General features: G+C 64.5%; 58 protein-coding genes (2 of these 58 running past the window's edge). 37 read left to right on the plus strand and 21 right to left on the minus strand.

The window, feature by feature from the left end; all coding sequences use genetic code 11:
• On the plus strand, positions 1 to 340 hold the 3' portion of the coding sequence (locus ACSVHC_RS11290) for an FMN reductase (RefSeq protein WP_437771927.1). The gene continues 287 nt to the left of window position 1, outside the view; only the last 340 of its 627 coding nucleotides appear in the window; its start codon lies beyond the left edge, outside the window; the stop codon is at positions 338 to 340.
• A gap of 27 nt (positions 341 to 367) precedes the next feature.
• Here ACSVHC_RS11290 and ACSVHC_RS11295 read toward each other — a convergent pair whose 3' ends face one another.
• Positions 368 to 943: a hypothetical protein gene (locus tag ACSVHC_RS11295; protein ID WP_437771926.1), complete on the minus strand. Its 576-nt coding sequence runs from the start codon at positions 941 to 943 to the stop codon at positions 368 to 370.
• Positions 944 to 946: 3 nt separating this feature from the next.
• Positions 947 to 1,426, minus strand: coding sequence for a hypothetical protein (locus ACSVHC_RS11300; RefSeq protein ID WP_437771925.1), 480 nt, complete (start codon positions 1,424 to 1,426; stop codon positions 947 to 949).
• Between the two features lie 626 nt (positions 1,427 to 2,052).
• Between ACSVHC_RS11300 and dnaB the strand changes: the two genes are divergently transcribed.
• A complete protein-coding gene (dnaB, locus tag ACSVHC_RS11305) occupies positions 2,053 to 3,438 on the plus strand; it encodes a replicative DNA helicase (protein WP_437771924.1) in 1,386 nt (461 codons plus the stop codon).
• 32 nt (positions 3,439 to 3,470) lie between these two features.
• Here dnaB and ACSVHC_RS11310 read toward each other — a convergent pair whose 3' ends face one another.
• The 5 genes from ACSVHC_RS11310 to ACSVHC_RS11330 all read right to left on the minus strand — a co-directional run bounded on the left by ACSVHC_RS11310 (position 3,471) and on the right by ACSVHC_RS11330 (position 6,499).
• Positions 3,471 to 3,803 (minus strand): hypothetical protein, encoded by a 333-nt coding sequence (locus ACSVHC_RS11310; RefSeq protein WP_437771923.1) that lies wholly within the window; start codon positions 3,801 to 3,803, stop codon positions 3,471 to 3,473.
• A 51-nt stretch (positions 3,804 to 3,854) separates the two neighbouring features.
• Positions 3,855 to 4,823: an acyl-CoA thioesterase gene (locus ACSVHC_RS11315; protein ID WP_437771922.1), complete on the minus strand. Its 969-nt coding sequence runs from the start codon at positions 4,821 to 4,823 to the stop codon at positions 3,855 to 3,857.
• 178 nt (positions 4,824 to 5,001) lie between these two features.
• A complete protein-coding gene (locus tag ACSVHC_RS11320; protein ID WP_437771921.1) occupies positions 5,002 to 5,436 on the minus strand; it encodes a DoxX family protein in 435 nt (144 codons plus the stop codon).
• Between the two features lie 128 nt (positions 5,437 to 5,564).
• Positions 5,565 to 5,930 carry a GNAT family N-acetyltransferase gene (locus ACSVHC_RS11325; RefSeq protein ID WP_437771920.1) on the minus strand — a complete coding sequence of 122 codons (366 nt, stop codon included), beginning with the start codon at positions 5,928 to 5,930 and terminating at the stop codon, positions 5,565 to 5,567.
• Entirely contained in the window at positions 5,927 to 6,499 is a 573-nt protein-coding gene (locus ACSVHC_RS11330) for an antibiotic biosynthesis monooxygenase (protein ID WP_437771919.1), read from the minus strand. The genes ACSVHC_RS11325 and ACSVHC_RS11330 overlap by 4 nt, the downstream gene beginning before the upstream one ends.
• Before the next feature lie 40 nt (positions 6,500 to 6,539).
• Here ACSVHC_RS11330 and ACSVHC_RS11335 point away from each other — a divergent pair, with 40 nt between their 5' ends.
• The 3 genes from ACSVHC_RS11335 to ACSVHC_RS11345 all read left to right on the plus strand — a co-directional run bounded on the left by ACSVHC_RS11335 (position 6,540) and on the right by ACSVHC_RS11345 (position 8,865).
• Positions 6,540 to 7,883: an MATE family efflux transporter gene (locus ACSVHC_RS11335; RefSeq protein WP_437771918.1), complete on the plus strand. Its 1,344-nt coding sequence runs from the start codon at positions 6,540 to 6,542 to the stop codon at positions 7,881 to 7,883.
• Positions 7,884 to 7,892: 9 nt separating this feature from the next.
• Positions 7,893 to 8,447, plus strand: a complete 555-nt coding sequence (locus ACSVHC_RS11340; RefSeq protein ID WP_437771917.1) for a hypothetical protein — start codon at positions 7,893 to 7,895, stop codon at positions 8,445 to 8,447.
• A gap of 67 nt (positions 8,448 to 8,514) precedes the next feature.
• Entirely contained in the window at positions 8,515 to 8,865 is a 351-nt protein-coding gene (locus tag ACSVHC_RS11345; RefSeq protein WP_437771916.1) for a hypothetical protein, read from the plus strand.
• Positions 8,866 to 8,991: 126 nt separating this feature from the next.
• Here ACSVHC_RS11345 and ACSVHC_RS11350 read toward each other — a convergent pair whose 3' ends face one another.
• The gene (locus tag ACSVHC_RS11350; protein WP_437771915.1) at positions 8,992 to 9,540 is read right to left on the minus strand and encodes a CGNR zinc finger domain-containing protein; all 549 of its coding nucleotides are present in this window, start codon (positions 9,538 to 9,540) and stop codon (positions 8,992 to 8,994) included.
• Positions 9,541 to 9,610: 70 nt separating this feature from the next.
• Here ACSVHC_RS11350 and ACSVHC_RS11355 point away from each other — a divergent pair, with 70 nt between their 5' ends.
• Both ACSVHC_RS11355 and ACSVHC_RS11360 read left to right on the plus strand, forming a co-directional pair.
• Entirely contained in the window at positions 9,611 to 10,642 is a 1,032-nt protein-coding gene (locus ACSVHC_RS11355) for an EamA family transporter (RefSeq protein ID WP_437771914.1), read from the plus strand.
• A gap of 40 nt (positions 10,643 to 10,682) precedes the next feature.
• Entirely contained in the window at positions 10,683 to 10,955 is a 273-nt protein-coding gene (locus tag ACSVHC_RS11360; RefSeq protein ID WP_437771913.1) for a DUF2277 domain-containing protein, read from the plus strand.
• Between the two features lie 113 nt (positions 10,956 to 11,068).
• On the opposite strand, the gene ACSVHC_RS11365 is transcribed toward ACSVHC_RS11360, so the two are convergent.
• The 3 genes from ACSVHC_RS11365 to ACSVHC_RS11375 all read right to left on the minus strand — a co-directional run bounded on the left by ACSVHC_RS11365 (position 11,069) and on the right by ACSVHC_RS11375 (position 14,302).
• Positions 11,069 to 13,591, minus strand: coding sequence for a heavy metal translocating P-type ATPase (locus ACSVHC_RS11365; RefSeq protein ID WP_437774104.1), 2,523 nt, complete (start codon positions 13,589 to 13,591; stop codon positions 11,069 to 11,071).
• Between the two features lie 71 nt (positions 13,592 to 13,662).
• Positions 13,663 to 13,902 (minus strand): heavy-metal-associated domain-containing protein, encoded by a 240-nt coding sequence (locus ACSVHC_RS11370; RefSeq protein WP_437771912.1) that lies wholly within the window; start codon positions 13,900 to 13,902, stop codon positions 13,663 to 13,665.
• A gap of 49 nt (positions 13,903 to 13,951) precedes the next feature.
• The gene (locus ACSVHC_RS11375; RefSeq protein WP_437771911.1) at positions 13,952 to 14,302 is read right to left on the minus strand and encodes a metal-sensitive transcriptional regulator; all 351 of its coding nucleotides are present in this window, start codon (positions 14,300 to 14,302) and stop codon (positions 13,952 to 13,954) included.
• 215 nt (positions 14,303 to 14,517) lie between these two features.
• Between ACSVHC_RS11375 and ACSVHC_RS11380 the strand changes: the two genes are divergently transcribed.
• From ACSVHC_RS11380 to ACSVHC_RS11405, 6 genes are read left to right on the plus strand one after another with little or no spacing between them, the layout of a single operon-like run.
• Positions 14,518 to 15,810 (plus strand): extracellular solute-binding protein, encoded by a 1,293-nt coding sequence (locus ACSVHC_RS11380; RefSeq protein ID WP_437771910.1) that lies wholly within the window; start codon positions 14,518 to 14,520, stop codon positions 15,808 to 15,810.
• Positions 15,811 to 15,853: 43 nt separating this feature from the next.
• Positions 15,854 to 16,849, plus strand: coding sequence for a carbohydrate ABC transporter permease (locus tag ACSVHC_RS11385; RefSeq protein ID WP_439180938.1), 996 nt, complete (start codon positions 15,854 to 15,856; stop codon positions 16,847 to 16,849).
• The gene (locus tag ACSVHC_RS11390) at positions 16,846 to 17,754 is read left to right on the plus strand and encodes a carbohydrate ABC transporter permease (RefSeq protein ID WP_437771908.1); all 909 of its coding nucleotides are present in this window, start codon (positions 16,846 to 16,848) and stop codon (positions 17,752 to 17,754) included. Before ACSVHC_RS11385 ends, ACSVHC_RS11390 begins: the two co-directional genes overlap by 4 nt.
• Complete coding sequence (locus ACSVHC_RS11395) at positions 17,751 to 19,364, plus strand: beta-N-acetylhexosaminidase (protein ID WP_437771907.1); 1,614 nt, start codon at positions 17,751 to 17,753, stop codon at positions 19,362 to 19,364. Before ACSVHC_RS11390 ends, ACSVHC_RS11395 begins: the two co-directional genes overlap by 4 nt.
• A 7-nt stretch (positions 19,365 to 19,371) precedes the next feature.
• Positions 19,372 to 20,187 carry an IclR family transcriptional regulator gene (locus ACSVHC_RS11400; RefSeq protein ID WP_437771906.1) on the plus strand — a complete coding sequence of 272 codons (816 nt, stop codon included), beginning with the start codon at positions 19,372 to 19,374 and terminating at the stop codon, positions 20,185 to 20,187.
• A gap of 8 nt (positions 20,188 to 20,195) precedes the next feature.
• Positions 20,196 to 20,690, plus strand: a complete 495-nt coding sequence (locus tag ACSVHC_RS11405) for a rhodanese-like domain-containing protein (protein WP_437771905.1) — start codon at positions 20,196 to 20,198, stop codon at positions 20,688 to 20,690.
• Here ACSVHC_RS11405 and ACSVHC_RS11410 read toward each other — a convergent pair.
• From ACSVHC_RS11410 to ACSVHC_RS11425, 4 genes are read right to left on the minus strand one after another with little or no spacing between them, the layout of a single operon-like run.
• A complete protein-coding gene (locus ACSVHC_RS11410; RefSeq protein ID WP_437771904.1) occupies positions 20,655 to 22,043 on the minus strand; it encodes a sensor domain-containing phosphodiesterase in 1,389 nt (462 codons plus the stop codon). The two genes, ACSVHC_RS11405 and ACSVHC_RS11410, sit on opposite strands and share 36 nt — an antisense overlap.
• A 34-nt stretch (positions 22,044 to 22,077) precedes the next feature.
• Complete coding sequence (locus ACSVHC_RS11415) at positions 22,078 to 22,482, minus strand: RidA family protein (protein ID WP_437771903.1); 405 nt, start codon at positions 22,480 to 22,482, stop codon at positions 22,078 to 22,080.
• Positions 22,479 to 23,240: an IclR family transcriptional regulator gene (locus ACSVHC_RS11420; protein ID WP_437771902.1), complete on the minus strand. Its 762-nt coding sequence runs from the start codon at positions 23,238 to 23,240 to the stop codon at positions 22,479 to 22,481. The genes ACSVHC_RS11415 and ACSVHC_RS11420 overlap by 4 nt, the downstream gene beginning before the upstream one ends.
• Positions 23,237 to 24,268 (minus strand): sugar kinase, encoded by a 1,032-nt coding sequence (locus tag ACSVHC_RS11425; RefSeq protein ID WP_437771901.1) that lies wholly within the window; start codon positions 24,266 to 24,268, stop codon positions 23,237 to 23,239. Before ACSVHC_RS11425 ends, ACSVHC_RS11420 begins: the two co-directional genes overlap by 4 nt.
• 235 nt (positions 24,269 to 24,503) lie before the next feature.
• On the opposite strand from ACSVHC_RS11425, the gene ACSVHC_RS11430 reads away from it, so the two are divergent.
• The 7 genes from ACSVHC_RS11430 to ACSVHC_RS11460 all read left to right on the plus strand — a co-directional run bounded on the left by ACSVHC_RS11430 (position 24,504) and on the right by ACSVHC_RS11460 (position 31,599).
• Positions 24,504 to 25,838 carry a type III PLP-dependent enzyme domain-containing protein gene (locus ACSVHC_RS11430; protein WP_437771900.1) on the plus strand — a complete coding sequence of 445 codons (1,335 nt, stop codon included), beginning with the start codon at positions 24,504 to 24,506 and terminating at the stop codon, positions 25,836 to 25,838.
• A 10-nt stretch (positions 25,839 to 25,848) separates the two neighbouring features.
• Positions 25,849 to 27,501 carry an N-acyl-D-amino-acid deacylase family protein gene (locus tag ACSVHC_RS11435; protein ID WP_439180939.1) on the plus strand — a complete coding sequence of 551 codons (1,653 nt, stop codon included), beginning with the start codon at positions 25,849 to 25,851 and terminating at the stop codon, positions 27,499 to 27,501.
• Complete coding sequence (locus tag ACSVHC_RS11440) at positions 27,498 to 28,133, plus strand: bifunctional 4-hydroxy-2-oxoglutarate aldolase/2-dehydro-3-deoxy-phosphogluconate aldolase (RefSeq protein ID WP_437771898.1); 636 nt, start codon at positions 27,498 to 27,500, stop codon at positions 28,131 to 28,133. Before ACSVHC_RS11435 ends, ACSVHC_RS11440 begins: the two co-directional genes overlap by 4 nt.
• A 22-nt stretch (positions 28,134 to 28,155) precedes the next feature.
• Positions 28,156 to 29,547 (plus strand): GntP family permease, encoded by a 1,392-nt coding sequence (locus ACSVHC_RS11445; RefSeq protein ID WP_437771897.1) that lies wholly within the window; start codon positions 28,156 to 28,158, stop codon positions 29,545 to 29,547.
• Positions 29,548 to 29,878: 331 nt separating this feature from the next.
• Positions 29,879 to 30,079: a hypothetical protein gene (locus ACSVHC_RS11450; RefSeq protein ID WP_059388808.1), complete on the plus strand. Its 201-nt coding sequence runs from the start codon at positions 29,879 to 29,881 to the stop codon at positions 30,077 to 30,079.
• A 57-nt stretch (positions 30,080 to 30,136) separates the two neighbouring features.
• On the plus strand, positions 30,137 to 31,303 hold the full coding sequence (locus ACSVHC_RS11455; protein WP_437771896.1) for a WD40/YVTN/BNR-like repeat-containing protein: 1,167 nt from the start codon (positions 30,137 to 30,139) through the stop codon (positions 31,301 to 31,303).
• Between the two features lie 8 nt (positions 31,304 to 31,311).
• A complete protein-coding gene (locus ACSVHC_RS11460) occupies positions 31,312 to 31,599 on the plus strand; it encodes a MoaD/ThiS family protein (protein ID WP_437771895.1) in 288 nt (95 codons plus the stop codon).
• 16 nt (positions 31,600 to 31,615) lie between these two features.
• Here ACSVHC_RS11460 and ACSVHC_RS11465 read toward each other — a convergent pair whose 3' ends face one another.
• Together ACSVHC_RS11465 and ACSVHC_RS11470 are read right to left on the minus strand one after the other, a co-directional pair.
• Positions 31,616 to 31,852 carry a hypothetical protein gene (locus tag ACSVHC_RS11465; protein ID WP_059388807.1) on the minus strand — a complete coding sequence of 79 codons (237 nt, stop codon included), beginning with the start codon at positions 31,850 to 31,852 and terminating at the stop codon, positions 31,616 to 31,618.
• A 174-nt stretch (positions 31,853 to 32,026) separates the two neighbouring features.
• Complete coding sequence (locus ACSVHC_RS11470) at positions 32,027 to 33,343, minus strand: MFS transporter (RefSeq protein ID WP_437771894.1); 1,317 nt, start codon at positions 33,341 to 33,343, stop codon at positions 32,027 to 32,029.
• Positions 33,344 to 33,550: 207 nt separating this feature from the next.
• Between ACSVHC_RS11470 and ACSVHC_RS11475 the strand changes: the two genes are divergently transcribed.
• From ACSVHC_RS11475 to ACSVHC_RS11530, 12 genes are all read left to right on the plus strand, one after another.
• Entirely contained in the window at positions 33,551 to 34,321 is a 771-nt protein-coding gene (locus tag ACSVHC_RS11475; RefSeq protein ID WP_437771893.1) for an IclR family transcriptional regulator, read from the plus strand.
• A gap of 167 nt (positions 34,322 to 34,488) precedes the next feature.
• The gene (locus tag ACSVHC_RS11480; RefSeq protein WP_437771892.1) at positions 34,489 to 35,412 is read left to right on the plus strand and encodes a shikimate dehydrogenase; all 924 of its coding nucleotides are present in this window, start codon (positions 34,489 to 34,491) and stop codon (positions 35,410 to 35,412) included.
• Entirely contained in the window at positions 35,412 to 37,361 is a 1,950-nt protein-coding gene (locus ACSVHC_RS11485; protein WP_437771891.1) for a bifunctional sugar phosphate isomerase/epimerase/4-hydroxyphenylpyruvate dioxygenase family protein, read from the plus strand. Before ACSVHC_RS11480 ends, ACSVHC_RS11485 begins: the two co-directional genes overlap by 1 nt.
• Before the next feature lie 51 nt (positions 37,362 to 37,412).
• Positions 37,413 to 38,288: a protocatechuate 3,4-dioxygenase subunit beta gene (gene pcaH / locus ACSVHC_RS11490; protein ID WP_437774103.1), complete on the plus strand. Its 876-nt coding sequence runs from the start codon at positions 37,413 to 37,415 to the stop codon at positions 38,286 to 38,288.
• A 3-nt stretch (positions 38,289 to 38,291) separates the two neighbouring features.
• Complete coding sequence (pcaG, locus tag ACSVHC_RS11495; protein WP_437771890.1) at positions 38,292 to 38,873, plus strand: protocatechuate 3,4-dioxygenase subunit alpha; 582 nt, start codon at positions 38,292 to 38,294, stop codon at positions 38,871 to 38,873.
• Positions 38,870 to 40,315, plus strand: a complete 1,446-nt coding sequence (locus ACSVHC_RS11500) for a lyase family protein (protein WP_439180940.1) — start codon at positions 38,870 to 38,872, stop codon at positions 40,313 to 40,315. Before pcaG ends, ACSVHC_RS11500 begins: the two co-directional genes overlap by 4 nt.
• On the plus strand, positions 40,308 to 41,111 hold the full coding sequence (locus ACSVHC_RS11505) for an alpha/beta fold hydrolase (protein ID WP_437771888.1): 804 nt from the start codon (positions 40,308 to 40,310) through the stop codon (positions 41,109 to 41,111). Before ACSVHC_RS11500 ends, ACSVHC_RS11505 begins: the two co-directional genes overlap by 8 nt.
• A complete protein-coding gene (pcaC, locus tag ACSVHC_RS11510) occupies positions 41,108 to 41,569 on the plus strand; it encodes a 4-carboxymuconolactone decarboxylase (RefSeq protein WP_437771887.1) in 462 nt (153 codons plus the stop codon). The genes ACSVHC_RS11505 and pcaC overlap by 4 nt, the downstream gene beginning before the upstream one ends.
• A gap of 82 nt (positions 41,570 to 41,651) precedes the next feature.
• Positions 41,652 to 42,881, plus strand: a complete 1,230-nt coding sequence (locus tag ACSVHC_RS11515) for a thiolase family protein (protein ID WP_437771886.1) — start codon at positions 41,652 to 41,654, stop codon at positions 42,879 to 42,881.
• 4 nt (positions 42,882 to 42,885) lie between these two features.
• On the plus strand, positions 42,886 to 43,545 hold the full coding sequence (locus tag ACSVHC_RS11520; protein ID WP_437771885.1) for a 3-oxoacid CoA-transferase subunit A: 660 nt from the start codon (positions 42,886 to 42,888) through the stop codon (positions 43,543 to 43,545).
• A 1-nt stretch (position 43,546) separates the two neighbouring features.
• A complete protein-coding gene (locus tag ACSVHC_RS11525; RefSeq protein ID WP_437771884.1) occupies positions 43,547 to 44,245 on the plus strand; it encodes a 3-oxoacid CoA-transferase subunit B in 699 nt (232 codons plus the stop codon).
• 96 nt (positions 44,246 to 44,341) lie between these two features.
• A complete protein-coding gene (locus ACSVHC_RS11530) occupies positions 44,342 to 45,166 on the plus strand; it encodes an IclR family transcriptional regulator domain-containing protein (RefSeq protein ID WP_437771883.1) in 825 nt (274 codons plus the stop codon).
• Positions 45,167 to 45,245: 79 nt separating this feature from the next.
• Here the strand turns inward: ACSVHC_RS11530 and ACSVHC_RS11535 are convergent, their stop codons facing one another.
• The gene (locus ACSVHC_RS11535) at positions 45,246 to 45,857 is read right to left on the minus strand and encodes an NADPH-dependent FMN reductase (RefSeq protein WP_437774102.1); all 612 of its coding nucleotides are present in this window, start codon (positions 45,855 to 45,857) and stop codon (positions 45,246 to 45,248) included.
• A 226-nt stretch (positions 45,858 to 46,083) separates the two neighbouring features.
• On the opposite strand from ACSVHC_RS11535, the gene ACSVHC_RS11540 reads away from it, so the two are divergent.
• The 4 genes from ACSVHC_RS11540 (at position 46,084) to ACSVHC_RS11555 (ending at position 52,051) form a co-directional block, all read left to right on the plus strand.
• Complete coding sequence (locus tag ACSVHC_RS11540) at positions 46,084 to 47,274, plus strand: Re/Si-specific NAD(P)(+) transhydrogenase subunit alpha (protein ID WP_437771882.1); 1,191 nt, start codon at positions 46,084 to 46,086, stop codon at positions 47,272 to 47,274.
• On the plus strand, positions 47,274 to 47,615 hold the full coding sequence (locus tag ACSVHC_RS11545) for an NAD(P) transhydrogenase subunit alpha part 2 (protein ID WP_437771881.1): 342 nt from the start codon (positions 47,274 to 47,276) through the stop codon (positions 47,613 to 47,615). The genes ACSVHC_RS11540 and ACSVHC_RS11545 overlap by 1 nt, the downstream gene beginning before the upstream one ends.
• Positions 47,612 to 48,994, plus strand: coding sequence for an NAD(P)(+) transhydrogenase (Re/Si-specific) subunit beta (locus ACSVHC_RS11550; protein WP_437771880.1), 1,383 nt, complete (start codon positions 47,612 to 47,614; stop codon positions 48,992 to 48,994). The genes ACSVHC_RS11545 and ACSVHC_RS11550 overlap by 4 nt, the downstream gene beginning before the upstream one ends.
• Before the next feature lie 225 nt (positions 48,995 to 49,219).
• The gene (locus ACSVHC_RS11555) at positions 49,220 to 52,051 is read left to right on the plus strand and encodes a fibronectin type III domain-containing protein (RefSeq protein ID WP_439180941.1); all 2,832 of its coding nucleotides are present in this window, start codon (positions 49,220 to 49,222) and stop codon (positions 52,049 to 52,051) included.
• 95 nt (positions 52,052 to 52,146) lie between these two features.
• On the opposite strand, the gene ACSVHC_RS11560 is transcribed toward ACSVHC_RS11555, so the two are convergent.
• The 3 genes from ACSVHC_RS11560 to ACSVHC_RS11570 are packed head-to-tail and all read right to left on the minus strand — an operon-like array spanning position 52,147 to position 54,050.
• A complete protein-coding gene (locus ACSVHC_RS11560) occupies positions 52,147 to 52,878 on the minus strand; it encodes a hypothetical protein (RefSeq protein ID WP_437771878.1) in 732 nt (243 codons plus the stop codon).
• A 29-nt stretch (positions 52,879 to 52,907) separates the two neighbouring features.
• A complete protein-coding gene (locus ACSVHC_RS11565) occupies positions 52,908 to 53,342 on the minus strand; it encodes an SRPBCC family protein (protein WP_439180942.1) in 435 nt (144 codons plus the stop codon).
• A 54-nt stretch (positions 53,343 to 53,396) separates the two neighbouring features.
• Complete coding sequence (locus tag ACSVHC_RS11570; protein ID WP_437771876.1) at positions 53,397 to 54,050, minus strand: hypothetical protein; 654 nt, start codon at positions 54,048 to 54,050, stop codon at positions 53,397 to 53,399.
• Positions 54,051 to 54,366: 316 nt separating this feature from the next.
• On the opposite strand from ACSVHC_RS11570, the gene ACSVHC_RS11575 reads away from it, so the two are divergent.
• Positions 54,367 to 55,312, plus strand: the 5' portion of a protein-coding gene (locus ACSVHC_RS11575) for an iron ABC transporter substrate-binding protein (RefSeq protein WP_437771875.1). 107 nt of this gene lie beyond the right edge of the window; the window shows 946 of its 1,053 coding nt (coding positions 1-946); its start codon is at positions 54,367 to 54,369; its stop codon lies off the right edge, out of view.

The raw sequence follows: 55,312 nt of genomic DNA on the forward strand, positions 1-55,312 counted from the left end.
CAAGTCCTTCATCGACGTTCTGGACCCGAAGTCCCTGGACGGCAAGGCAGTTCTTCTCGGCGCCACGGGCGGCACCGACCGGCACCAAATGGTGCTCGACTACGCGATGCGTCCGCTCTTCACCTACCTTCGCACCCGGATAACCCAGACGTCCGTTTTCGCCGGGCCCCAGGACTGGGGAAACACCGACGACGGAGCGTCGCCGCTATCGGTCCGCGTGGACCGCGCGGCCAGCGAGCTGACCCGGCTCCTGAGCGGCGAGCAGCCGCACCGCAAGGCGGATGCCATGGAATCCCTGCCATTTGAGCAACTCCTCGCGGGGATCACCGCGGGACGCTAGGCGAGCCGGGCTGCGCCGCTCCGGGCACTAGTCGTCGAGCAGCTCGATGAACTCCCGGGCCTGCTTCATGCTGATATCGGAATGCTTGGTCAGGGCCAACGCTGCTGCTTCGATGTCGCCGCTCTTGGCCAGGGTCCGGATCCGTCCGTAGATCTCGTCATTGAGCATATTGCTGCTCACTTCACGTGTGACGTCGCCCTTGCTGACGATTGCCCGGTAACGGTACGGGAAGTGTTCCGGCTCGTCGTCGTCGGGCATGAGGTCCTGCGGGGCGGGTTCGGGCTTGCGGAAGGGCTGCGGGTGCGCTGCAAGGGCGCCGACGGCGTCCCGTGAGGCACGCAGCCCCTCCCCGGTGGCGCTGAGGTACAGCTTGATGGCCGCCATGGCCTGACCCTGGGCGATCAGGGAATACAGCTGCCGGTGTTGGTCCTCACTGAGCTTCGCGGCGGCCTCGCGGGCCAGCTCCACAGGGTCCACGGCAGCCTTGCCGGTGGCGGCATTGTCGCGAAGTTCCGCGGAGCGGCGGGAGAGCAGCCGGCTGATCAGCAGCACGCCGACGACGACGGCCGCCAGGATCAAGACCGGAACGAGTAGGGATGACATGCGCTAAAGCCGATCTATGTAGTTCTTGGCGGTCAACAAGTCCGAGTGGGTTTGCTGGCGCAGGAGCTTGATCGCCTGGATCTTCTGCCCACTGCGGACCATTCCCTGCAATTGCAGGGCGAACGGTGGATTCAACTGCCCGTTGGGCAGAATGGGGCCGTTGTAGCCGGCCTGGCCGACCCCCGGGCTGGCCCCGGCTTGCGCCCTGAGCGCGGCCCGCGACTGGCTGTCCTGCTGCGACTGCTGCTGCGCGTTTTGGCTCGGCCTGGTGGACGCATCGATACGGGCCCTTGCCGCCGTCGCCGCCTGCACTTGGGCGGCCTGGTGGGCTGCCGAGCGGGCGGCCAGCTCACGTTGATAGCGCTCGGCGTCGGACAACCCGGAGTTGCGTGGCTTGAATGCCGCCGTCAGGGCCCAAATCACAGCCACAAGGATGACAACGGGCATTGCGACCAGCAGTACATCCCCAATGGTGAAACCCATACCTAGAGCTTATGTCAGAACGCGGTTATCCACAGCACATTCCTGCTACGGCATAGCTTCTGAGAGCCGGCTGTCAAATTCCGGGAGAGATTGTGGGGAGTATCACATTTTCGACATATTTATCCCTCCTGGGGCGCTTGAGTGAGGGGAGAGGCGCGCATTGAGCGAATCGGCCTGTGGATGATCCCCTGGAGAAAATACTTTTGATCCACATGGCTTGAAGAACGTTTCCCCAGCTCAGGGGCTATTTGCCGGAAAAAGAATTTCTCTTTCCACAGGGTCATGCACAGACTGTGCACAAGTAGGGGTGTGTATTCCACACTTTATCCACAGGCCCGGCTTGGTGCCTCGGAAAAGCAGGGCTAACGTGGCTGAGTACCTGCTTTAGGTACTTGGAAAACCCCTGTTTCTTGTGGACGACACCTCGGTGCCGTCGAAAAGCAGCGCGCCCGCGGACCTGTCTGTGGATAAGTTGTGGAAATCTCGGGGAACCAAAATTGTCGGTGCCCTACGGAACAGTTTGGACCAGCCGGCATAAACGGCGCGGTCGGAGCAACCCACACCTGGGCATTGGCCTACCGCACCGCCGGGAACAGTTATCTGCGCGGTACACAATGGAGGACGGCTTGTCAGTTACGCACTTGGATTCGATCGAGGGCGGCCGGACATCGGACGCCAGCCGCAAACCTCCCCAGGACATTCCCGCTGAGCAATCAGTTCTCGGCGGCATGATGCTGTCCAAGGATGCCATTGCCGATGTCGTGGAAATTGTCCGCGGCCATGACTTCTACCGCCCGGCCCACGAGACGATCTACGAGTCCATCATCGATCTCTACGGCCGCGGCGAACCTGCCGATGCCGTCACAGTGTCCGATGAGCTGACCAAACGCGGCGAGATCAACAGGATCGGCGGCCCTGCCTACCTGCACGAGCTCATCCAGACCGTGCCCACGGCGGCCAACGCCGGCTACTACGCCGAAATCGTGGCTGAGCGAGCCGTCCTGCGCCGACTCGTCAGCGCCGGCACCAAGATCGTCCAGATGGGCTACGGCCAGGACGGAGAGGTCGAAGACCTCGTCAACCAGGCCCAGGCCGAGATCTATGCCGTGGCCGAACGCCGCACGGCGGAAGACTACGTGGCGCTCAAGGACGTCATGGAATCCACCGTTGACGAGATCGAGGCATCCGGCCACCGCGGAGAAGGCATGACGGGTGTCCCCACCGGGTTCTATGAACTCGATGAGCTCACCCACGGCCTGCACCCGGGTCAGATGATCGTCATCGCCGCGCGCCCCGCCGTCGGTAAGTCCACGTTCGCGCTGGACTTCGCCCGTTCCGCTGCCATCAAGCACAACCTCGCCACCGTGATGTTCTCCCTCGAAATGGGGCGGAACGAAATCGCCATGCGCCTGCTGTCCGCGGAAGCCACCATTGGCCTCCAGGACCTGCGCAAGGGCACCATCAAGGACGAGCAGTGGTCCAAGATCGCCACCACGATGGGCCGCATGAACGATGCGCCATTGTTCATCGATGACAGCCCCAATATGTCCCTCATGGAAATCAGGGCCAAGTGCCGCCGCCTGAAGCAGCAGCACGACCTCAAACTGGTGATCCTCGACTACCTCCAACTCATGAGCTCCGGCAAGAAGGTGGAATCCCGCCAGCAGGAAGTCTCCGAATTCTCGCGTGCCCTCAAGCTGTTGGCCAAGGAGCTGCAGGTTCCGGTCATCGCGCTCTCGCAGCTCAACCGTGGATCCGAACAGCGCCAGGACAAGCGGCCGATGGTCTCGGACCTCCGTGAATCCGGTTCCATCGAGCAGGACGCCGACATGGTCATCCTGCTTCACCGCGAGGACGTCTACGACAAGGAATCCCCCCGTGCCGGCGAGGCTGACATCCTCATCGCCAAGCACCGTAACGGTCCCACCAAGGACATCGTGGTTGCCTTCCAGGGGCATTACTCCCGCTTCGCCAACATGGCCGGCGAGACTGGCGGCGGTGGCGGGTTCTAGCCTCCGGCTGGATGACTTTCATGCCTGGCTGCCTAGTGGTGCGCAGACCCTACGAAGTCCAGGGCCTCACGGGCGAGGGCGAGCCATGACTCCTGATCGTCGGCCATAACCGTGAGCCACTCCTTCATGGCACGCCCCTTTCCGGCGTCGAACGGCGCCCCGGTTCGGGCCCCGATCAGGGCGCTGACACGATCCCGTGGCAGCTTCACAACAAGCCTGCCTCCCGAAACCATCGCGAAAATCGAGCCGTGAACCCTCAACGCCGAGGAACCGAAACCATGCTGCCCCGGTTCACCAGGCACGCTCACGCCCGGGAGAGCCCTGAATTCGTCGATTAGTGCGACGAACCGTTCGTCAGCCAACATGAGGACATCTTCCCGCCCCGGACTTCGCGGCGCCAGACCCCGACGGAACGCCTAACCGCCATTGAGCAGATGATCCGGCATCCGGTTTCCGGGAGCCCTCCCTCGGATCTCCAGTAGTTCGCGGGCGTGGGCCTGAAGGCGGCGATCCTCGTCGGTTTCCGGCACCCAGGGCGGGATCGGAACGGACGTGCCGGTCTCGTCCCTGGCCACCATGACCGTGAGGCAGTAGGTGGTCAGGTTCATCTGACGGCTCCGGGGGTTTCCGGAGCGCACATGGACTGCAATATGCATGCCCTTGTGGCCTGTATAGACGAGCCGGGCTTCTACTTCCACTACGTCGCCGATCAAGAGCGGGCGATAGAATCGCACGCCGCCGGAGAACACCGCCACGGTGTCCTTGCCGCAGTACCGGGAAGCGCAGACGTAGGCGGCCTCGTCGATCCACTTCATGACTATGCCGCCGTGGACCTTCCCGCCCCAGTTCACATCAGTAGGCGCCGCCATGAAGCGGAGGACAACGCGCTCGGCCGTGCCGGCGTCGGTATATTCCTGTGCGTTCATGGCTTCGACGATCTTTTCCCGCACGGCGATCCGCGCGAGGGCGTTGTCTCGCTGCTCGATTTCCTCAGGCGTCGAAGGCTCGAACTGGGGGACTGGAACCGGGCGGCCGTCGGGACCGACCGCAACGAAGATCACCAGGCACTGGCTGCGCATCGTGGCCGGCCCGCCCTTGGGATCGCCGGAGGACACGATGGTCCGGATGTGCATGGAAGAGCGGCCCGTGTAGACGATGGTCGCTTCGACCTCGACCATGTCTCCGCTGTTCACGGGGTCGGCGAAATGGATGTTGCCGACATATGCCGTGACGCAATAGGACTTTGACCAGCCAACAGCAGCCGCGTAAGCGGCCTTGTCCACCCACTCAAGGACAGTGCCGGCGTCGACGGACCCGCTGTGCCCGACGTCGGTGGGGGAGGCCAGGAACCGCAGCGTGACGGAGTGTGAGGGGAGCTCGCTCATGACGTGAGTGTATCGACGGCGCGGATACTGATGCGCTGTATGACGGGCTGGCGACGCCGAATCGGACCAGCGACGCGCAAACGAACCAGCGACGCCGTAATTCGGAATTCCGGTGTCGCCAGCCCGTTCGGATGTCGGCAGCGCACTGGGTGTCGCCAGTGCTGCCGCGCACGTGATCCTAGGCGAGGATGCCCAGCTTGGAACCCTGCCGGCCGAAGACGGCGGCGTCGATGGAGATCCGTCCGGCGCCGGTTAGGGCCACGGCTGCCGCTGCAGCGGCGAGGGCCAGGACAAGTTCGTACCCACCCTTGTCGGCAAACAGGCCAGCCGGAGCGTGGACCAGGAACAGGGCGCCGAGCATGTCCAGTGCAAGGAGGGCGCCGAAGACTCGGGTCAGCACGCCCGCGATGAGGGCGATGCCCCCGACAAGTTCGATGGTTGCCACGATCGGGGCCACGACGTCGGCGGCGGGTACGCCCATCTTGCCAAAGGCGGCCTGTGTGCCGGCGATAGTGAACTCGGTGAATTTCTGCCAGCCATGCGCGGCGAAGATGAAGCCGACGATGACGCGCAGGACGGTAAGGGCTGTGTTGGTCAGGGTGGACTGGTTCATGTTTTTGCACCGTTTTTCGGGTAGCGGGTGGCTGTCGTGAAGCTCCCAAGGATAAGGCTCAATTTGTTGAAGCTTCAACTCAAGCCTTTCGAACTTTGCTGAAAGTGTCAAACAACCGTGGCCCGGTGCTACCTTTGCTCGCGCCTTTCCAGATACCTCGCATCAGGTTCCTCAAAACCGAACTGGCGGTACAGTCCATGGGCATCCGTGGTGTGCAGCATCCAGCGGAAGTTGGCTCCCGGACCGCCGTCGACCATTTCCGCTACCATCGCCTTGCCCAACGCTTGACCTCGCGCGGAAAACGCCCGCGCAAAACCCACCATGGCGCCGGTTTGAGCGTCGAAGGCGCCCACTATGCGCCAAGCATTGTCCAGTTGGGCCTCCACGTCTGCGCGGGTCCGCCACCGGCTCCAATAGACCTTGGTTGAAAGTTCGGCCCACAGCCAGTCACGGTCGATCCGGGCTTTGTCTGTGGAGAGCAGGTAGCGGTTCACGACTGGCCCTTCCGCTTTGCTTCCAACCAGGGCTTCAGGAGCCGCGTGGTGACCGGCAGGAAAATGTAGACCATGAGTGGCGTCAGGATACAGATGTTCAACAGAACCTGTAGGACCAGCGGCCAGCCCAGGACCAAGGGGTGCAGCAGGAAATTGGCCAGCAGGCTCAAAGGAAAGAACGGCAGGAAGATGCTGACGGCCTGCTTCCACCGTGGCGGCACTGCGGTCTCCGGGACAACGAGGTTCACGTCGCCGGGTTGGGAAAACCATCCCTCGATCCCGGAACGGCGCTCCACCCGGGTGACCTCCATGAGCTCGGTGGCGCTTTCAATCCACCATCGGCGCTCTTCGGATTCCTCCCAAGCCTGCAGGGTTTCAGCGTCCGCGAAGCGGTAAAGCATGTGCCATTCATCGGAATCGGCCGCCGTGCGCACCCACCCTGAACCCAGGTAGCCGGGCCATTCCCGGGCGAGTTCCTGGCCAGCGTGGGCCCATGCGTTGGCTTGGCGGGTGTAACCGGGAGTGATGGTGCGGGCGACGGAAACGGTGATGGGATGCTCGAGCGACACCTCACCAAGCTACATGCCGGTGCCCCGCTAGGCTGGGAAAGTGCCCCAAACAGTGACCCGTCCCACCACGCCCTCCACTGCCCGCGAGATCCTGCGCTTGGCTGTCCCAGCCTTTGGGGCGCTCATTGCCGAGCCCCTCTTCCTCTTGGCTGACTCCGCCATTGTGGGGCACCTTGGCGTCCCTCAACTGGCGGGGGTGGGGCTGGCCTCCACCCTGCTGTACACCGCCGTCGGACTTATGGTGTTTCTGGCATATTCGACAACTCCCGCTGTGGCGCGGGCCATCGGGCACGGAAAGCTCGCCAAGGCGCTGGCCGCAGGGCGCGACGGCGTCTGGCTGGCCTTGCTGCTGGGCACCGTCCTCGCCGTGGCCGGCTTCTTCGCGGCTGAGCCGCTGGTCGGGTTGCTTGGAGCCAGCGGCGAGGTGCGGGCATACGCCGTCGACTATCTGCGCTGGTCCATGCCGGGACTCGTCGCCATGCTTTTGATCTTCGCTGGCACCGGCGTCTTGCGCGGACTGCAGGACACCCGCACGCCGTTGGTGGTCGCAACGGCGGGGTTCGCTATCAACATCGCCCTGAACTGGTTCCTTGTCTACGGCCTGCATTTGTCCGTGGCGGGTTCAGCCATCGGCACCAGCATTGCTCAATGGGCCATGGCCGCCGTCTATTTGGTCATGGTGGGACGGAATGCCCGGCGCCACGGCGTTTCGCTGCGCCCGCACTGGCGTGGAATCCGCACGATGACCACCGTGGGTTCATGGCTCATGCTCCGCACCCTCAGCCTGCGCCTGGCTATCCTGGCAACCGTCCTGATAGTCACTGCCCAAGGGTCTGTGAACCTCGCCGCCCACCAGCTCGCGATGACCATCTTCTCCTTCCTCGCCTTCGCCCTGGACGCCTTGGCGATTGCCGCGCAGGCCCTCATCGGCAAGGAACTCGGAGCCTCACATGCGGCGAGGGCGCGCGAGCTCACCCGCACCATGATCCGCTGGGGTGTGGGTTTCGGTGTGGTGACCGGCGTGCTCCTCGCGGTAGCGGCGCCCTGGGCAGGCTTCCTCTTTACCTCCGACGCCGGCGTTCAGTCCGCGCTCACAGCGGCACTCTGGGTACTCGCCGTCGGGCAGCCCCTCGCGGGTTACGTCTTCGTCCTGGACGGCGTCCTGATCGGCGCTGGCGATGCCCGCTACCTGGCGATTGCCGGCGTCGTGAACCTCGCGGTATATCTGCCGCTTTTGGCGGCAGTCCACGTGACCAGGCCCGACGGCGCGGCGGGGCTCGTGTGGCTCTGGGTCACGTTCGCGCTGGGCTACATGCTGGCCCGCGCAGTCACTCTGGGGCTGCGGGCCCGCTCTGACAAATGGATGGTCCTCGGTTCGCACTAAACTGGACTGGTGACTCTCCCCACCTCTTCAGCGACTTCATCCACGCCCACAGCAGCCGCGCTCTGGAAGCCCGTACTTCTCCGCGCCGGTGCTGCGCTGGTGTTTGGAGCCGTGACCGTCTTCTGGGGCTCGCCATCCGTTCACGTTCTGGCCTGGGCTACCGGGCTCTACATGCTCGCAACCGCAGGCGCCGCGTTCCTTGCTGCGAGTGTTCCGGCGGCCGCGGCGGTCGTCGTCGGCCTGGCAGGGGTGGGTGCCTTGATTACGCAGTCCGATACGGGCGTCGGCGTTTCCGCGCTCGTAGGATTGCTGGTGCTCGGGGCGTTTGAACTGGTCCGGGGATTCCGGCAGCGCGGACGCCACGTGCTTGCCCGCGACTGGATCATTTCCGGTGTGGTGGGCATCGGCACCGCCGTTGCTTTGCCGTTCTTCATCAGCCTTGGAGCGCACGCGCTCCTCGGTGTTGCCGGCGGCGGCGCCATCATCTCGGGAGTCTTGTGGGTGCTGTCCGGGCTGAGCCTGCGGCACGATGGGCGAACCCCCTCTGCTGAGGCCGTAAACTAGTAGTCGTACGTTCTACCCTGCGTAGAACTCTCGAGGCGCGGACGGCGCCAGCACCCACATTGGAGGAATGACCTTGGCTGACCAGAAACCAGGAGAGCCGCGCAAGATGCGGACCTCGGTTAAGGGACCGCTGATGTTCTCCGCGTTCTGGGGCGTCGTGATCTTCTTCGCTGTGCTGATCTTCGCCTCCGGCGGCAGCGCCCGCACTCCGCGCTTTGACCTCGCCTTTACCGGTGCCGGCATCGCCTTCATCGTGAGCCTCGTTATCGCTGCCATGCTTTCCATGAGCCACAAGGAAAACGCCGAGCACCTCGGCAAGGGCTCGGGCGTCAACCTAAGTTCCAGGAAGCCGGGCCAGAGTCACGGTTCAGCGGCCCCCCATGCGGGCAGCGAAACGGAAACGCCCGACGCCGACTAGGCCGTCCTAGTCCTTTTTCGTGTCACGCCACGCAACTTTTTGCCGGCTGGTCAGTGCAGCAAACCCGGAAACTCGCGGCAGGCCGCCGTCGTGCGCCCTCAAAAGATGCACGGCGTGACGCCTTCCCTATTCGGCCCCCGAGGCCTTCCGGGCCCGGTAAGCGGCCACGTGCGTTCGGTTGGCGCAGTTGCCTGTATCGCAATAGAGCTTGGATCGGTTTCGGCTCAGGTCCAACACGACAGCGTCGCAATCGTCCGCCGCGCATACCCGCAGGCGATCCATTTCCTTGCTGCGGATGACGTCCACGAGTGCCATGGCGGCTTCCGTGCCCATGCGTTCCGCGAGGGGCGCCTCGGGGGTGGTGGCGTGCAAGTGCCAATCCCAATGATCGTGCTTGACCAATTGGGGGAGTGCGCGTGCGTCGGTGAGGAGCTGGTTGACGGCCTTTGCGGCCGCATCTTCATCGGCCGTCCACAGGGAAGCCAGCTGGCTCCGCAGTCGCTTTACGCTGACTAACTCGGCCTCGGTTCCGTCCCTGCTCCCCGTGAATTCTTCCGTATCGAGGAAGGCGCGGAGTTCGGCGACACTCGTGAGGGATTCGGTGCCGTTGGCGGCCGAATTGATCAAATTGACCACGCTTCGAAGCGCCACTTCAGTGTCAGGTGCAAAAAGCACTTTGACTCCTTACATCTCTCGGTAGTAGTGTCAGCAGCGGAACCCATTTTACTCCTGACAGGAGGCTGCTGTGTCAGCTGCAACAAACCGGGCTGGTGCTGCGGGCTTCATGGCGTCGGGCCTGGGGCTCGCGCTCTTTTCCTCAGCTGTCTTCGGCTTGTCCGGCTCGTTTGCCAAGTCCCTCCTGGAAACCGGGTGGACCCCCGGCGCCGCAGTTGCCATCCGATTGAGCGGTGCTGCACTCATCTTGGTGATCCCGGCCGTCGTCGCTCTCCGCGGCCGTTGGCACCAGCTCAAGGACAACTGGCTCACCATCCTGTTGTTCGGCGTGATTGGTGTTGCGGGGTGCCAGCTTTTCTACTTCAACGCGGTGTCGAGGCTGTCCGTGGGGGTCGCCCTCCTGCTCGAATACCTCGCACCAACCATGATCGTCCTGTGGCTGTGGGCCGCGAGCCGACGCCGACCCCGGGCCCTCACAGCCATCGGTACGCTGCTATCCCTCGGCGGACTCGTCCTGGTGCTCGATCTCACCGGCGCCGTCAAGGTGGACTTCGTCGGCGTGCTGTGGGGGATGGCCGCGGCCGTCTGCCTGGTCATCTACTTCTTCATCACAGCCAAGCAGAACGACACGCTGCCGCCCATCGTGCTGGCTTCCGGCGGTCTCATGGCAGGCTCAATCCTTATCTGGATTGCCGGCGGGACCGGTTTGGTATCCATGACTTTCGCCACCGCGGATACGCACCTCGGGCCGTGGACCACGCCGTGGTGGGTCTCGATCGCCGGCCTCGTCATCCTCTCCACCGTGCTGTCCTACGTCACGGGGATCATGGCAGCACGAAGCCTTGGGTCCAAGGTGGCATCCTTTGTCTCCCTTACCGAAGTGTTGTTCGCCGTGGTGTGGGCCTGGCTGTTGCTGGCCGAATTGCCCGGAGCCGTCCAGCTGGTGGGCGGGGCACTCATCGTGTGCGGAGTGGTCTTGGTGCGGATCGACGAGCTGCGCGCGGACAAGCGTGACGCCGTGGAGCACGGCGAAGACCACGCCTCGCTGGAGCTTGACCACGCGAACGACGTCGAGCCGGTTCCTTCCGAGAGAGTCCTCTAAAAACGACCCCTGACAGGGGACCGGGGCCTAGCATGTTGATATGTGCCGGAACATCCACACCCTCCACAATTTTGAGCCACGAGCCACCTCCGCGGAGGTGGAAGCCGCAGCCCTGCAATACGTGCGCAAGATCAGTGGCACCACCAAGCCGTCCAAGGTAAACGAGGAAGCCTTCTCCGAGGCTGTCCATGAGATCGCGCATATCACACAGCATTTGCTCGATTCCCTCGTCACCCATGCGCCGGCGCGCAACCGCGACGAGGAGGCGGCGAAAGCCCGGGCCCGGGCGGCCGTTCGTTTCGGAACGGCCTAGCCTCCGCAAACTAACTCGAAGTTGTTGTCGTTTTGACGCCGCATAACGACAACAACTGCGAGTTAGTTGGGTGGGACGGCGGTTGGGTGGGGCGGCGGTTGGGTGGGGCGGGACTACTTTGCGAACGAGCGCAACCGTAGCGAATTTGCGACCACCAGGACCGAGCTCGCAGCCATGGCCGCGCCGGCGATCATCGGGTTGAGCAAACCAAGGGCTGCCACCGGGATACCGATGGCGTTATAGAAGAATGCCCAGAACAGGTTTGTCTTAATGGTGGAGAGCGTCTTCCGGGACAGCTCGATGGCTTGCACCAGCTGCCCGAGGTCGCTGCCCATAACGGTCAGATCCGAGGCCTCGATGGCGACATCCGTACCCGATCCCATGGCTATGCCAAGGTCGGCTTGCGCCAGCGCTGCGGCGTCGTTGACTCCGTCCCCGGCCATGGCCACAGTGGACCCCTGGGACTGAAGCTTCCGCACCGCGTCCACTTTGCCTTCCGGCAGGACCCCCGCGAATACATCTTCCGGGGCGATCCCGACGGCGGTGGCCACTTGGGCGGCGACGGCGGCGTTGTCTCCTGTCAGCAGCAGAGGGCGAATCCCGAGTTCCTTGAGCTTCGAGATGGCTGCAGCCGAACCGGGTTTGACGGTGTCCCTTAGCGTGACTATTCCAGCGGGCTTCCCGTCCACAGCAACCCAGATGGCGGTAGCGCCGCCGGCTTCCTCAGCGGCCAGTGCCTCGCGCTGTGCGTCGTCAGGGAAAATGCCGTTGTCTTCCAGCCAGCCGGTCCTGCCGGCAACGACCGTTCGCTCGGCTCTGTTTCCGGCTCCGTTCAGCGCAACCATCCCCCGGACTCCGCCGCCCGGGGCGGAACTGAAGTCCTTCACAGCGGGGAGCGGGCCGGCGTCGGGCATTGCGGACTTGGCGGCAGCGGCGATGGCGTGGGCGATGGGGTGCTCCGACGCTGCCTCGACGGCGCCGGCGAGAGACAGGACGTCGGCGGGGGAGTGGCCGTTCAAGGCCAGCGTGTGTCCAACGGCCAGCTTGCCGCTCGTGACGGTACCCGTCTTGTCCAAAAGGATGGCGTCCACCGTACGCGTATCTTCCAGCACCTGTGGACCCTTGATGAGGATGCCGAGTTGCGCGCCCCGGCCGGTCCCGGTCAGGAGGCCAACGGGAGTCGCGAGCCCAAGCGCACACGGGCAGGCAATCACGAGCACCGCCACGGCAGCCGTGAACGAGGCATTGAGGTCCCCGCTCAGGGCGAGCCAGACGACGAAAGTAACCACGGCGATGACCAGTACGACCGGCACGAAGACGGCGCTGATACGATCGGCGAGCCGTGCGATCGGGGCTTTGCCCGTCTGCGCCTGGCTGACCAACCGCCCCATTTGCGCCAGCGTCGTCTCGGAACCGACGCGCGTCGCGCGGACCAGCAAACGGCCCGAAGTGTTGATGGTGGCGCCCGTGACCTGGCTCCCCGGTCCGACCTCCACGGGCACGGATTCACCGGTGACCAACGAGGCATCCACGGCGGACGAACCGCTCGTCACCAGGCCGTCAGTGGCGATCTTCTCTCCCGGGCGGACCACGAAAATGTCCCCGGCTACGAGTTGCTCGGCCGGGATCTTGTGCTCGACGCCGTCGCGCAGCACCGTTGCGTCCTTGGCCCCCAGGTTCAGCAGGGCCTTAAGGGCATCGCCGGCCTTCGCTTTGGCGTTGGCCTCGAGATAGCGGCCCAGAAGCAGGAACGTGGTGACTACCGCCGCAACTTCGAAGTACAGCCCGCCGCCCATGCCTCCCGTGGACTCCATGCCGGGGTGTTCAGTCATCATGGGGTTGGCAAAGAGCTGCCACGCCGAGTAGAGGTATGCGGCCAGGACGCCGATGGACACGAGCGTGTCCATGGTCGAGGCGAAGTGGCGCGCGTTGATGGCGGCGGCCCGGTGGAAGGGCCAGGCAGCCCACGTCACCACGGGAAGGGCCAGCAATGCGGCGACCCAACCCCATTGCGGGAACTGCAGAGCCGGAATCATCGAGATGGCGAACACCGGGACAGTCAGTATGGCCGCGGCGATCAGTCTCGGCTTTAGCTGGCGGGACGCAGGGCCGTGGTGCATGTGGTCTTCGTGGGCGCGTGCATCGCGGTCGCCTTGCGCGCCGCCACCGGCGCCATGCTCTGCATGCTCGCTCGTGCCTCGCTTAGACGCATGCTGCCGCATGCCACCCGCGTCGTCGCTGTGGTCATGTTCCGGTGCGCTGTCGTCACCGTCGCTGTGGTTATGTTCAGTTGTGCCGTCGTCACCGGTGATGCCTTCGGTGCTGGACTCGATCGCGGGGCCGGTATGCGGCAGCGCGCGTCTAAGCGACGGAGGAGCGAGCGCGCCGAGCATATCGGTTTCGCGATCGTGGGTCTGGGCGGCGGAGTGGGCTTGGACGGTGGACGGGCTGGGGCGGGATTCGCGGATCCAGGCTTTGTAGCCCGTTGCGTTCACGGTGTCCACGATTTGTTGGTCCGTGACGTTATCCGGGACTGTTACGTGGGCCGATTCGAGGGGGAGGTTGACTGAAGCCTCCACGCCGTCGAGCTTGCCCAGTTTCCGCTCCACGCGCGCCACGCATGATGCGCACGTCATACCCTCGATGTCGAGTTCGATGATGCGGGTGCCTGTTTGATGGAGGATGTCGTGATTGCTCACATTGACCCCTAGGCCTCGTTGGCGACTACCAGGTAGCCGGCTTCGGCGACGGCTTCGCCGATTTCGGACGGAGACAGTTCCTGGGTGGAGGTGATGGTGACGGTGGAGATTCCGCCGGCATTCAGAGCGATTTCGACATTTTCGACACCTGCCAAGGACTCGATTTCCTCGCTGACGGCTGAAACGCAGTGCCCGCAGGTCATGCCGGAAACGCTGACGTTCGTCTGGATGGTGGCGGTGTGGCCCATGGCGTGCTCCTTGGTGGTGAGTTGAATGGTGTGGTGAATGTTTGAGGCGTTACCGCAGCAGGCGCCCGATGGCATCGGCTGCCTCTTTGACCTTGATGTCGATTTGCTCTGCGCGCACGACGGGATCGGACTCGGAGGCGGCTCCGACGACGCAGTGCCCGATGTGTTCCTCCACGAGACCGAGGCTCACGGCATGCAGGGCTTTAGTGACTGCAGAGACTTGAGTGAGGATGTCGATGCAGTATTTGTCCTCTTCCACCATGCGCGCAATACCGCGTACTTGGCCCTCGATCCGCTTGAGGCGCCGCAAGTACGCGTCCTTGTTGGAAGAGTAGCCGTGTTGGCCAATGTTCAAGTCAACCGGGTTCAAATCTGTGGGGTCCACGTCGATCGTGCTCATGCCGTAAAGATATACCCCCTGGGGGTATAAAATCAAGTACCCCCAGGGGGTATCGGCAATCTTGCGAGAGATCGTCTGTTTACAAATTCTGGTTTTGCAATGCAAACCTTTTGCCACTTGTGCTTCCGCTCACAGAAGTATGTTTGTAAAGTTTCCTTCCATACCCGAAGCGGAGGACCGCCGGGCACCGAACCCTTTTCTCCATGGAGGATCCATTGAAAATCGCACGCACTGCGGCTGCCTTTGCCCTCGCCGCCCTCGCGTTGACGGCCTGCGCCCCGCCCACGTCGAACAACGCCGCGTCATCGTCGGATGAGAAGTCAGGCACTATCCGCGTGTGGCTCTTCTCGGAAGTCAACCAAGACCCCAAATCTGCGGTAGTCAAGGCCGCGGTTTCCGATTTCGAAGCCAGTCATAGCGGCGTCAAGGTCGATGTCCAGTACATTCCAGTCGACAGCCGGGCGGAACGGTTCAAGGCCGCGTTCAACGACCCCTCGAGTGCTCCCGACGTCGCCGAGTTCGGCAACACAGACCTTGCCAGCTACGTTGCATCCGGCGGATTGTCCGACATGACTGCAGACATCAAGGCCTGGGGCGAGTTCAAGGACCTGGACAGCAAGATCCTGGCCACCACGGACGTCGGAGGCAAGAACTACGGCGTGCCGTGGTACGTCGGCGTCCGGGCCCTCTACTACCGCACCGATCTGCTGCAAAAGCTCGGACTGGGGGCTCCCAAGACCCTCGCCGACGTCGAAACCGTGGCCCGCGCCGTCCGCGCAGCCAACCCGGACATGCTCGGTATTTCGATTGGTGGAGCCGCGCAGTTCTCGGCTATGCCCTATCTCTGGGCCAACGGCGGCAACATTGCCACGAAGAAGGGTGACACCTTTGTCTCCAGTTTGGATTCGACCGAATCCCGGGCCGGTGTCTCCGCTTATGCCCGGCTGCTCAAGAACGACATCTGCCCGCCCCAGACCTGCGCCGAATTCGGCGGAAACGCCAGCGTCCAGCAATTCATCGCCGGAAAGTCGGCCATGACCATCGGTGGCGACTTCAACTACAAGGCCGTCGCGGCCAGCGCCATCAAGGACAAGTTCGCTGTGGTTCCGGTTCCGGGCAATACGGCCGGTTCGATCGCGCCCGCATTTGCCGGCGGCAACAACCTGGGCGTCTTCAACAGCAGCAAGCACCACACCCTGGCAGCTGAGTTCGTCGAGCAGCTCGCGGGCAAGAAGTACCAGCAGAAAATGTTCGACGCCATGGGCAACTTGCCGACATTCAGCGACGTCCAGAAGTCTGTTGCGGCGTCCAATCCGCAGCTCGACCCCTTCATCAAGACCCTTGCCGCCGGCACCAACTTTGTCCCCGTGACGGAAACCTGGTCCACGATCGACGCCCAGGGCATCGTCACCGGCATGTACCAGAAGATCGTCACAGGCAAGGCTGACGTCAATACGGCTACTGCGGACGCGGCAGCAGCCATGAACAAGGTGTTCGGATCCAAATGACAGGGTTCGTGACGCACCTTGGATCCGTGCCAGGCGGTGCGGCATGACGGCGCTTGCGTCCGCGAAGGCGGACGCAAGCGGAACGCGGAACCGCAAGCAGGACCGCAAGCCGACGACGGCGGGGACGTCCCGCCGTCGTGCCCTAGGCAAGCGCGGCCTGGAACCTTGGCTCTACCTGGCTCCAGCTTTCATTGTCCTGATCGCGCTGCTGGGATACCCGATCTTCCAGCTCATCAACGTCTCTTTGTATGACTACCGCCAGGCCCAAGTCAGCGGCAAGGCGCCACTGCAGTTCACGGGCCTGGAGAACTACCAGAAACTGTTCGCCGATCCGGAGTTCTGGTCCGTCCTGGGCAACACTGTTCTGTTCGCAGGGGCCTGCGTTGTACTGACGCTGCTCGTGGGAACGTCGTTGGCGGTGCTGGCCACGCGGCTCCGGCCCTGGGTCCGCACCGCATTGTTCGTAGTCTCGCTGGGCGCTTGGGCCACACCGGCCGTCACCGGCAGCGCCGTCTGGTTGTTCCTCTTCGACGCCACCCTGGGGCTGGTCAACAAGGCTCTTGTCTCCGTGGGCCTGACGCAGTTCAACGGCTACTCCTGGACCTACGACAAATGGTCCGCCTTCGGCCTCGTAGCCAGCGAAGTGGTGTGGTGTTCGTTCCCGTTCGTGCTCGTGACGGTCTACGCTGGCATCCAGGCGATCTCCACCGAAGTGATTGAGGCGGCGCGGCTCGACGGTGCTTCCATGCCCCGGATCGCGCGCAGCATCATGCTTCCGATGCTGCGGCCCATCGTGATGGTGGTGACCATCCAGTCCATCATCTGGAACTTCAAGATCTTCTCGCAGATCTACATCATGACCAACGGCGGCGGTATTGCCGGGCAGAACCTCGTGCTGAATGTCTACGGCTACCAGCAGGCCTTCGCGGCCAGCCTGTACGGCCTCGGCTCGGCCCTCGGTGTCATCATGACCGCGTTGCTGATGATCGTCACCCTGATCTACCTCCGCATCCTCAAGAGAACGGGAGAAGTCTTGTGACCGCCGTCGACGTTCCACTCCGCAAGAACCGGCCCGCGCCGGAGTCGCCGCAAAAATTCCGCAAGGGCGGACGACGCCGGTTCGGCGCCGATGCAGCGGGACTCGCCATCGCGCTTCTCGTCGCGTTCCCGCTGTTCTGGATGGTGCTTTCGGCCCTCAAGCCGAAGACAGCGCTCGACGCCGGCGATGCGGCGCCGTTCACGCTGGAACCGTCCTTCGATTCCTTCATGCGGGTCCTGTCAGTGAACAACTTCGGCAGGTACTTCCTCAACAGCGTGATCGTGGCGCTCGTCGTCGTTATCGTCTCCACCGTGCTGGCGTTTCTGGCCTCCGTGGCACTGACCCGCTACCAATTCAAGATGCGCACCAAGTTGCTGATCGTGGTGCTTGTGTCCCAGATGGTGCCCGTCGAAGCGCTCACGATTCCGCTGTTCTTCCTGCTCCGCAACGCCGGGGAGGCCGTACCGCTCGTGGGCCTGAATCAGCTCGGCTCCCTGGTGCTGGTCCATGTAGGCTTCAGTATCCCGTTCGCGATCTGGATGCTTCGTGGCTTCGTCGCAGCGGTCCCGGTGGAGATCGAAGAGGCAGCGCGCATAGACGGGGCCAGTGGTTTCCGGTTTGTCCGCTCGATCCTCTTCCCGCTTGTGGCGCCCGGAGTGGTGGCGTGCTCCGTGTTTTCGTTCATCGCCACGTGGAACGACTTCCTCTTCGCCAAGACATTCATCATTTCCGCCCAGGAGAACCAGACCCTGCCCATGGCATTGTTGACCTTCTTCAAGCCCGACCAGAACGATTGGGGTGCCATCATGGCCGGTTCCGTGATCATGACCATTCCGGTGCTGATCTTCTTCATAGCAGTGCAGCGAAAACTCGTATCCGGGCTGGCCGGGGCGGTGAAGGGATGAGCGCCGCGCATTTGCTGGTTCCCGTGCCGTGCTCGGTGGAATCGCACGGAGGTTTCCTGGAACTGGACCCAGCCACCACCTTGGCCGCCGATCCGGAGCTGAACAGCGCGCGCCGCTGGCTCGCCCGGACCCTCGGCGCGGCCACCGGCTGGGACCTGTCCCTGGACACGGTAGCCGATGCGGGCATCAGCCTGCGGCTTGACCAGGAGCTCGACGCCGAGGCGTACCGCCTGCAGGTGGGCACCGCCGTCGTGATTCATGCGGGCGGTCCGGCCGGAGCCTTCTATGCTGCCCAGACCCTCCTACAGCTGATGGGACCTGCCGCGCTGAGGCAAGCGCCTGTTCCGGAAACGGATGGCACATGGCCGGTTCCCAAGGTATCGATCCAGGACCAGCCGCGTTTCGGGTACCGCGGGGCCATGCTTGACGTGGCCCGGCACTTCATGCCCAAGGACAACCTGCTGCGGTTCATCGAGGTGATGGCCATGCACAAGCTCAACGTCCTCCACCTGCACCTCACGGACGACCAAGGCTGGCGGATCCAGATCAACCGATACCCGAAACTCACCCAGACCGGGGCGTGGCGGCGGGAGTCGTCGCTTGGTTCCTGGCGGGCAGGGGTTTTCGACGGGCTTCCGCACGGCGGTTTCTACAGCCAGGACGATCTCCGCGAAGTGGTCGCGTTCGCTGCAGCGCGGCACATCACCGTCATCCCGGAGATCGATGTTCCGGGACACAGCCAGGCCGCCATCGCCGCCTACCCGGAACTGGGTGCGGGCGCGGATACAGAGGTCTGGACCCGCTGGGGAATCAACGAGACCGTTCTGGAAGTCTCGGAAACCTCATTGGAGTTCTACCGCAAGGTCCTCGATGAAGTCGTGGAGATCTTCCCCGCCCGCTGGATCAGCTTGGGCGGTGACGAAGTTCCGCTCACCCAGTGGCAATCCAGCGCCCAGGCACAGGCCAAAGCCGCCGAACTCGGATTGCCGGACGTTTCGGGATTGCACAGCTGGTTTGTGGGGCAGTTGGCGAAGCACCTTGACGGGCACGGGCGAGCGACTTCCGTGTGGGACGAAATCGGCGACGGCGAGCTGCCGGATGGTGCGTTGGTGGCTTCCTGGCGGGGCTATGAAGGCGGACTAAGCGCGCTCAGAAGCGGTTATGACGTGGTCATGTGCCCCGAGCACAAGCTGTACCTGGACCACCGCCAGGCCGACGGCGACGACGAACCTGTGCCCGTGGGCTTTGTCACCAGCCTGCGGGATGTCTACGGCTTCGAACCGCTGCCCGCGGGTGCGGATGAGGCGTTCCCGGGCAGGCTCCTCGGGGCCCAGGCCAACATCTGGACGGAACACCTCGATTCCCCGCGACGGGTCCACTTCGCCGCGTTTCCACGGCTGAGTGCCGTCGCGGAGGTGCTCTGGTCGCAGCCGGAGAACCGGGACTACGATGGTTTCCTGGCCAGGCTCGAAGGCGCGCATCTGGAACGCCTGGAGGCCATGGGGGTGGAATACCGGCCGCTGTCCGGACCACATCCCTGGCAGTTGAGGCCTGGCGTGGTTGGCTGGAAACGCGATTACGACGCCGAGCAGCGCATCGCCGCTGGATAGGACACACGTGGGTACTGAAGGCACGGAGGCCCGGAACTCCTCGGCTTCGTTGCGTAAGGCGCTGGCTTTGCTGGCAGTGGTGGCGGAGCATCCGGTGAGCGCGGACGGACTCGCCTTGGTGGAGCTGACCAAGCTCTCCGGGCTCAACAAGAGCACGGTCCTAAGGCTGGCCGCGCCCTTGTTGGACGAAAACCTGCTGGAGCGCGACGCCGGGAGCGGCCGCTTCCGGCTGGGCCATGGTTGCCTGCGTTTGGGACAGTCATACCTGGACCGGCTCGATTTGCGCAGCGTCGCCAACGCCGAGCTCAGACTGCTGATGAGGGCCACGGAAAGTACGTGCCACCTCGTTGTCCTGTCCGGCCATGATGTGGTCTACCTCGACAAAGTGGAGGACGAGGCAACAGTTCGTATGGCATCGCGCGTCGGGGCGACCATGCCGGCGTACTGCACCGCGGTCGGCAAAGCCATGTTGGCATTCAGCCCGGAAGAAGTGGTTGCGCCGATCCTGGCCGGTGAGCTGGCGCCGATCACCGATAGGACGATCACGGACCCCGAGCAGCTGCGGGCTGAATTCGCCGCAATCCGTCGCCGGGGCTATGCGATCGACGACCGCGAAAACGAACCCGAGGTCCGGTGCGTCGCCGCCCCGATCTTCGGCCACGACGATCACGTGGTTGCCGCCCTCAGCGTCTCCTCCTTGTCGTCCCGCATGACCGCCAAGCGCGTCCGCGAAGTAGGTCCCATGGCCGCCGAAACCAGCCTGCGCATCTCGGCAAAGCTGGGATCCCGGCGTGCCAACGCCAAACTCGCGAAGCTGGCCTAGGAGGGCAGATGGAAAAGCCAATGAACGACGCCGGCGCTGGAGTCGGGGCGGACGGTGCGGCAGGCGCCTACTTCCGCGCGAAGTTGCAGTTCGAGATCGACGTCATGGACGTTGCGGATGCCGCTGCCGGCAGTTTCGTGCTCGTGGATACTCGCAGGCAGTCGTCGTGGGACCACGGACATATCCCCGGCGCCATGCACCTTCCGACCGCGGAGATACCCGAGCGGGCGGCCGCACTGATCCCTGCTGGGAGCTCAGTAGTGGTCTATTCGTGGGGACCGGGCTGCAACGGAAGCACCTTCGCGGCCCTGGCATTCGCCGAGCTCGGGTACCCGGTGCGCGAAATGATCGGCGGCATCGAGTATTGGGCGCGGAACGGGCTCCCGGTGGAGACAACTGAGGGTGTTGTCGCGCGGGACTTCGACGGTCTGGTCACGGCGCATCAGCCCGAGGGGTATCGGCCATCGCTAACCCCATCCCGCCCAGTCCTCAGGCCTGAGTGAGGGGCGGCCGAGCAGGTAGCCCTGGGCTGCGGTCATGCCGAGCTTGGTGACCGCAGCCAACTCGGCCTCGGTCTCGATCCCTTCGGCTACCAGGGCCGCTCCGATTTCAGAGGAAAAACCGACCATCGCAGCTCCCAGGGCCCGCTGTGCCGGATCCGTGTCGATGCCGGCGATGATCTCGCGATCGAGTTTGATGAGGTCCGGCTTGAGTTGCAGGATGTGGCGCATGGAAGCAAAGCCGGCACCGGCGTCATCGACAGCTATTCTGAGTCCGGCGCGCCGCAACGGTGCCAGAACTTCGGCGAGCGGTTCATAGTTGGCGACCTCATGGCGTTCGGTGACCTCAAGCACGATGCGTCGTGGAGGGATGGCCGACTGCACAATCGCGGCTGCCAAGCGGGGGTCAAGGCACGCGCGGGGTGAGAGGTTTGCCGCGATGTACAGTCCCGCTGGAAGTCCGGCGGCAGTGGTCAGCGCGGTCCGGAGCGCAAGGATTTCAAGCTCGATATCCAGCCCGACCGAGGCAGCCTCCATGAAACGCACCTCCGGGGACAATTCCTGGGATCCGCTGAACCTTGTCAAGGATTCCACTCCAACGAAGTTGCCCGTTTCCAGGCACAGGATCGGTTGGAATGCCGTAATGAGCGAACCGTCATTGAGCAGTTCCTGGATGCGTGCGGTGACTTCGGCATGCGAACGTGCTGTCTCGGGATTCAAGACACGGCAGGTGCCTTCGAAACCGCGGTCCCTGCCATCCCTGTCGCGAATTGGCCTTCCGGCAACGTCTATCAAGACGCGGCTGCCGTCCCGGTGGCGGCACACGGTGACCACGCGTGACCACGAGGAGTCACCGCTTTCCCGGGCTTTCCAGTCCACGCGTGCGTCTGCCAGGTCCCCGGGGTCGATGACGCGGGTGATGTGCCTTCCCAGCAGTTCGGAAGGTTCGTACCCCGTGATGTCCTTGCAGGCCGGGCTGCAGAACGTAAATCGCCCATCGGGCCCCGTGGCCCACAGCCAGTCCAGGCTTGTATGCAGCACGGTGTCCATCAAGCGGGATGTCCGGAACGCTTGGCTTCGTTCCCGCTGCTGCTGCCGCATGAGGCGCCACGCCGCCAGCACCACTAGGGGCACGATCAGCAGCGCCAGGAGAGCAGGGAATCCGGTTGGTCCATCGATGCCGACCCACGGCGGAAGCCCGAAGGCCAGCGGCAGGCGGATGGACAAGGCAACCGCAGCCTCGATGAATATGACAACCAGCAGCCACCATCCGGTAGAAGCCGACGCCAGCCGGTTCGCTTGGCGTCGCTCTCGGGAAGACGCCCTTTTAAGCCTGGGAACGCGCATGAAGGGCATCACCCAATAGTGCCACCAAGCCGGACTCCGGGGATTACGCCGTAACCGCCAGCGCGTCGATTTCCACGAGCATGACTTCGTGCGGGAGGTTGACGAACACGGTGGTGCGGCTGGGCAGTTGGCCGCTGGGGACGTTCTCGGTGATGAATTCGCCGTAGACCTCGTTCATGGCGGCGAAGTCGTCGCGCGTAGTGAGGTAGACGCGGAACATGATGACGTCTTCCACCGAGGAACCGCCGGCTTCGAGGATCGCCTTCACGTTCTCCAATGTGCGGCGGGTCTGGACGCGGACGTCGCCTTCGCCGATGTACTGGTTGGTGGCGGGATCCATGGGGCCCTGGCCGGACACCTGGAACATGCCGCCCTTCCGGATGCCTTGGGAGAATACGTGCGCCGGGGCCGGAGCATTTTCGGTCAGTACTACAGTCTTTTCACTCATGCCGAGTTCCTTTCGTGGCTGATCCAGCCGAGGTCGCAGGAGATGGCCTCGGTGCTGGCTTTGAGGTCGGGCAGCAGCTCAAGCAGTCCTTCATAGCTGAGCATCACCACCGGTACCGAACAAGAGGCTGCGGCCACGACGGCGCCGCTCGCGTCGCGAATGGGGGTCGCGATGCAGTGCACGAACGATTCGTGCTCCGCGTTGTCGTGGGCCCAGCCCTGGACCCTGACCTGCTCCAGTTCGGCCAAAAGGGCCTCCGGCGAGGTCAGGGTGGTGTCGGTAATTCTTGTGTAGTCGAGTCCCGCCGCGATCTTTTCCTGCCGGCTGCGCGGCATGTCGGCAAGCAGGACCTTTGCGACGGCGGCCGAATGCAGTGACGCTGTCAGGCCGATCCGGGAGTACATCCGCACGGGATGGTGCGACTCGAATTTGTCGATGTACACCACGTCATTTCCCTCGAACGCGGCGAGGTGCACGGTGTGCCCGGTCTTTCCGTTCAGTTCGGCCAAGTACGGGTGCGCCACTTTGCGGATGTCCCGCTGTTCCAGCGCGAGCGAGGACAGCTCGAACAGCTTGGAGCCAAGCATGAATCGTTGGTCCTCATCGCGGACAACGAAGCGTTTTTCCTCCATGGCGTGCAGGAGGCGCATGACGGTGGTCTTGTGCACTGAAGCCTTGGAGGCAAGCTCATCCAGGGTGGCCGGTTTGGCCGCAAGCTCGGCAAGCAGGTCGATGGCCCGCATCAGGCTCTGGCTCATGGTGCTGTGCTCCGATCTTGAACGCTCCGGTTCCGGCTGTTGAAGTGCCCCCCGGCGACGTGGATCGCAGCCCATTGGGCGTCGGTGGAATCGAGGATGGCCGAAAGCAGTGCGGAGTCGGGAAGGGGGCCGCGATCGCCATGGACGGTAAGGGTGCAGGCTGCAGCGACGTGACCGCGACGGAGGCTGGCCTTCTGTTCGAGGCCGAACAGCACCCCGCTCAGGTACCCGGCCGCGAACGAATCGCCCGCGCCCACCGGCTCAAGCACCTCCACGGACAAGGCGGACACTTCGGCCCGCGTGCCGTCCCGTTCCAGGGCGATGGCGCTGATGGCTTCGTTCTTGATGACGACGACGGCGGGATCCGGCATGAGGCGCCGGAGTTCAGTTTCGTCCGTGGTGCCGAAGGCGTGCTCGGCTTCGTCCTTGCCCACCAGCACGATGTCGGCGAGATTGGCCAGGCGGCGCAGCGCGGAACGGTCCTGGCCGGCCCAGAGCGCGGCGCGCCAATTGACGTCGAAGCTGATGATGCGGCCGTGCCTCGGTGCGGCGAGGATGGCTTCCGTCAGCTCAAGGCATTCCGGTGAGAGTGCCGCTGTGATGCCGCTCAGGTGGATGAGCGAGGCTTCCTCCAATAAGTGCGCGACGGCGGGATTCGCCAGGGTGCCCAGGCTCATCGCTGATGCGGCGGAACCCTGCCGGTAGTACAAAACTGAACTGCCGCCGTCGGGATCTGTTTCCTGGGCGGGGACCTTGACGTAAAGCCCTGTGGGCCGTCCGGGATCGACCTCGACGCCGGAAATCCCCACGCCGTGGCTGCTCAGCTCCTCCAGGATCCGGGTGCCGAATCCATCCCGGCCCACCCGGCCTACCCAGTGGGAGTCCAGGCCCATGGCAGCCAGGCCCATGGCTACGTTCGATTCCGCGCCGCCGATTCCACAATGCAGCTCCGTGGCTTGGTGCAGCGGGACGGGCTTCACCGGGGTGAGCATGGCCATCGTCTCACCCACACATACAGCTGAAAGCATGAAACTCCCGCGCTCCCTCTGCCGCTTCCAGCGGCACTCGACACCCCCATGAAGAAGGGATTTCCGTGGCCTGATCATGGGTTGCCGGGCCATGCCGCGGCCTTGACTCCCAATCCTGCACCATGTTAGACATATCACCAACAGCTTTGCAACCTGCGTTGCAAAATACGCAACGCAACGGAATTTGCGGGCAGAATGCGCACAGTGAATCGCGCACAGGGAAGGGATCGAACTGGTGAACACTTCCACGTCCGGCGCCGGAGCCGAAGCCGGGGCAATTGCAGCGGACACCTTGGCACGCCTGGCCGATGTCTGGCTCGACTGGCGGCACAAGGCCGTGCCCGCCACGGCCAGCGGCACCAGCCACCGTAAGTTCCTCTCAACAGCCCCGAAGCTCGCCGACCTCCAGACGCCGTTGCTGACCCTTGATGCCGGGGCACTCCGCGGCAACGCCGATCGCTTGGCCTCATGGTGTGCGGAGCACGGCGTTTTGCTTGCCCCGCACGGAAAGACCACCATGGCGCCACAGCTCTGGGCGGAACAGCTGAACCGCGGCGCTTGGGGGATCACTGTGGCGAACTTCGCCCAGCTCCGCGTGGCCCGCGAATTCGGTGTGCGGCGCCTGCAACTGGCCAACAGCCTGACCGATCCGCACGCGATCGAGTGGGTCGCCGCGACCGCGAGTCCGGTTCAGCCGATCCTTTCCTGGGTCGACTCCACTGTCACCGTGGATGTCATTGGCCGCACCTTGGAGACCATTGGAAGCAGCGCCGTCCTTGATGTCCTTGTTGAGCTTGGCGGAACCGGTGGCCGCACCGGAGCGCGAGGCGTGGAGGCTGCACTCGGCGTCGCCCGGTTCGTGGCCGCTTCACCTCACCTGAGGCTGGTCGGCGTCAGCGGCTACGAAGGATCGTTGGCCCACACTGCCGACGCCGACAGTCTCGCCGCCGTCCGCGGCTTCTTGGGCCAGATGGGTGAGCTGCATCAGCGGCTCCTCGGGGAAGGTCTCTACGGATCCGACGCCGTCATCCTTACGGCAGGCGGCAGCGCCTACTTCGACGATGTCGTCGACGTCCTTTCGCCGTGCATCGACGCCGGCACGCAAGACGGTCCGCGCGTCGAACTCATGATCCGCAGCGGTGCGTACATCATCCACGACGACGGATTCTACCGCGGCATCTCGCCGTTTTCCCGCGACGGCGGCCAGCCATTCAAGGCAGGCATGCACGGCTGGGCGCGCGTCGTGTCCCAGCCCGAACCAGGCCTTGCCATCCTCGACGCCGGCAAACGCGACTTGCCCGTTGACGAAGGCCTGCCACGTCCGCAGCTGATCGGGCCCGGACTCGGCGGTCCCATGGTGCCCCTCGTCGGTGCCGAGATCACTGCCGTCAACGACCAGCACTGCTTCATGACGTTCGACGCCGGCACCACCGCTGTGCGGCCCGGCGCCGTCGTGCGCCTGGGACTTTCGCATCCGTGCACAGCCTTCGACAAGTGGACGCTCATCCCTGTGCTCGCGGATACCGACGGTGACCACACCGTCGTCGACCTCATCCATACCTTCTTCTAGGACGCACGCCATGAAGACCCTCATCAGCAACGCCGTCTTGGTGGACGGAACCGGGGCGGACCGCCGTCCCGCCGACGTCCTGCTGGACGGTGAGGTGATCGCCGTCGTCGCCGACGCCGGATCCCTCACCGCGAGCGGAACCGGCGCCGAGCGGACTATCGACGCGACGGGATTCGTCCTGAGCCCCGGATTCATCGACATGCACGCCCATTCGGACTTGCAGCTGCTGGTCAACAAGGGCCACTACGCCAAGCTCAGCCAAGGCGTCACCACCGAACTTCTGGGCCAGGACGGGCTGTCCTACGCTCCGGTGGACGATGCCACCCTTAGCGGGGTCCGCGAGAAGATCGCCGGCTGGAACGACAACCCGCAGGATTTCGACTGGAATTGGCGAACCGTGGGCCAGTACCTGGACCGCCTCGACGCGTCCGAAAACGGCAAGAGGATCGCCACCAACGCCGCGTACCTCGTCCCGCAGGGAACCGTCCGGGCCTTCGTGATGGGCTTCGCCGAAGGGGACCCGACACCTGAGCAGCAGGAGCGGATGCAGGACATCGTGCGCACCGCCATGGAGGAGGGCGCCGTGGGCATGTCCTCCGGGCTGACCTACACCCCAGGCATGTACGCCCGGACCGAGGAACTTGCTGGACTTTGCCGGACCGTGGGGGAACTGGGTGGTTTTTACGCTCCGCACCACCGCTCCTACGGGAAGGGCGCGCTCGGAGCCTACGCGGAGATGATCGGGCTGAGCCGGGACACTGGCTGCGCGCTGCACCTTTCCCACGCCACCATGAACTTCGCCGAGAACAAGGGCCGGGCGGGCGAGCTCCTTGAGCTCATCGATGCAGCGCTCGACGACGGCGCCGACATTACGCTCGACACCTACCCTTACCTCCCCGGCGCCACCACGCTCGCGGCGATCCTGCCCAGCTGGTCGTCCTCCGGCGGTACCGAGGCCACGCTCGCGCGGCTGGCCGACCCGGCAACTCTGGCGAGAATCCGCGAAAATGTGGAGATCTACGGCTCCGACGGCTGCCACGGAGTGGTTGCCGAGTGGCACACACTGGAGATCAGCGGCGTCCAGAACCCGGCACTCGCCGGTTACGTGGGCAAGACCATCGCCACAATCGCCGCTGAAACCAACGCTGAGCCGTTCGCCGTGTTCGCTCAGATCCTCCAGGAGGACCGCCTGGGCACCGGGATCCTGCAGCACGTCGGCCACGAGGAAAACGTGCAGGCCATCATGGTCCACCGCACCCACACCGGCGGCAGCGACGGCCTCTTGGTCGGAGCGAAACCGCACCCGCGTGCCTGGGGAACGTTCCCCCGATACCTAGGCCACTACAGCCGCGATCTGGGCTTACTGACCCTGGAGGAAATGGTCCACCACTTGAGCGGCCGCCCGGCCGAGCGGCTCAAGCTCGACCTCCGCGGGCTGGTCCGCGAAGGCTACGCGGCCGACGTCGTCCTCTTCGACCCGCGCACCGTCCGTGACGAAGCCACCTTTGAAAACCCCCGCAAGCCAGCCACTGGCATCCATTACGTGTTCGTCAACGGGACGGCAGCGATCGACGGCGGGAAGCCCACCGGCGCCCGTGCCGGCCGCGCACTGCGCCGCGGCCCGGACGGACGCACCCGAGCAGGAAGTACCGAAATCGCATGACTCCTGAAGAATTTGTCGAACAGCTTGAAGCCGACCGCACCCTCGCCGTCGTCCGGGCGCCGTTGATCCCCGACGCCGCCGAGCTCTGCCGCGCACTGGCCGACGGCGGCATCCGCAGCGTCGAACTGACGTTCACCACACCGGACGTGCTGAAGCACGTGCGGCGAGCTGCGGAAACCGCAGCGCAGCACGGCGCCTCCGTCGGAATCGGTACCGTGATGACGGCCGAGCAGGCAAAGGCAGCCATCGACTCCGGTGCCCGGTTCCTGGTGACGCCCGGCCTCCGCCCTGAGGTTGCGGCGGTGGCTGCGGCCGCCGGTATCCCCTTCAGTCTGGGGGCCATGACACCTACCGAGGTGGCGCAGGCGCTTGACCTGGGTTCCGCCGCAGTCAAGATCTTCCCGGCCAGGCAGCTCGGTCCCGCGTACCTCAAGGATCTCCAGGGTCCCTACCCCGGTATCCGCCTACTGCCCTCCGGCGGGATCGACGCGTCAAACGCCAAGAGCTATCTCGACGCCGGCGCCGCAGCGGTCTGCTGTGGAACCAGCGTGGTCCCTCCCGCCGCCGTGGCTGCAGGCGACTGGGCAGACATTTCGGCCAGGGCCGCTGCCTTCACCGCCACCCTCGCGTAGGAATCCCCAGAAAGTAACCCCCATGAATGAATTCCTGAACTGGCTGCGGCACGATACGGCCGGCCTGCTTATCCTGGCAGGCGCCGGCATTGCCCTCCTGTTGTTTCTGATCATCAAAGTCAAGGTAGAACCGTTCATTGCCTTGGTGGGGACCAGCGTGCTCGTCGCGCTGGCGGGCGGCGTGAGCATCGATGCCCTTGTCGGCTCGCCCATCAAGAGCGGCGACGCCCTCATCGAGAAGGGCTTCGCCGGGATCCTCGGACACATCACCCTGATCATCGGCCTGGGCACTGTCCTGGGCGCCATCCTGGAGCGATCCGGCGGCGCGGAGGTCCTGCTGGGCAGGCTCGTGAAGATCTTCGGCGAAAAGGGAACGCCGCTGGCCATGGGCGTCACCGGGTTTGTCCTCGGCATTCCGGTCTTCTTCGACATCGGCATTTTCGTGCTCGCACCCCTCGTCTATGTGGCGGCGGTGCGCGGCGGGAAATCCCTCATTTTGTACGCCTTGCCGCTTCTCGCCGGCCTCTCCGTGACCCACGCCTTCCTGCCGCCGCACCCAGGTCCCGTAGCCGCGGCCGGACTGTTCCACGTTGAACTGGGCTGGATCATCATCATGGGTCTGGCCTGCGGCATCCCTGCCTGGTTCGCTTCCGGCATTCTCTGGGGCCAGTGGATCGGCAAGCGCGTGCAAGTTGCCGTTCCGGAGGACCGCGTGATCCCGGAGGCAGAGGAAGCTGTGGGCCACGAACCGCGCATGAGCGTCGTTGCCCTTGCCATCGGCCTGCCGATGCTCCTGATCCTAGGCGCCACCTTCGGCAACATCTTCCTCTCCGCTGGTGGATTCCGCGATGCGCTGGTGTTCTTCGGCAACCCGGCCATTGCGCTCACCGTTGCTGTCGCACTCTCGATGTGGCTCCTGGGCACACGTCGGGGCATGAGCGCCAAGGACCTCTCCGAACTGAGCTCAGCCTCGCTGAAACCGGTCGGCATGATCCTGCTTGTTGTTGGAGCCGGCGCGTTCTTCGGCGCAGTGCTCTCGGCAACCGGGGTGGGCAACGCCGTGGCGGACACCTTGGCCAAGGCCGGGCTCCCGGTGATCGTGTCCGCTTACGTGATCGCCTGCGGCATGCGTCTCGCCCAGGGCTCCGCCACGGTCGCGATCGTGACGACGGGCGGCATCCTGGCCCCGGCGCTCACGGCCGGACACTATTCGCAGCCGCAATTGGCCCTGATTGTCATGGCCATCTCTTCCGGCTCCATCATCGCCAGCCACGTGAACGACGGCGGATTCTGGATCATCTCCAAGTACTTCAACATGTCGGTCAAGGACACCCTGAAGACGTGGACGGTGCTGGAAACCGTGCTCTCGGTAGTGGGCTTCGGCATGGCGGCCCTGCTGTACCAGTTCGTCTAAGGCTTAGCGATACGGAAAATCCCTGGCGCCCACGGAATTCCGGGGGCGTCAGGGATTTTGCGCGTCGCGAGGCTTAAACAAAGAGCTCCGGAGTGCGTTATTGGGGGATACGCACTCCGGAGCGGACTTTGGAGCAGGTTCTTTGGGTTCCTGCTGACAATTAGCTTACGTGCCCCAACAGCACTCCGCTACCAATCTGAATAACTACTTTCACTTTACTTTTTCCGACCCGGATTTTAGGGCGAAATCGGGGGTTTGATCAGGTCCTCGGCCCCTTGTAGTGCACCCGGCGCAGGCCTAGCGTTAACTTGCACAGGAAGGGGTGGTCCACGTGGAGATCTTCATGTGGTGGCTGGACATAGACCTCAAGAGCAAGGAATGGCTGCGCGAGAACCTTCGTGCCACGGAGCTTCCGCTGGAAGTTCTGCAACGCATTGCCGATGTTGGCGGCCCGCGCCTTGAAGAGCTGGCAGGCGGGCTGAGCGACGCCGACTGGGACTTCATTGAGACGCAGTCCGAGTTCGTGGACTGAGACGGTTTCCTAGACCGGCTCATAAAATCGTTGCGGCTCCCGCCCTAGGATGGTTGCATGGGGTGCATGGCAACCGCAGAGAGTTATGTCTTGGCGATCGGGACCAAAAAAGGACTCTGGCTGGCACGCAGCACAGACCGCAAGGAATGGTCCCTTTCCGGTCCGCACTTCCTCATGAGCGAGATCCCCAGCATCGGGATCGATACACGCGGGGACAAGCCCCGGATCATGGTGGGCGTCCGTTCCGAACACTGGGGTCCCACCGTGGCCCACTCCGATGACCTTGGCGCCACATGGACCGAGCCCGAGCAAGGCGCCATCAAATTCCCCGAGGGAACCGAGGCTGCGCTGGAACGGATCTGGCAGATCTACCCCGATTCCGCCTCCCGCCCCGGGGTCGTCTGGGCCGGCTGCGAACCGATCTCCGTCTGGAAGTCGACCGACGGCGGCGAGCACTTCGAGTTGAACCGCGGCCTGTGGGACCACCCGCATCGCAGCGAATGGGGAGCTGGCTACGGCGGCGCTGCCGCCCACTCGATTGTGGTCAACCCTTCCGGGGAGAACGTCCACGTGGCCATGAGCACTGGAGGCGTCTACCGATCGCTCGACGGCGGTGCCTCCTGGGAGGCCCGCAACAAGGGGATTTCGGCCTACTTCATGCCTGATCCCAACCCGGAGTTCGGCCAGTGCGTGCATAAGATCGCCGCGGATGCCGCCGTCGAAGGCCGCTTGTATGCGCAGAACCACCACGGTGTGTACCGCACGGATGACAACGGTGAGAACTGGATCTCCATCGCCGAGGGCCTCCCGGCAGATTTCGGCTTCGTGATGCTCGCCCACCCCCGCCGTGAAGGGACCGCCTGGGTGATCCCGATCAAGGCCGATAGTGAGCGGATTCCGCCGGACGGCCATCTCGCAGTGCACCGCACGGATGACGCAGGTGAGTCGTGGAAGCGCCTGGATGTGGGCCTCCCGGACCATGAATACAACGCCGTGCTCCGTGACGCGGCCGCGGTGGATTCGGCTGAACCTGCCGGGGTGTACTTCGGGACACGCGGCGGTTCGGTCTACGCCAGCGCCGATGAAGGCGAGTCTTTCATCGAAGTTGCCTCGCACCTACCTGATGTTTTGTGCGTCCGGGCTGCCGTTATCTCCGGGGTTGTCTCCGCAGATGTGGCCGACGAATTGGCCGCTGTCTCCGCAGCATCCGGTCTTCCGGCTTAGGACGGATCTTGCCCGATATCACCGTGTTTTTGCCTAGCGTCCTCCAGCCCCTCGCCGGCGGGCAGTCCTACCTGACTACACCCGCCGACGGAGCTGTGACCGTGGAAAGCTTGCTTGACGCTGTGACCGGTAATTACCCGGTGCTGGCCCGGAGACTCCGGGATGAAACCGGTTCGCTCCGGCGCTACGTGAATATTTACGTGAACGGCGAGGAGGTCCGGCGTCTGAAGGGTCTGGATACTGAGGTTGCGGCCGGCCAGGAGGTTTTGATCATCCAGTCCGTGGCTGGCGGCTGAGCGGTTCGGGGCCAGGTCAGGCCACTCGCCAGACTGTGCATTCGTCGGTATTGATGGCCTTGCGCAGGCCGGTCAGCTGATCCATGATCCAGACGACGCCGATGCCCGGGGCCGTTTCCTGGACGCTGCCTCGGCGGATGACAACGTCATCGTAGGAGGGTCCGACGGAGAGGCGGGCTTCAATCTGGTCGCCGCGGTGCAGCTGGTCAAGCGCGCGGATTCTTGTGGGGTGGGTTGATACTTCCTTCAACATGGTGGCCTCCCTGGCTGGAGCTGCCAGCATTTGCCGGCTATTCCAGTGTGGCGGGCCAATGTTGCAGGGTGGTTTCGGCGGGGTAAAAGGAAAATCCATTGCTCCGTACCTGTCGTTCTGGAGGCTCAAAACGACGGGTACGGAGCAATGGATGGGGGTAGAACGGGGAGCGCCCTACTTCAGGCCGAGCTCCGCCGTCGGGGTCTTGAAGGATTCGCGGGCCGTCATCGCGGAGACCGCTGCGATGACGCAGATGACGCCGGTGAAGATGCTGATCTGGACCCAGCCGCCCGCCTTGGTGCCGCCCATTGCGGTGACGATCGTCGGAGCGAAGCCCGCCATGAGGAATCCGATCTGCGTGCCGATGGCCAAACCGGAGAAACGGACCTTGGTGCTGAACATCTCGCCGTAGAACGAGGGCCACACTGCGTTTGCAGCGGCGTATCCGAGGGCGAAGTACACCACCGAGACCAGGAACATGAGCGGAACGTTTCCGGATTCGAGCGTCAGGAGGAACACCGGCGTCATGATGGCGCTGGCTACGGCGCCGTAGATGAAGACGGGCTTGCGGCCGATCCGGTCGGCCATCCGGCCGAAGACCGGCTGGGTGCCGAGCGCCACGACGTTTGCCGCCACGACGAGCCACAGCGTGATGGTGCTGTTCACGTGTGCCACGTCCTTGGCATAGGCAATGGCCAGGGTGCCAAAGACGGTGCTTACGGCGGAGATGAAGGCGCAGCAGATAACTCGCAGGACATCGGCCCAGTGCAGCCGGAGGAGGTCGGCAACGGGGAGCTTGGCGATCTGGTTGTTCTTCTTTGCCTCGGCGAATGCGGGCGGTTCGTGCAGGGTGCGGCGGATGAAGAACGCTACCAGGACCACCACGGCGCTGAGCCAGAACGGAATGCGCCAGCCGATGCCGTACTTGACCTCGTCCGGGAGGGCGACGACGGGGATGAAGACCAATGCTGCGAGGATCTGGCCACCCTGGGTTCCCGTGAGGGTCCAGGAGGTAAAGAAGGAGCGGCGGTTGTCCGGAGCGTGTTCGAGCGTCATGGACGAAGCGCCCGCTTGTTCACCGGCGGCCGAAAGACCCTGGCAGAGGCGTGCGAAGACCAGCAGCGCCGGAGCCCACCATCCGATGGCCTTGAAATCAGGAAGGCAACCGATGATGAAGGTCGCACCGCCCATCAGCACCAGGGTGAACATCAGTACGCGCTGGCGGCCGATGCGATCGCCGAAGTGCCCCAGGATGATGGCTCCAACGGGCCTCGCCACATAGGCGAAGCCGAATGTCGCGAAGGACATGATGGCTGCGTTGGCGTCGGCGCTGGGGAAGAAGACGTGCGGGAAAATCAAGGCCGCGGCCGAACCGAAGATGAAGAAGTCGTAGTACTCGACGGCGCTACCGAGGAAGCTGGCGAGGGCGGCCTTCTTCGGCGTTCCCGCCGTGGCAGTGCCCGGCGTCGTAGACGGGATCGTGTGACTCATGGTGTTCCTTTGTGTGACGGCGATGTCGCATCTGGCTGAAATTTGCGTACCTGGAACGTCGATGTGGGTCCGGCAGCGGCCTCACACTGTAGCCACATTGTGAGAGCTACTTGTGCGATACAGCAATAATGACTGTGAGCGTGGTCACTTGTCAAGATATTTACTCACCATCTAGATATAGCTCTCACGATGTGGCAATCTTTAGTTATGGATGTGAAGGAAGACACAAAAACCGACATGATCGGCAAGGCCCTCGGCCTCCTCGTATTGCTGGGCAATGAGCCGAAGGGGGCCAGCGCCTCCGAGCTCGCCCGCCAGGCGGAGCTGCCGTTCAGCACCACCTACCGGCTGCTCGGATCCCTGACCCGCGACGGATTCGTCGACTACGAGGCCGATGGCCGCCGCTACCATCTGGGACTTCGCGTCTTCCAGCTCGGTCAACGGGTATCGAACCACCACGGCTTTGCCGGAACCGCGCGGCCCATCCTGCAGCGCGTGACGGAAGGGACCGGCGAGGCCACCATCCTTTCTGTGCGGGATGGCCACCACCACCTCACGGTCAACAAGGTAGACGGTCCCCAAATGTTCCGGGTCACCAGCGATCCGGGGCATCTTGGAATGCTGCACACCACGGCAGTGGGCAAAGCGCTTGTTGCCTTCGCGGACGACGACGAGCGGCGGCAGTTGGTGGAAGAGCTTGAGCTGGAGCCGCTGACGGAGTTCTCCATTACAGACCGCGACGCTTTCCGCCTGGAAATCGAGAAGGTCCGTCGCCAGGGCTACGCGATCATGGACGAGGAAAACGAGGTGGGCATGCGCGCAGTCGCCGTCCCCGTCCTCAATTCCCAGGGAGTCGCCTTCGCATCCCTCGCCACCGCCGTCCCAGTCTTCCGGATGAGCGTGGAACAGCTCGTGGCAGTCGTTCCGCTCTTGAAGAGCGCGGCGTCCGAGCTCGCCGACCGCCTGCCGCAGCGCTAAAGGGCGTCAGCGGCTGTCACTTTTGTTCGCGATAAGAACACTAGTGCAATATGTGAACATTTTGTGTAGTCTGATTCATACCGCCCGGCGGAGCAACAGACTCTGGATGACTCAAAGGATCCAGAGTCGGCCAATCCGCGGGTGCAGTTGTCAAAGGAGCAATGAGCATGAGCAACCGAGCCGAATCCTTCCTGGTGGGCCTGATTGGTGAAGGCGTATCGCCTTCGCTGACGCCGCCCATGCATGAGAGGGAGGCCGACGTCCAGGGGCTGCGCTACCTGTACCGGCCCATCGACCTGCTGGAGCTCTCCCTGCCCGGCTCCGCCGTCGGCGGTCTGCTGACTGCAGCTTTCCGGCTTGGCTACAACGGCCTTAACATCACGCATCCGTGCAAGCAACTCGTGCTGCCGTTCCTGGACGAGGTTTCCGAGGACGCGCGGCGGCTCGGCGCTGTGAACACCGTGCTGATCAAGGACGGCCGCTTCATCGGCCACAACACAGACTTCTCCGGCTTCGGCTCCGCTTTGGCCAGCGGCCTTCCCGACGCCGGCCTGGAGCGGGTCGTCCAACTCGGAGCCGGCGGTGCCGGCTCCGCCGTCGCATACGCCCTGCTTTCCGCGGGGGTCAAGACACTGGACCTGGTGGATGTGGACCCTGCGCGCTGCGCAGAACGGGCAGCGGAGCTCGCCGCCCTGTTCCCGGGCCGCACCGTCACGGCGCGCACGACGGCGGAGCTGCCGCAACTCATGCCGCTGGCCGACGGTTTGGTGCACTGCACGCCGGTGGGCATGGCCGCTCATCCGGGCCTCCCACTGGACATGTCCCTCGTGGAACCCCGTCACTGGGTGGCTGACATCGTCTACCGTCCGATCGAAACCCAGTTGGTGCTCGAGGCCCGGGCCAAGGGTTGCCGCGTGCTCGACGGCGGACGCATGGCCGTGGGCCAGGCTGCCGACGCTTTCCGCATCTTCACAGGCCGCGACGCCGATCCTGAACGGATGCGGGCACATTTCCTTGAGCTGGTGGGCGCGGAAGACGCCAAGGCTGAAGAGTCGAAGGCCGGCAAGGCACTCGCCGGGGCGGGTCACTGATGCGCACGGGAATCGCTACTGTCTGCCTCTCGGGCACACTTAAGGAAAAGATGCAGGCCTGCGCCATCGCGGGCTTCGACGGCATCGAGATCTTCGAACAGGACCTCGTCACCTCACCGCTCAGCCCTGAAGACGTGCGGAAGATGGCCGCGGACCTTGGACTCGGCCTTGATCTCTACCAGCCGTTCCGCGACTTCGACAGCGTCTCCGAAGACCTCCTGCAGGAAAACCTGCGCCGGGCGGACGCCAAGTTCAAGCTCATGTCCCGCCTCGGCATGGACACCGTCCTGGTGTGCACCAACGTGGGAACCGCCACGATCGACGACGACGACCTCCGGGCCGGGCAGCTCGCCCGCCTGGCGGAATTGGCCGGGAACCACGGCGTCAAGGTGGCGTACGAGGCACTCGCTTGGGGCAAATACGTCAACGACTACGAGCACGCGCACCGTTTGGTGGACACCGTGGACCACCCCAACCTCGGCACCTGCCTGGACTCCTTCCATATCCTTTCCCGCGACTGGGACACCGCGCCCATCGAGGCCATCAAGCCCGAAAAGATCTTCTTCGTCCAGGTGGCCGACGCCCCGAAACTCTCCATGGATGTGCTGTCCTGGAGCCGCCACTACCGCGTGTTCCCCGGCGAAGGACAATTCGAGCTGGCCAAATTCATGGGCCACGTTGCCCGTGCCGGCTATTCCGGTCCCGTCTCCCTGGAGGTCTTCAACGACGTCTTCCGCCAATCGGATGTGGAGCGCACCGCGGTTGACGCCATGCGCTCGCTGATCTGGCTTGAGGAACAGAGCGCCAAATGGCTCGACGCGAACGCGGCGTCCTTTACACAGGGAGGAGCGCCGGGAGCCGCCGGCGGTGACTCGCTCGCCAACGCTGCCGGCCGGCGTCGTTATCCCATGGAACTGGCCACACTGCCCAAGGTGGCCGAACCGGCCGGGTTCAACTTCGCCGAGGTCAAAACCGATGAGCCCGCACAGCTCGAGACGCTTCTGGGCCAGCTCGGCTTCGAATTCGACGGCCGGCACCGGACCAAGGACGTGCAGTTGTGGTCCATGGGGCAGGCACGCGTCATCATCAACGAACAAGCGCCGTCGCACAGCGAACCCGCCATCGCGGCGTTGGGATTCGACGTCGACTCTCCCGTCATTGCCTCGGCCCGCGCCCAGCAACTCAAAGCCCCCGTGGTACCGCGCAAGGTCCAGGCGGACGAGGAAGTGTTCCAGGGCATCGCGGCCCCGGACTCCACCGAGATCTTCCTGTGCCAAGGCAGCCCGGACGGCACGGCGGCATGGACCCATGAATTCGGTGAAGGCCTCGAGCACCCTTCAGCGGGAGCGCAAGCCGTGATTGACCACGTGAACCTCGCCCAGCCCTGGCAGCACTTCGACGAAGCTGTCCTTTTCTACACGAGTGCCCTCGCACTGGAACCTCAGCCGTTCGCCGAAGTGCCGAGCCCCAGCGGCCTGGTTCGCTCGCAGGTCATGGTGACTTCCGACCGTGCCGTGCGCCTCGTCCTGAACCTCGCTCCGGTGCTCCAACAGGACCCGGGTCAGCAGGAACCGGGCCAGCAAGGTAACGGCGCCCGCAAGAGCTACCAGGAACACATCGCCTTCGCGGTGGATGACCTCGTGGCTACGGCCCGGGCTGCTCAAGGACGCGGACTCGAGTTCCTCCAGATTCCAACCAACTACTACGAGGACCTGGATGCGCGCTTCGCCCTGGAGCCTGCCTTCCTGGCCACCCTCAAGGAACTGAACCTTCTCTATGACAGGGACGCCAACGGTGAATTCCTCCATTTCTACACCGCCACGGTGGGCAGCGTGTTCTTCGAAATGGTGGAACGCCGCGGCAACTACGACGGCTACGGCGCCCCCAACGCCCCGGTGCGGCACGCCGTCCAGTACGACTCGCTTCACGCCCACCACGTGCACCGCTGAACAGAAACGCAAGAGACCAGGAAAGCAACCACCCGAAAGGAGCCGGCCGTGCTGCTAGATGCAAATGCCGGGCACTACCAAGACGACGACGAGCTCGTACCTGCGGCCGAACCGCATGCCGCCCACGCGCCGTCGGACGCCGCCGTCGAAACCCAAGCGGATCTCAGTGCCGAGATCAAGGCGATCGGCGAGGCGTACGCCCAGGCGCTCAAAGACGGTGCCGCGCCGGAGACCCAGCCCCGCCTGGACTTCGCGCCGTACCGCAGCAGCATCCTGCGCCACCCTACCAAGAGCCTGCACCACGCCGACCCGGAGACCATCGAGCTGTACTCGCCGGCGTTCGGGCACCAGGACGTGCACGCCTTGGAATCCGACCTCACCATCCAGCACAACGGCGAGCCCCAGGGCGAGCGGATCATCGTGCAAGGCAAAGTGCTCGACGGCGACGGCCGCCCGGTTGCCGGCCAGCTCGTGGAGATCTGGCAGGCAAACGCCGCCGGCCGGTACATCCACAAGCGCGACCAGCACCCGGCCCCGCTCGACCCGAACTTCACCGGCGTCGGACGCTGCATCACCGGACCGGACGGCTCCTACCGCTTCACCACCATCAAGCCCGGCGCCTACCCGTGGAAGAACCACCTCAACGCCTGGCGGCCGGCGCACATTCACTTCTCGTTGTTCGGGACGGACTTCACGCAGCGAATCATTACCCAGATGTACTTCCCGGGGGACCAGTTGTTCCCGCTGGACCCCATCTACCAATCGATCGTGGACCAGGACGCCCGCGACCGCCTCGTAGCCAAGTACGACCACGAGCTGACGAGCCCGGAGTGGGCCTTGGGCTACAACTGGGACATCGTCCTGAGCGGGTCGAAGCGGACCTGGACCGAAAACGAAGCCTTTGGCGACGCCGGGGATGAGGAGTAGAACATGAGCAAGCTGACACCCACACCCGGCCAGACCGTTGGCCCGTTCTACGGCTATGCCCTCCCCTTTAATAAGGACAACGAGCTCCTTGCTCCTGGCAGCGCCGGAAGCATCCGCCTGCAAGGCACCGTGTACGACGGCGCCGGAGACGCCATCCCGGACGCCATCCTGGAGATCTGGCAGCCCGATGCCGAAGGCAAGGTGGTCCAGCGCACGGGTTCCCTTGTCCGCGATGGCTACACGTTCACCGGCTGGGGCCGTGCCGCGGTCGGCAACTCCGGTGTCTTCACCTTCACCACGGTCAACCCCGGACCCACCACCCCGGTCCCCGGAAAACCAGCGGCGGCTCCCTTTATCTCCGTCGCCGTTTTTGCGCGTGGCCTCATGAACCGCCTGTTCACCCGCATCTACTTGCCGGAAAATGAGGAAGCGCTCGCTGCCGACCCGCTGCTCAGCTCCCTGGATCCCGAGCGCCGCAAGACCCTGATCGCACGCCGCGACGCGGATGGCGGACTCACCTGGGACCTACGCCTTCAAGGCGGGAACGAGACCGTTTTTCTCGACTTCGAAGGCGCCTCCCAGTGAGCGGCGACGGCGATTTCGGGCTGCTCAGCCCGGTTTCGGCGTCGCCCGCCGTGGTGGCGCTGACGGGTGACCGTGCGGTGATCGCTGCCATCCTCGACGTCGAGGCCGCGTGGGCATCCGTGCTCGAAGAGGCGGGCCTCGCGCCCGCCGGTTCCGCCGCCGTCGTCGCCGAAGCCGCGGAATCCTGGGCCTACGACGCCGCGTCCATCGCCGAACGCGCACAAGGTGGCGCCAACCCGGTCATTCCGCTGCTGGCCGATCTCCGGGGCAGGGTCAGGCAGCTCGACGCCGGGCATCCCGGCGGGGCCATCGGCGCGCTTGCAGCCGTGCACACCTCACTGACCAGCCAAGACGTCTTGGATTCGGCCCTGATGCTGCTCGCGCACCGCGTGGTTTCCGCGCTTCTCGCCGAAGTAAAAGGTACGACGACGGCGCTCGCCGCCCTTGCGGAGCAGCATGCGGACACGCTGTGCGTGGGCAGGAGCCTGACGCAGCATGCGCTTCCGTTCACCTTCGGGCTCAAATTGGCGCAGTGGTTCCACGGAGTGGCCGCCGCAGCCCGTCGCCTCGAAGCCCTGGAGTTGCCGGTGCAGTTCGGCGGTGCCGGCGGCACGCTGGCTGCCGGCACCGTGCTCACCGACCGTTTGTCGTCGAGCCCCTTTGACTTGGCCGACGCTTTGGCCGGGAAACTGGGGCTGGCTCTCGCCGCGGCTCCTTGGCACACGAACCGCCTGGATGTCACTGCACTCGGCGACGCCTTGGCCTCCCTGACGGACTCTTTCGGCAAGATCGCCTCGGACCTGCTGTTCCTGAGCCGCCCCGAGGTTGCCGAACTGGGTGAACCCCTTGCCGCGGGTCGGGGCGTTTCCTCTGCCATGCCGCAAAAGCAAAACCCGGTGCTGTCCGTGCTGATCCGCAGCGCAGCGCTCCAAGCTCCCGGGCTGGCAATGCAGCTGCACCTCGCAGCCGCGAACTTCAACGACGAACGTCCGGACGGCGCCTGGCACAGCGAATGGCAGGCCTTGCGGGGCTTGCTTCGGCTTGCACTTGGTGCCGCCACCCAATTGCGCGAGCTTGCCGAAGGACTCCGTGTCTTCCCCGAGGCGATGCGACGCAACCTGGAAATCTCCGGGCCATTGCTGCTCAGCGAAGCTGTTGCATCCTCCGTTGCTCCACTCCTTGGCACGGACAGGGGAGAAGCGAAGGCGAAGCTGCAAGCCGTCGTCGACGAGACGCTGCAAGCTCCGGTCGCGGAGCAGGCCCGGATCTACACCAAGCTCCTCCGCGAAGCCGTGCCGGGCAGCAAGCTGACCGATGAGGAATTGCGGGCCCTTCTGGATCCGGCGAACTATGTGGGTGAGGCTCCCGAGATCAGCCGTCGCATCCTTGCCGCGTACCCCGAATTCACGCACACCAACCCGAAGGGAGCCGATCGTGGCTAAGCCCAACGTCAAGGCGGTGTTGCTGTCCCCACAGCGCACCTTGGGGGAGAAGCCGCTCCTGATGGTGGGGCCCTCTCTTGGAACCTCCACGGTGTTGTGGACCGAGACGGCAGCCCTTCTCGGCGGTGACTTCGACGTCATTGGCTGGGACCTTCCCGGGCATGGAGTCTCGCCCGCGGCCTCCGAAACGTTCAGCGTCGCCGAACTGGCCGACGCTGTAGTGGATCTGGTTGACTCGATCGCCCCGGGCGCCGAGTTCCACTACGCCGGGGACTCCTTGGGCGGTGCCACCGGACTGCAATTGGCCATCAAACACGGAGAACGGCTCAAGTCCCTGTCCGTGCAGTGCACCGGAGCAAAGCTCGGTACGCCGGAGGGATGGCTGGAACGGGCTGAAACCGTCCGCGCACAAGGTACCGCGGTGATGATCCAGGGTTCCGCGCAGCGTTGGTTCGCTCCCGGTTTCATGGATCGCCAGCCAGTGGTCAGCAGCCGCCTCCTGCACGCCCTGCGGGACGCGGACCGCTTCAGCTACGCCTTCTGCTGCGAGGCCCTCGCCGGATTCGACGTCCGCGCCGAACTCGGCAGCATCACCGTCCCCACGCAGGCGCTGGCCGGCGTCGAGGACACTGTTGCACCGCCGTCGTTCGCTGAAGAAATTGCGGACGGCATAAACGCAGGCAGCGGTAGCGCTGTTTCCGTAGCGCTCGACGACGTCGGGCACCTTGCGCCCGCGGAGGCGCCCGCAGTCGTCGCGGACCTCATGCGGACGTTCATGACGGAGGCCGGAAAATGAGCACAAATCCATTGCAAGGCGCCGTTCAGCGCGACGCCACCTCACAGGAAATCTACGACGCCGGCATGGTGGTCCGCCGCGAAGTGCTCGGCGATGCGCACGTGGACCGCGCCAACGCTGCGAAAGACGAATTCACAGGCGACTTCCAGGACATGATCACCCGCATCGCCTGGGGAGGCATCTGGACCCGGCCGGGCCTGACCCGGCAAATGCGCTCCGCGGTCACCATCACCGCGATGGTGGCGCACGGGCACTGGGAAGAACTGGCCATGCACATCCGCGCGGCCATCACGAACGGGCTGAGCAGGGACGAGATCAAGGAAATCCTGCTGCAGACCGCCATCTACTGCGGAGTTCCCTCCGCCAACACCGCATTCAAGACCGCACAGGGCGTTTTCGCGGAACTCGACGAGACCCCCGAATCCACCCAACCCGCGAGCCCCACCCCACCCAACTGACTCGCATTAGATGTCGTTTTGAGCCCTCATAACGACATTAACTGCGAGTCAGTTGGGACTACAGACACTTAGAGGAGACCCCATGAACCAGGCGTATGTGTACGACGCCGTGCGCACACCTTTTGGAAAATTCGGCTCGGGACTTGCCGGGGTGCGGCCGGACGACCTCGCGGCCCACGTGGTGCGCGAGGCCGTCAAGCGCGCCCCCGCTTTGGATGTTGAGCGCATCGACGAAGTGGTTTTCGGCAACGCCAACGGCGCCGGCGAGGAGAACCGGAACATCGCCCGCATGGCCACGTTGTTGGCAGGGCTCCCGACGTCGATCCCGGGCACCACGGTCAACCGCCTGTGCGGTTCCTCCCTGGATGCCGCCATCATCGCCTCGCGCCAGATCAACGCCGGCGATGCCGAACTGGTCCTGGTGGGCGGGGCTGAGTCCATGTCCCGAGCGCCGTGGGTATTGCCCAAGACCTCAAAGCCGTACCCGGCCGGTGACATGACCCTGGCCTCCACCACCCTCGGCTGGCGCCTGGTGAACCCGGCGATGCCGAAGGACTGGACCATTTCGCTGGGCGAGGCCACCGAGCGGCTGCGTGAGAAGTACGGGATCACCCGGGAACGGCAGGACGAGTTCGCTGCGGCCTCGCATAACCTCACAGCTGCTGCGTGGGACGAAGGATTCTACGACCAGTTGGTGACCCCGGTACCGGGCACTGAGCTGGTCCGTGACGAGGGGATCCGTGCGGGCTCGACGGCGGAGAAGCTCGCCGGGCTCAAGACCGTCTTCCGTCCCGAATCAGCCGGCACGGAAGGCGGCACGGTCACCGCGGGCAACGCTTCGCCGCTGTCCGACGGCGCCTCCGCGGCCTGGATCGGCAGCGAAAGCGCCGCCGGGCTGCTCGGACTGGAGCCGCTCGCCCGCATCGCCGGACGCGGAGCACACGGAAACGATCCCCAGTTCTTCGGCTACGCGCCGGTGGAGGCCGCTAACAAGGCACTCGCAAAGGCGGGCATCGGCTGGGAGCAGGTGGGCGCCGTCGAACTTAACGAAGCCTTCGCCGCCCAGTCCCTGGCCTGCATCGATGCGTGGGGGATCGACCCGTCCATTGTGAACCGGCACGGCGGCGCGATCGCGATGGGCCACCCGCTGGGCGCCTCCGGCACCCGGATCCTGGGCACCCTGGCCCGCAGCCTTCAGGCTTCCGGCGAGCGTTGGGGTGTCGCCGCGATTTGCATCGGCGTCGGGCAGGGCCTGGCCGTGGTGCTTGAGAACGTCACTGCCGGAAATTCGGCACAACCGGTGAAGGGCTAAGGCAATGCTGAAATTCATTGACACTGTCGGCGAAGCAGTCGCCGGCATCAAGGACGGCTCCACCGTCATGATCGGAGGCTTCGGAAACGCGGGCCAACCGTTCGAACTCATCGACGCGCTGCTCGATTCCGGTGCCGCCGACCTCACCGTGGTGAACAACAACGCGGGCCAGGGGGACCAGGGCCTTGCACTGCTCATCAAGGAAGGGCGGGTCCGCAAGATGATCTGCTCCTTCCCGCGCCAGTCCGATTCCTGGCACTTCGACGCCAAGTACAAGGCCGGGGAAATCGAACTGGAACTCGTGCCGCAAGGCAACCTGGCCGAACGCATCCGGGCTGCCGGGGCGGGCATCGGCGGGTTCTTCACCCCTACCGGCTACGGCACGATGCTCGCTGAAGGCAAGCACACACGCTTCCTCGACGGAAAATGGCAAGTGTTCGAGACGCCCATCCACGCCGACGTCGCGCTTATCAAGGCGCTCAAGGCCGACGGCAAGGGCAACCTTGTCTACCGCAAAACGGCCAGGAACTTCGGACCGATCATGGCGGCGGCCGCAAAGCACACCATTGTCCAGGTGTCGGAGATCGTTCCGACCGGCGCCCTCGACCCGGAGAACGTGGTGACCCCCGGAATCTACGTCAACAGCATCGTGAAGGTGGCCTGACATGAGCATCCAAACAACTCTGCAAACTTCGGCTACGCCGTTGGGCCGTGACGATCTCGCGCGGCTCGTGGCGCGGGACATCGCTCCGGGCTCGTTCGTGAACCTCGGCATCGGCCAGCCTACGCTCGTCTCCAACTACCTCACAGAGGAGCAGAACATCACTCTCCACACGGAGAACGGGATGCTCGGGATGGGCCCTGAGGCCAAGGGGGACGAGATCGACGGCGACCTCATCAATGCCGGCAAGATCCCCGTCACGGAGCTCCCCGGTGCTTCGTATTTCCACCATGCCGATTCCTTCGCGATCATGCGCGGCGGGCATCTGGATATCTGCGTCCTCGGCGCTTTCCAGGTGTCGGCCACGGGCGACCTCGCGAATTGGCACACGGGAGCACCAGACGCCATCCCGGCCGTCGGCGGGGCAATGGACCTGGCCACCGGCGCCAAGGACGTATTCGTCATGATGACGCTCCTGACCCGCGAGGGCGCGTCCAAGCTCGTCGAGCACTGCAGCTACCCGCTTACGGGCGTGGGCTGCGTGACCCGCGTGTACACGGACAAAGCGGTCTTCCTGATAGGGCCCGACGGCGTGACCGTGCGTGAGACGTTCGGCTGCACCTTCGATGAACTCCAAGCCATCGTCCCGGTCCCGCTGGTGCCGTTCGACGAGAAGGCGGCCGGCGCCGTCGTCGGCGTCTAAACGAGCCTAAAGTCGAGCGCGAACTGGCAGCAAATGCCCTCTGGAAGCAATCCAAGGGGCAACTGCTGCCAGTTCGCGCCAATAAGATTGGTAACCATGACCGACGCAGCAGTAGCCGGGGTGCCCCAGGCAGGTGCTCCCCAAGCGAGTGACCAGTATGTGCAATCACTGGCACGCGGATTGTCCGTGATCCGTGCGTTCGACGCGGCCAACCCCGTCATGACGCTCAGCGAGGTGGCGGCGCGGACCAACCTGACGCGCGCCACGGCCCGTCGATTCCTGCATACCCTGGTGGAGCTCGGCTATGTCCGCACAGACGGCAAGACCTTCGCGCTCACGGCGATGGTCCTGCAGCTTGGCTACTCATATCTGTCGGCCTTGTCCTTGCCCCAGCTCGCGCAGCCGCACCTTGAAGAACTCTCGCTGAAATTGGGGGAGTCGACGTCGGCCGCGGTGCTGGACGGGGCGGACATCTTCTACGTGGCCCGCGTGACCACACGCCGGATCATGACGGTCGGCATTTCGGTGGGCACCCGCTTCCCCGCCTACGCAACCTCCATGGGACGGGTCCTTCTGGCCGGACTGACGCCGCGGAAACTGGACGAGTACCTGTCCTCGGTGGAGTTCAAGGCACTGACGCCGCGGACCATCACGTCCCGAGAGGAACTTCTGGCCGAGCTGGACCGGGTCCGCAAGCAGGGCTGGTGCCTCCTGGACCAGGAACTGGAACTCGGGCTCATGTCCATCGCTGCGCCGGTGTGGAATCACAATGCCGGACATGTGGCTGCAGCGGTCAACGTCTCGCTCCAAGCGCAAAATGTCGCCGCCCAGCCAGACCCTGACGCCTACCTCGAATCGGTCCGGGACCAGATCGTGGAGACCGCGCGGGCGATTTCGCAGGACGTCTCGGCGAAGCATTAGTCTTTGGCGTGGTTGCCACGGCGCGGTGTAGCCCGTACGCTCGCGGCCCATGACCGACGTGGACGAGCAGCAGGCCGCGCTACCGCGTCAGCTTGGCGTCGTCCGGGTGTTCATCGCCGATGTGCCCGGGAGCGCTGGCGGCCAGGACGCGTTGGACGAACGCGCTGTACTCCTCCATGTAGTGGCGCAGGAGGGACGCGGTTCCTTCGTCCCGGACGGATCCATCCTCGTTGTAGGACGCCGGATCGAACTTGATGTAGGCCTCCGGGGCGTTCAGCTGAGGTGCGTCGAGGAAGCTCAGGACGCTGCGCATGGAGGACTGCATCACGGCCGTGCCGATGCTGCCGGGAGATGTTCCGATGATGCCCGTGGGCTTGCGAGCGAAGGAGTTGGTTCCCCAGGGCCGCGATCCCCAGTCGATGGCATTCTTCAAGGCGCCGGGGATGGAGCGGTTGTACTCGGGGGAAACGAACAGGATGCCGTCCGACGCCGCGATCGCGTCTTTCAACGCCCGACCCGCAGGAGGGAAGCCGGCGTCGTAGTCGGAGCTGTAGAGGGGCAGGTCCTTGATGGGGATCTCGGTGAATTCGAGCTCTTCCGGCGCGACGCTGATGAGCGCCTTGGACAGGACCCGGTTGATGGAGCGGCTTGAAAGGCTGCCGACGAAGTATCCGATCTTGTACGTGGCCATGGCAATGTTCCTTCCCGACGGCGCGGCCGGAACCGGCTCATCGACGGTGCGGTACTGGAGGCTCCCAGCCCACAGCGAGCTTAGTAGAGCCATCCGAGGATGGGAATGGCCGGGTTCGGCCGGGCACCTACTCCCGCCCGGGCCTTCCGCGTCCTAGACTCAAGCCAACAACGGCTCAGGACAATGATGTTCAGAAGGACAATGGGGTTTCAGAAAGGGAGCGCGGGTGAAACTTGGCATAACGCGGGAACGCCTGGACGGTGAACGGCGTGTGGCTGCGACGCCGGAGACCGTCCAGCAGTTGGCTGGACTGGGACTGGAAGTCGTCGTCGAAAGCGGAGCCGGAACCGCCGCGGGCCACAGCGACGAGGACTACCGCCAGGCTGGAGCTCTCATCGTCCCCGCCTTGGATCTGGCCACATTGGACGTTTACGCGCACGTCCGCCCCCTCGAACCCACGACGGCGGCCGCGCTGCGCCGGGGCGCCGTCACCGTAGGCCTGGCCTCGCCGTCGTCGGAACTTCCCACCGTCCGCGCGCTCGCCGAAGCGGGAGTGACCTCCTTCGCGCTTGAGCTGGTGCCGCGCATTTCCCGGGCACAATCCATGGACGCGCTCACGTCCCAGGCTCTCGTGGCCGGATACCGCTGCGTGCTCGAGGCGGCAATGCGCCTCCCGCGCTTCTTCCCGCTCTATATGACGGCGGCCGGAACCATTCCCCCGGCCCGCGTGCTGGTATTGGGAGCGGGTGTGGCAGGCCTGCAGGCCATCGGTACCGCGAAGAGGCTAGGTGCACGGGTCTCCGCCAATGACATCCGGCCGGCGTCGGCGGACGAGGTCGCGTCCATGGGCGGCACTTTCATCAAACTCGATGTGGAGGCGGCGGAATCTTCCGGCGGCTACGCGCGCGAGCTCAGCGCCGACCGCGGTGCCCTGCAACGCGAGCTGCTCGCCCCGTACGTGGCCCAGGCAGACGTACTCATCACGACGGCTGCTGTTCCCGGACGACGGGCCCCTCTCCTGGTGAGCCGCGAAATGGTCCAGCACATGCGCTCGGGCTCGGTGGTCGTCGACCTCGCCGCGGAGTCCGGCGGCAACGTGGAAGGCTCGGTCCCTGGCCTGGATCTTCAAATACCGACGGCGGACGGCCAGGGCACGGTCACCCTCGTGGGGATGAAGGATGTCGCTTCTGCCATGCCCGCGGACGCCTCGCGCCTCTACGCGAAGAACGTCGCGAACCTGCTGGCCCTGATGACGTGTGATGGCGCCGTCGTCCCGGACTTCGGCGATGAGGTGGTGGCGGGTGCGTGTTTGACGCACGACGGCGAGGTGCGGCACGGTCCGACGGCCGAGGCCCTTGCCGAGCTCTCCGCCGAGACCGCGGAATCCGTAAGCTCTGCCAACGAGGGGGTCTCCTGATGGACGGCATCGCCCTGCTCACTATCACCGTCCTGGCGATCTTTGTGGGCTTCGAAGTGGTCTCCAAAGTCTCAAGCACGCTGCACACGCCCTTGATGTCCGGGGCCAACGCCATCCACGGAATCATCCTGGTGGGCGCGATCATCGTCGCCGGGCAGGCCTCGGATCCTTGGGTCCTCGCGGTGGCCTTGCTCGCCGTCGTCCTCGCGACCGCCAATTTGGTGGGCGGCTTCGTCGTGACTGACCGGATGCTGGAGATGTTCCGCGGCCGTAAACGCGTTGCGCCGCCAGGCGGGAAGTCGGAGGCCATAGAGGCTGAGTCCAAGGAGCGCACGCGATGACCCTCATCGAGCCGGTGTGGACCTCGCTCCTTTACCTCGCGGCTGCCGTTTGTTTCATCCTCGCGCTCAAGGGACTCAATTCGCCACGTACCGCCCGGAGGGGCAACCTGGTGGGCGCATTCGGTGCGGCGCTCGCCGTCGCCACGGTCTTCATGTCCGTCAAAATGGACAACGTTCCCTGGATCCTGGGCGCGATGGTGGTTGGTTCGGGCGTGGCCGCGCCGGTGGCGCGCCAGGTCAAGATGACCCAGATGCCGCAGCTCGTGGCGCTGTTCAACGGCGTAGGCGGCGGAGCCGCGGCCCTCGTGGCACTCCTGGAACTGGCGCACACGGAGGACCACTGGGTACGCGTGGCCATCGTCTTCACGCTGCTGGTGGGGGCGGTGTCGTTCGCGGGTTCCGCCATCACGTTCTCCAAACTCCAGGAGCTCATGACCACCCGCCCGGTGGTGTTCCCGGGCCTGCCGACCCTCATGGGAGCGGTGCTGCTTGCGGCGGTGGGTGCCGCCGTCGCCGTCGTCTTCAGTGGTTCCCTCGCGCTCGCGCTGACGCTCTTGGTGCTGGGGTTGGCGGCAGGCGTCCTGCTGGTGCTGCCGGTAGGCGGCGCCGACGTGCCGATCGTCATCTCGCTGCTGAATGCCTTCACGGGCCTGGCCGTGGCTGCCTCGGGCCTGGTGCTTGGCAATGTGCTCTTGGTGGTGGCCGGCACCTTGGTGGGCGCCTCGGGCACCATCCTCACCAGGGCCATGGCCGCGGCCATGGGCCGCAGTGTTGCGGGCATCCTCTTCGGCGCCTTCAAGGGAGGCTCGACGGCGGGGTCGACGGCGGTGAGCGACCGGCCCGTCCGCTCCTCCAGCCCGGAAGACGTGGCCGTACTCCTTGGGTATGCGCAACGGGTCATCATCGTTCCCGGCTACGGGCTCGCTGTGGCCCAAGGTCAGCACACGGCAGCGGAGTTGGCCCTAGCCTTGGAGGCGAGGGGCATTGAAGTGGACTTCGCGATCCACCCGGTGGCCGGCCGAATGCCCGGGCACATGAACGTCCTGCTGGCCGAAGCCAATGTGCCCTATGAGTCCCTCAAGGAAATGGGCGAAATCAACTCGGAATTCCGGACAGCCGATGTCGCCCTCGTGGTTGGCGCGAACGACGTCGTCAATCCAGCCGCGAAAACCACCGCAGGTTCGCCGATCTATGGCATGCCCATCCTTGAGGTGGCCGACGCGCGCCAAGTAGTCTTCCTCAAGCGCTCCATGCGGCCGGGATTCGCGGGAATCGAGAACGAACTCATGTACGAACCGCAGACAACGCTGCTGTTTGGGGACGCCAAGGAATCCCTCACCAAAGTGCTGAGTGCGGTCAAGGCGCTCAAGCTTAGTTAACCAACCCTGGGGTGCTGGCACGCCTCTCTGCCGCCAAATCAGGTGAGCACACTCAGGATCCCGGCCCGCAGCTGCTGCCAGCCGGGTGAGCCCACTCAAGACGCGGCCGGATTCAACGCCCTATCATCGCCGAAGACCGAGGGTGGGAATGCTCCCATCCTTGACGGTTGCCCTGGCATCGAATGGACGGTGAGTGGAGTGGTTGGATCCTCGACGCATGAGCAGATGGTCACACGCCATTCCGGGGTCCGTTGGGCCGCCGTCGGGGCGTGCGCTGCGATGGTCCTGGCACTCCTCAGCGGTTTTGCCTTGCCGGCGCATGCGGCTGCAAACACCGTCATCACGCTGACCTTCGATGACGGCAACGCCGACCAACTGACCGCCGCAGCCACGCTAAAGAACCTCGGACTTCACGGCACCTACTTCGTCCCCTCCGGGTGGATCGATCAGCCGAGCTATTTCACTTCCGCGAACCTGCAGCAACTCTATGCGGACGGCAATGAGATTGCCGGGCACACGGTCACCCACCCCGATTTGGTCACCTTGACGTCGGATGAAGTGACGCGCCAAGTGTGCAACGGCAGGGTCGCCCTGGCCAACATGGGCTTCAAGGTCACCAGCTTCGCCTACCCCTTCGCTTCCTTGGATCCCGCCGTGCAGACCATCGTCAAGAACTGCGGTTTCAACAGCGCCCGCGGGCTCGGGGACCTTTACAGCAAGGACGATCCCGGGCTCCCGGCCGCCGAAACCATTCCGCCCGCCAACCCCTATGACACCGCGGCGCCGGAGGAAGTGGACAGCACCTGGACGCTGTCCAACCTTGAAAACTCCGTGACCAGGGCCCAGGCGGCCGGCGGTGGCTGGGTTCAATTGACGTTCCACCACATCGCGGTAGGGACCGATCCGACGCTCACCATCAGCCCCAGCCTGTTCAACCAATTCGCCTCCTGGCTAGCGCAACAACAGACGGCGGGCAGCGTTGCCGTGAAGACGGTTGACCAGGTAATCGGTGGCGCGGTCCAGCCCCTCGTCTCCGGTCCGCCGGTGCCGCCCCCGCCGCCACAGGGGACCAACATGATCCAGAACCCGAGCCTGGAAACGCTCACCAGCGGGATTCCGCTCTGCTGGGCTGCGGGTGGATACGGCACCAACACTCCCAGCTTTTCAGTAGTCTCGCCGGGACACACAGGCAACAACGCGGAACTGCTGACAATGAGCGGTTATGTCAGCGGTGACGCGAAGCTCCTGCCCGCCTTGGACCTTGGTGGCTGCTCACCCACGGGGACTCCCGGCCACATCTATCAGCTCAGCGCTTGGTATAAATCCAATGTCATCACCCAATTCGAGGTCTACTACCGCACCGGAACGGGGTATTGGACCTACTGGACGGCGAGCCCCCTGTTCAACGCGAGCAGCAACTGGACCCAGATAACCTGGACCACGCCCGCTCTTCCCGCTGGTGCCTCGGGAATCAGTTACGGACTCAACATCCAATCCAACGGTTCGATCACCACGGACGACTATTCGATGATCGACGTCACCCAGGCCGCCGCGACCGCGCCGGCGGCACCCACCGGGGTCACCGCTACGGCGGGCAACGCCTCCGCGGTGGTGTCCTGGACGGCGCCGGCCAACGGCGGCTCCCCCATCACTTCGTATGCGGTGACGCCTACCTCCGGGGGCACGGCTTTGGCTCCGGTGACGGTCTCCGGGAATCCGCCCTCGACGACGGCGACCGTCACCGGGCTGACCAACGGCGCGGCCTACACGTTCACGGTCACCGCCACGAACGCCGTCGGGACGTCCGCGCCCTCCGCGGCCTCGGCCCCGGTCACCCCGACGGCCCCGGTTCCGGGCGTTGTCAACGGCGGGTTCGAATCCGGGCTCACGTCCTGGACCACCGGCGGCGCCAGGGCACCGGTGGCCTCGACCACCGCCCACACCGGCACCGGCTCCGCGCTCCTGGGCCTGGCATCCGGCACCGAACCGCTCGGCGACAGTTCCCTGTCCCAGACGATCACCGTCCCCGCTACCGGGACGTCCACCCTGTCCTTCTGGTACCAGCCGCACACCGCCGACGAGACCTGCACCGGCACCGCCTGCCGCTACGACTGGATGGAAGCGCAGGTCCGCACCACCAGCGGCACGGTCCTGGCGAGCCTGTTCAAGCTCTGCAGCGACTCCGGCACCTGGACCCAGCTCAGCGCCAACCTCTCGGCCTACAACGGGCAGAGCATCGTGCTCTGGTTCAACGTCCACCTCGACGGTTCCAGCCCGGCCGATGACACCTGGATGTACCTGGACGACGTGGCCCTCACCAATACCCAGACCACGCCCACGGCACCCGCCGCCCCGACCGGGGTCACCGCGACCGCGGGCAACGCCTCCGCGACCGTGTCCTGGACGGCCCCGGCCAACGGCGGCTCCGCGATCACCTCCTACACGCTCACCCCGCACGCCGGCGCCACCACCCTGGCACCGGTCACCGTGACCGGGAACCCGCCCGCCACCAGCACCACCGTCACCGGCCTGGCCAACGGCACCGCCTACACCTTCACCGTCACCGCGACCAACGCCATCGGCACCTCACCGGCCTCGACGGCCTCGGCGCCGGTCACCCCCACCGCCGGGGCCACGGCACCCGCCGCCCCCACCGGGGTCACCGCGACCGCGGGCAACGGCTCCGCGCTCCTGGGCCTGGCCTCCGGGGCGGAACCGCTCGGCGACAGCAGCCTGTCCCAGACCATCACCGTCCCCGCCACCGGAACCACCACCCTGTCCTTCTGGTACCAGCCCCACAGCCAGGAAGACCCCTGCACCGGCAACGCCTGCCCGTACGACTGGATGGAAGCACAAGTCCGCACCACCACCGGCACCACCCTGGGCAGCCTGTTCAAACTCTGCAACAACAACGGCACCTGGACCCAGCTCACCGCCGACCTCACCGCCTACAAAGGCCAGACCATCACCCTCTGGTTCAACGTCCACCTCGACGGCTCGAGCCCCGCCGACGACACCTGGATGTACCTCGACGACATCACCCTCACCAACGGCTAAGGCGGTCGATCGACGTGGTCGCCGTCGAGCCCTAGCGCTTAACCCGAGAGCGGCGGCCGCGAACTTGCTTCGCAGCCGCCGCTTCTAGTTGAGCGTTAGCCGTTCTTGGTGGCGGCGAACATGCGGCGAAGTGTGAAGAAGCAACCCAAGGCGCCGAAGAGCAGCGCCATGAAGAAGTCGCCCATGTACCCCTTCACGAAGTTCGGGTTGTTCGCGAGGTTGTAGTTCATCAGGTCCCACGGCTCGGAACTGGTGATCAAAGTGAGGGGTTGGCTATTGATGTATTTGGCAGCGTCCAGCCAGACTCCCGCTACGAAAGACAAAATCGCGGTGGCAGCTGTTATTGCTGCTATCACCCACACGCCTTTTCTGCTCAGCCCGCCAGCTCCCATCACGTAGAAACGGGCCGCCATCGCGGCGGCGGCGAAGGTGACGAGCGAGGACATCCAGCCAAAATTCCAGATGACAAGCCACAGAACGACGCCGATCGGGAGGGCCGGGAGTGCGAACAGGGCGCCTCGGCCCACGTTTTCGCTGCTTCGGATCGGGGGAGCGGGCGGCCATGCTGGTGCCTGAGATTGGTTGGATTCCGGATGCCAAGAGGGAATCTGTGGGCCGGAGGATTCCGGGGCGCTCATCCCGAACTCAGGCCGGGGACGCTGCGATGCGCGATATTCGTTGCTGCCGGGCTGCGTGTTTTCCGGCAGGTTGGTGCTTTCGGTCATTTTCCCCCAATGTGGACCGCTGCGATCGTATGGGTCATCCTTGCACGCAACGGCGGATTTTTGCCAGCTTGCGAATCGAACAACTGAGTCGGCGACCCGCATCCGCGGGGGAGAGCCTGGGGCCGCCGTTTCTAGCCGGCTTCGAGGATCTTCTTGAGGTTTTCCAGGTCCTTGCGCATGGCCGCCCGCATCATTGGCGCCACGACGATGCCCGCAAGCGCGGAGAACCCGGAGGGTTCACCTGTGTTGCGGAGGGTCATGCGTGTCGCACCATTCTCATCGGACCAGGTGTAAGTGGTCCGCATCGGGAAAGGACCTTGGCTGGTGCGCATGGTGAGTTTCTCGCCGGGGACGAGCTCGGTGAATTCGTAGACATAGTCCAGATTTCGGCCCAGGAACCGTGCGGTGAAGGCAACCCGGGATCCGACCACGAGGGGCTTCGGCGTCTGCCACTGCGCAGATCGTATGTTCACATACCAGACCGGCGCGTTGTCGGGGTTGGAAGCATAACTTGCTACGATCTCGCGGGACCGCTGGATCAGTATTTCGGTCTGGACGTTCACCATGTTCCCAACTATCGCAGAACGCGCCTACCGGGCGGTAACCCACATTGAATAAGTTCAGGGCAGATTGTCAGTTTCGCGGGGATGCTGATCCGCCTCCCCGGCACGCGGTTCCATCTCCACGTAGTAGATCGCCCCTGCACCAGGGGCGTGGAGGCGGTGTGTTGCATGACGGGTTGGCCGGTAGTCGTGTCCGAAGGGATCGCGCACAGTGACCCGTTCAAGGTGATCGAGCCGCGCGATGAGGCCATCGACGTCCCTGAGCGTCGCGGGATGGGTCTCTTCTCCCGCTACATCCACTACCCAGGGCGAACTGGGGGCGCTGCTGGTGAGTTCCAGGCTCAGGGTTTCAAATATTCCAGCCAGAAGGGCATCGAGCGTTGTGGGGTAGAGACGGAGCAATCGATGCGCTTTCGGTTCGCGGCGCCGATCGTTGATCCAGGTCTGGCGAAGCCACGTGAATTCGACCCTGCCGAACGAGGATCCCAAGGTCAGCTTCCGGCCCCCCTCCAAGGTCAAGTGGAAGTTGTTGCCCTCCCGGTCCAGGATGCTGGCTGCTTCGTCAACGTACTCAAGGTCTTCGAGCATGGCTGTTTTGGTCGGATAGTACGTGAAATCACCGAGTTCATCGACAACGACGTAGTCTTCCGGAACGGCGCCGGCAAGCTCGGAATCGTGTGACGTTCCTTGGTTGAGGGGAGTGCGTTTCATGGTGGATTCAGCTCCTACGGAGGTCAGCCCAAAGCCCGAATTGACTATCTTCATCAGACCACCAAACCAAGCGGCCGTCGTCGGTCCTTAATGGTTTCCTTACGCGGACAGGAGCAGATTTAGCGTCCGCGTTGCCATTTGTAACAGTCGGCCTCAGCGTGCCCAGAATTACGCAACAATGGCATGTTGTTATTACAGTAAGGATTGCCTTGCCTATCTCGCTACCGTTCCCCGACTCCTCGGGCTGCTCGGCGTGAAGGGCAGTGGTACCCCCCCAACCGTTCCGGTCCCAGCCGGAATCCTTGAAAGGCCCCCCATGAAATTCGGCATCAAACCCGCTGCGGCCCTTGCCGCCACCACGGCCACGCTGCTGGCACTTTCGGCGTGCAGCGGCTCACCAAGCGGTACCGCAAGCGGTGGTTCCACGGCCGGCGCGTCCGGCGACGGCATCGTCGTATACAACGCGCAGCATGAAAACCTCACCGGCGCATGGGTGGCCGCCTTCACCAAGGAGACGGGAATCAAGGTTACGCTCCGTAATGGTGACGACCTTGAAATGAGCAACCAGCTCAGCGAGGAAGGCAAGAACTCCCCGGCGGACGTCTTCCTTACCGAAAACTCCCCGGCCATGGTCCGCATCGCGAGTGCCGGATTGCTCGCCCCCGTGGACCAGGCAACCCTCAGCCAAGTCCCCGCGCAGTACCGGCCCTCCACCGGCGACTGGACGGGCATCGCGGCCCGCTCCACCGTGCTGGCCTACAACAAGACCAAGCTCACTGCAGACCAGCTTCCCAAGTCCTTGATGGACCTCGCGGCCCCGTCATGGAAGGGGCGCATCGGTGCGTCCACGGGCGGAGCTGATTTCCAAGCCATCGTCAGCGCGATGCTTGCGCTCAAGGGTGAAGACGCCACCCAGAAATGGCTGGAGGCAGCCAAAACCAACTTCAAGTCCTACAAGGACGACACCCCCGTGCTCGCAGCCGTGAACGCCGGAGAGGTCGACGCGGGAGTCCTGTACCACTACTACTCCTTCGTCGATCAGGCCCAGACCGGAGAAAACAGCAAGAACGTTGACCTCCACTACTTCAAGAACCAGGACCCGGGTGCGTTCGTCAGCGTCTCCGGCGGCGCTGTTCTGGCCTCGAGCAAGAAGCAGGCCCAGGCCCAGCAGTTCCTGAAATTCATCACGGGCAAAGCCGGTCAGCAGGTCCTCCAGAACGGTGACTCCTTTGAATACACCGTTGGCTCCGACGTCCCGGCGA

Source organism: Arthrobacter sp. KNU-44, from assembly GCF_051843155.1.
Taxonomy (GTDB): Bacteria; Actinomycetota; Actinomycetes; order Actinomycetales; family Micrococcaceae; genus Arthrobacter.

Excerpts from the sequence above, each read along its gene's own strand:
- ACSVHC_RS11550 (WP_437771880.1), top strand. The coding sequence starts at position 47,612 with ATGACCCTCATCGAGCCGGTGTGGACCTCGCTCCTTTACCTCGCGGCT.
- ACSVHC_RS11410 (WP_437771904.1), bottom strand. The coding sequence starts at position 22,043 with ATGCCCTTCATGCGCGTTCCCAGGCTTAAAAGGGCGTCTTCCCGAGAG.
- ACSVHC_RS11300 (WP_437771925.1), bottom strand. The coding sequence starts at position 1,426 with ATGGGTTTCACCATTGGGGATGTACTGCTGGTCGCAATGCCCGTTGTC.
- ACSVHC_RS11560 (WP_437771878.1), bottom strand. The coding sequence starts at position 52,878 with ATGCGGGTCGCCGACTCAGTTGTTCGATTCGCAAGCTGGCAAAAATCC.
- ACSVHC_RS11525 (WP_437771884.1), top strand. The coding sequence starts at position 43,547 with ATGAGCATCCAAACAACTCTGCAAACTTCGGCTACGCCGTTGGGCCGT.
- ACSVHC_RS11445 (WP_437771897.1), top strand. The coding sequence starts at position 28,156 with ATGAATGAATTCCTGAACTGGCTGCGGCACGATACGGCCGGCCTGCTT.
- ACSVHC_RS11425 (WP_437771901.1), bottom strand. The coding sequence starts at position 24,268 with ATGCTTTCAGCTGTATGTGTGGGTGAGACGATGGCCATGCTCACCCCG.
- ACSVHC_RS11475 (WP_437771893.1), top strand. The coding sequence starts at position 33,551 with ATGGATGTGAAGGAAGACACAAAAACCGACATGATCGGCAAGGCCCTC.
- ACSVHC_RS11480 (WP_437771892.1), top strand. The coding sequence starts at position 34,489 with ATGAGCAACCGAGCCGAATCCTTCCTGGTGGGCCTGATTGGTGAAGGC.
- pcaC (WP_437771887.1), top strand. The coding sequence starts at position 41,108 with ATGAGCACAAATCCATTGCAAGGCGCCGTTCAGCGCGACGCCACCTCA.
- ACSVHC_RS11515 (WP_437771886.1), top strand. The coding sequence starts at position 41,652 with ATGAACCAGGCGTATGTGTACGACGCCGTGCGCACACCTTTTGGAAAA.
- ACSVHC_RS11315 (WP_437771922.1), bottom strand. The coding sequence starts at position 4,823 with ATGAGCGAGCTCCCCTCACACTCCGTCACGCTGCGGTTCCTGGCCTCC.
- ACSVHC_RS11360 (WP_437771913.1), top strand. The coding sequence starts at position 10,683 with ATGTGCCGGAACATCCACACCCTCCACAATTTTGAGCCACGAGCCACC.
- ACSVHC_RS11345 (WP_437771916.1), top strand. The coding sequence starts at position 8,515 with ATGACCTTGGCTGACCAGAAACCAGGAGAGCCGCGCAAGATGCGGACC.
- ACSVHC_RS11520 (WP_437771885.1), top strand. The coding sequence starts at position 42,886 with ATGCTGAAATTCATTGACACTGTCGGCGAAGCAGTCGCCGGCATCAAG.
- ACSVHC_RS11420 (WP_437771902.1), bottom strand. The coding sequence starts at position 23,240 with ATGAGCCAGAGCCTGATGCGGGCCATCGACCTGCTTGCCGAGCTTGCG.
- ACSVHC_RS11375 (WP_437771911.1), bottom strand. The coding sequence starts at position 14,302 with ATGAGCACGATCGACGTGGACCCCACAGATTTGAACCCGGTTGACTTG.
- ACSVHC_RS11545 (WP_437771881.1), top strand. The coding sequence starts at position 47,274 with ATGGACGGCATCGCCCTGCTCACTATCACCGTCCTGGCGATCTTTGTG.
- ACSVHC_RS11415 (WP_437771903.1), bottom strand. The coding sequence starts at position 22,482 with ATGAGTGAAAAGACTGTAGTACTGACCGAAAATGCTCCGGCCCCGGCG.
- ACSVHC_RS11435 (WP_439180939.1), top strand. The coding sequence starts at position 25,849 with ATGAAGACCCTCATCAGCAACGCCGTCTTGGTGGACGGAACCGGGGCG.
- ACSVHC_RS11530 (WP_437771883.1), top strand. The coding sequence starts at position 44,342 with ATGACCGACGCAGCAGTAGCCGGGGTGCCCCAGGCAGGTGCTCCCCAA.
- ACSVHC_RS11310 (WP_437771923.1), bottom strand. The coding sequence starts at position 3,803 with ATGTTGGCTGACGAACGGTTCGTCGCACTAATCGACGAATTCAGGGCT.
- ACSVHC_RS11555 (WP_439180941.1), top strand. The coding sequence starts at position 49,220 with ATGGTCACACGCCATTCCGGGGTCCGTTGGGCCGCCGTCGGGGCGTGC.
- ACSVHC_RS11535 (WP_437774102.1), bottom strand. The coding sequence starts at position 45,857 with ATGGCCACGTACAAGATCGGATACTTCGTCGGCAGCCTTTCAAGCCGC.
- ACSVHC_RS11365 (WP_437774104.1), bottom strand. The coding sequence starts at position 13,591 with ATGACGTGCGCATCATGCGTGGCGCGCGTGGAGCGGAAACTGGGCAAG.
- ACSVHC_RS11485 (WP_437771891.1), top strand. The coding sequence starts at position 35,412 with ATGCGCACGGGAATCGCTACTGTCTGCCTCTCGGGCACACTTAAGGAA.
- ACSVHC_RS11470 (WP_437771894.1), bottom strand. The coding sequence starts at position 33,343 with ATGAGTCACACGATCCCGTCTACGACGCCGGGCACTGCCACGGCGGGA.
- ACSVHC_RS11385 (WP_439180938.1), top strand. The coding sequence starts at position 15,854 with ATGACGGCGCTTGCGTCCGCGAAGGCGGACGCAAGCGGAACGCGGAAC.
- ACSVHC_RS11570 (WP_437771876.1), bottom strand. The coding sequence starts at position 54,050 with ATGAAACGCACTCCCCTCAACCAAGGAACGTCACACGATTCCGAGCTT.
- ACSVHC_RS11370 (WP_437771912.1), bottom strand. The coding sequence starts at position 13,902 with ATGGGCCACACCGCCACCATCCAGACGAACGTCAGCGTTTCCGGCATG.
- ACSVHC_RS11440 (WP_437771898.1), top strand. The coding sequence starts at position 27,498 with ATGACTCCTGAAGAATTTGTCGAACAGCTTGAAGCCGACCGCACCCTC.
- ACSVHC_RS11295 (WP_437771926.1), bottom strand. The coding sequence starts at position 943 with ATGTCATCCCTACTCGTTCCGGTCTTGATCCTGGCGGCCGTCGTCGTC.
- ACSVHC_RS11455 (WP_437771896.1), top strand. The coding sequence starts at position 30,137 with ATGGGGTGCATGGCAACCGCAGAGAGTTATGTCTTGGCGATCGGGACC.
- ACSVHC_RS11565 (WP_439180942.1), bottom strand. The coding sequence starts at position 53,342 with ATGGTGAACGTCCAGACCGAAATACTGATCCAGCGGTCCCGCGAGATC.
- ACSVHC_RS11465 (WP_059388807.1), bottom strand. The coding sequence starts at position 31,852 with ATGTTGAAGGAAGTATCAACCCACCCCACAAGAATCCGCGCGCTTGAC.
- ACSVHC_RS11320 (WP_437771921.1), bottom strand. The coding sequence starts at position 5,436 with ATGAACCAGTCCACCCTGACCAACACAGCCCTTACCGTCCTGCGCGTC.
- ACSVHC_RS11405 (WP_437771905.1), top strand. The coding sequence starts at position 20,196 with ATGGAAAAGCCAATGAACGACGCCGGCGCTGGAGTCGGGGCGGACGGT.
- ACSVHC_RS11395 (WP_437771907.1), top strand. The coding sequence starts at position 17,751 with ATGAGCGCCGCGCATTTGCTGGTTCCCGTGCCGTGCTCGGTGGAATCG.
- pcaG (WP_437771890.1), top strand. The coding sequence starts at position 38,292 with ATGAGCAAGCTGACACCCACACCCGGCCAGACCGTTGGCCCGTTCTAC.